The sequence below is a fragment of the Streptomyces sp. NBC_00433 genome, assembly GCA_036015235.1.
Taxonomy (GTDB): Bacteria; Actinomycetota; Actinomycetes; order Streptomycetales; family Streptomycetaceae; genus Actinacidiphila.
Map to the genome: position 1 here is coordinate 4,643,530 of CP107926.1, position 57,340 is coordinate 4,700,869.

Below are 57,340 nucleotides of genomic sequence, written 5' to 3' on the forward strand. Positions count from 1 at the left end.
CTGACGGCGAGCGCCTGACGGGGACGGCCGTCGGCGGGTGCGGTGACGCGCGGCAGGGTCAGCGGGTTCTCTACGGTCACGGCGGGCATGGGGGGCCTCCTTGGGGGATGTTCCGATTCCAATGTAGTTGAAGTCTGAACATCTAGCAACGCGTGACCATTCCCTCACCCACCATGGGGAGGCGAAGAGGGACCTAGCCGTACATCCGGCGCATCGTGAAATCGACCATCTGCTCGACCGCCTTCGCGTCGAAGACCATCCGGTGCTGGCCGTCGATGTCGAGCACGAAGCCGTAGCCGGTCGGCAGCAGGTCGAGCACCTCGGCGCCGGTGATCACGAAGTACTTCGACTCCTTGCCGGCGTAGCGCCGCAGCTCCTTGAGCGAGCTGAACATCGGGATCACCGGCTGCTGCGTGTCGTGCAGCGCCAGGAAGCCGGGATTCTCGCCGCGCGGGCAGTAGACCTTGGAGGTGGCGAAGATCGCCTGGAAGTCCTCGGCCGACAGCGAGCCGGTGGTGAAGGCGCGTACGGCGTCGGCGAGGGACGGCGGCGAGGGCTCGGGGTAGCCGGACATGGGCGCAGGTCCGCCGGGGGCCGCGCCTTGGCCGGGATTCACGCTCTGGTCGTAGCCGTACACGGGCCCTAGCGTAACGGTGACGGGCGGGACCCACGGGGGAACGGTCGCGAACCGGCCGCCCGGGGACGAGGAACCCGTCACATCCGCCCGTCGGGGGTTGCTTCTTATTACTGACGGGTAGCATCATGTGGATACAAATCTCGTGTCATTTCAAGAGTGACTGCAGCAGCGATACGGAGCCGTCGTCATGGGCCACTACAAGTCGAACCTCCGCGACATCGAGTTCAACCTCTTCGAGGTGCTCGGCCGCGACCAGCTCTACGGCACGGGTCCGTTCGCCGACATGGACGCCGACACGGCCAGGGACGTGCTGGCCGAGCTGACCCGGCTGGCGGAGAACGAGCTGGCCGAGTCCTTCGCCGACACCGACCGCAATCCGCCGGTCTTCGACCCCGACACCAACACCGCGCCGATACCCGACACGTTCAAGAAGAGCTACGCGGCCTTCATGGACGCCGAGTACTGGCGGCTCGGCCTGCCCGAGGAGATCGGCGGCACCACCGCGCCCCGCTCCCTGATCTGGTCGTACGCCGAGCTGGTGCTCGGCTCGAACCCGGCGATCTGGATGTATTCGTCGGGCCCGGCCTTCGCCGGCATCCTCTACGACGAGGGCACCGAGCAGCAGAAGAAGATCGCCGCGCTCGCGGTCGAGAAGCAGTGGGGCTCCACCATGGTCCTCACCGAGCCCGACGCGGGCTCCGACGTCGGCGCGGGCCGCACGAAGGCCGTCAGGCAGGACGACGGCAGCTGGCACATCGAGGGCGTCAAGCGCTTCATCACCTCGGGCGAGCACGACATGTCCGAGAACATCATCCACTACGTGCTGGCCCGCCCCGAGGGCGCGGGACCGGGCACCAAGGGCCTGTCGCTCTTCATGGTGCCGAAGTACGAGTTCGACCCGGAGACCGGCGAGTTGGGGGCGCGCAACGGCGTCTACGCCACCAATGTCGAGCACAAGATGGGCCTGAAGGCCTCCAACACCTGCGAGATGACCTTCGGCGACCGGCACCCCGCCAAGGGCTGGCTGATCGGCGACAAGCACGACGGCATCCGGCAGATGTTCCGGATCATCGAGTTCGCCCGCATGATGGTCGGCACGAAGGCCATAGCGACGCTGTCGACCGGGTATCTGAACGCGCTGGAATATGCCAAGGAGCGGGTCCAGGGCCCCGACCTGGCGCAGTTCATGGACAAGGCCGCGCCCAAGGTGACGATCACCCACCACCCCGACGTGCGCCGCTCGCTGATGACGCAGAAGGCGTACGCCGAGGGCATGCGCGCGCTGGTCCTCTACACCGCCTCCGTCCAGGACGCGATCCAGGTCGCCGAGGCCACCGGCGCCGACGCCAAGCAGCTGAACGGGCTGAACGACCTGCTGCTGCCGATCGTCAAGGGCTACGGCTCGGAGAAGTCCTACGAGCAGCTCGCCCAGTCGCTGCAGACCTACGGCGGCTCCGGCTACCTGCAGGAATACCCGGTCGAGCAGTACATCAGGGACGCCAAGATCGACACCCTCTACGAGGGCACCACCGCGATCCAGGGCCAGGACTACTTCTTCCGGAAGATCGTCCGCGACCAGGGGCAGGCCCTGACCGCGCTGAGCGAGGAGATCAAGAAGTTCCTCGCCGAGGCCACCGGCGGGGCGGAGCTGGCCGACGCGCGCGACCAGCTCGCGAAGGCCGCCGCCGACCTGGAGGCCATCGTCGGCACCATGCTGACCGACCTGGCGGCCACCGAGCAGGACGTCCGCTCGATCTACAAGGTCGGCCTGAACACCACCCGGCTGCTGCTGGCCTCGGGTGACGTCGTGGTCGCCTACCTGCTGCTGCGGGGCGCCGGGGTGGCGCTGGACAAGCTGCCGTCCGCGTCGCAGAAGGACACCGCCTTCTACACCGGCAAGGTCGCCGCCGCGAAGTTCTTCGCGACGAACATCCTGCCGGGCGTCGGGGTGCAGCGCGCGATGGCCGAGGCCGTCACGCTCGACCTGATGGACCTGCCGGAAGAGGCCTTCTGACGCAGGTCCTGTGCCGGGTTCGTGCGGGGTTCGTGCCCGGTTCGCGTCCGGTTCGTGCCGGGTGCCGCCACCGACGAGGTGGCGGCACCCGGCGTTTTCTATGCTGGCCGGTATGAGCAAGCCTCCGCGCACTTTCGACCGCACCCACACCGACGACCTCGCCGCGTTCGTCCAGGCGGCACCGTCCCCGTACCACGTGGTCGCCACCGTCGCGGCCCGGCTGGAGAAGGCCGGTTTCCGCCGGGTCGCCGAGACCGACCCCTGGGACGCGGAGGCCGGCGGGCGGTACGTCCTGCGCGGCGGCGCCGTCATCGCCTGGTACGTCCCCGAGGGCGCACCCCCCGAGACGCCCTTCCGGGTGGTCGGCGCCCACACCGACTCGCCGAACCTTCGGGTCAAGCCGCGCCCCGACATGGGGTCGGCCGGCTGGCGGCAGGTCGCGGTCGAAATCTACGGCGGCCCGCTGCTCAACAGCTGGCTCGACCGCGACCTGGGCCTGGCCGGCCGGCTGTCGCTGCGCGACGGCTCCACCGCCCTGGTCGACGTCGGCCGCCCGCTGCTGCGGGTCGCCCAGCTCGCCGTCCACCTCGACCGCGGCGTCAACGACAACGGGCTCAACCTCGACCGCCAGCGGCACCTCCAGCCGCTGTGGGGCCTCGGCGACGCGAACGACGGCGACCTCATCGACTTCCTCGCCGCCGAGGCGGACCTGGACGCCGACGACGTCGCGGGCTGGGACCTCATGGCCTACGACGTGCAGCCCCCCGCGTATCTGGGCCGCGACCGCGAACTGCTCGCCTGCCCGCGGCTGGACAACCAGCTGTCCGTGCACGCCTGCACGGCCGCGCTGCTGGCCGCCGTCGGGGCCGGCGGCCTCGACTTCATCCCGGTGCTCGCCGCCTTCGACCACGAGGAGAACGGCAGCGGGTCCGACACCGGCGCGCAGGGGCCGCTGCTCGGCAACGTGCTGAAGCGCACGGTCCACGCCCGCGGCGGCACCTACGAGGACCGGCTGCGGGCACTGGCCGGCACCGTCCACGTCTCCTCCGACGTCGGCCACGCGGTGCACCCCAACTACGCCGAGAAGCACGACCCGACGCACCACCCCCGTGCCAACGGCGGCCCCATCCTCAAGACCAACGTCAACCAGCGCTACTCCACCGACGGCGTCGGCCGCGCCGTCTTCGCGGCGGCGTGCGAGACCGCGGGCGTACCCTTCCAGCACTTCGTGTCCAACAACGCGATGCCCTGCGGCACGACGATCGGGCCCATCACCGCGGCCCGCCACGGCATCAAGACGGTCGACATCGGTGTGCCGATCCTGTCCATGCACTCCGCCCGCGAGCTGTGCGGAGCCGACGACCCGGCATACCTGGCGGCCGCGCTGACCGCCTTCCTGACCGTATGACCGTGTAGACAGCCGAATCCCCGGAGTGGGCGAGATGCTCAGCGAGACGATTTTCCGCAGTGACGACCTGCCGGCGTCGGAGAGATTCGACGCCTGGGAGGCGGTGATGAGCCGGACCAACTCGCCCATGCACCTCACCAGCGCCTACGCGGCCGACTACCAGGCGCACCTGCGGCTCATCACGCTCGGCGAGGTGACGCTCTGGCCGGCCACCTACCAGCCGCTGGTCTTCCTGCGGACCCCGAGGCTGATCCGGCAGTCCGACCCCGAGCACTGCCACCTCTCCCTCGTCGTCCGCGGCGACGCGGTGGTGACCTGGGACAGGACGGAGGCCGAGTACGACACGTACGACATCTTCACCAACGACACCTCGGTGCCCTACGAGATCGCGACAGGCACGGAACCGATCACGTCGATCGGCATCGAGGTGCCCAAGGCGCGGCTCGGCCTGCCCTGGGACAGGGCCCGGCTGGCGATCGGGCGCCCGATATCGGGGCGGGAGGGGATAGGCGCGCTGCTCGCGCAGTTCGTCACGCAGGTGACGAACGACAGCGGTGCCTACGGCCCCGCGGACGCCTACCGCCTGGGCGGGGTCCTCTGCGACCTGGTCACCGCGATGTTCGCCAACGTCGTGGAGGCGGACACCGCCCTCCAGCCGGAGACCCGGCACCGGGCCCTGCTGCTCAGCGTGAAGGCCTTCGTCCGCAAGAACCTGCACGACCCCGACCTGACCCCCGGCTGCATCGCCGCCGCGCACTACATCTCGCCCAGCCACCTGCACCGGCTCTTCAGGACCGAGGGCACCACGGTGGCCGCCTTCATCCGCGCCCAGCGGCTCCGCTGCGCCCTGCGCGACCTCGGCGACCCGGCGCTGGCGGCCACGCCCGTGCACATCATCGCCGCCCGCTGGGGCTTCAAGGACCACGCCACCTTCACCCGCGCCTTCCGCGCCGCCTACGGCGCCGCGCCCACCGACTACCGCCACGGGGCGGACGTTTCAGCGCTCGACGCGGGGTAGGCGGTGGGTGAGTACCACTCAACTCCCCCCTCTGGAGGCGGACATCGTGGGTATCGGAGGGTGCATCATCCTGATCGCCGTCGGTGCGATCATCACCTTCGCGACGGACTGGCACGCCAAGGGTGTCAACATGGACCTGCTCGGCCTGATCATGATGGCCGTCGGCGTGATCGGTATGGCCGCCTATGTGAGCATCTTCAAGCGGCGCAGGATCCCCCCGACCGCGGACGGCGACGTGCCGCCCGTGGTCGAGGAGCGCTACTACACCGACCGGCGCTACTGAGCACCGGCGGTCACTACCGGGCGGAAGGCGCGTCCATCCCTGCCAGGACCAGCGCGAGCCGGCTCTCCCCGGTGTCGGACAGCCGGACCGGGACACCCCAGTCCTGCTGGTGCACATGGCAGGCCGGGTATTCGTTGGCCGGGTCGTCGTCGCAGGACGCCGCCATGGCCGAGACATGCAGGACGCCCTCGCTCACGGACGGGTCGAGCACCAGGTCACGGAAGAGGTCCGTGCCCTTGCCGGCGCCGTCCGCGAGCAGGTCCGGCGGGGTCGAGCTGACCAGCAGCCGGGTCGACGGGCCGTAGCGCTCGTCCAGCTTCTGGCCGGCGGGCGCCGAGAAGACCACGTCGAGGCGGAAGGCACCGGGCGCCACATCGGTGGCGGCCCGCTGCGTGCGGTGGGCGACGGCCTCCACGCGCACCGCCTCCTCCGGCAGGCGCATCCGGGTCAGCTGGTGCCGCGCCGACTCCACGACCACGATGTCGCCGTCCACCACGGCGGCGTCCGACGGCTCGCGCAGATCGGTCGCCAGCGTGCTGACCTCGCCGCTCGCCGGGTCGTAGCGGCGCAGCGCGTTGTTGTACGTGTCGCTGACCGCGACCGAGCCGTCCGGCAGTCCCGTGACGCCGAGCGGGTGCTGGAGCAGCGCCTGCCCGGCCGGGCCGTCGCGGTGGCCGAAGTCGAACAGGCCGGTGCCGACGGCCGTACGGACGACGTACCCCTCGCCGTCGGTGGCCCGCTCCACCCAGCGCAGCGCCGACGTCTCGGAGTCCGCGACCCACAGCCGGTCCCCCGCCGCCGCCAGCCCCGAAGGCTGCGCGAACCAGGCGTCGGCGGCGCGGCCGTCGACCAGGCCCTCGTTGGTGGTGCCCGCGGCGACCTCGACACGGCCGGTCGCCGGGTCGTACGCCCACAGCTGGTGCACACCGGCCATCGCGATCCACACCCGGTCCTCGAACCAGGCCACGTCCCACGGCGAGGACAGGTCCACCTCGCGCGCCTCACCGCCGGTCGGCGAGCCCTGCCACCACTGGCAGCCGGTGCCGGCCACCGTCGTGACCCGGCCGCTGTCCAGGTCGAGGCGCCGCAGCGCGTGGTTGACGGTGTCCGCCACGATCACGCTGCCGTCGGGCAGCATCGCCAGGCCCTGCGGCTCGCTGAAGCGCGCGGTCGCCGCGTCCCCGTCGGCGAAGCCGCGCTCACCGGTGCCGATCCGGCGCACGACGCTCTCGCCGTCGGCGGCCAGCTCCACCAGGGCATGCCGCGTCGAGTCCGACACCAGGTAGTGTCCCGAGCCGGGCAGCGCCAGCATCTTGCCGGGGAAGCGCAGATCGGTCGCGACCGGCTCCGGCGGCACGTACACGCCCTCGCCGCGCCGCAGGGTGCCCTTCGCCCCGTGCTCGACCTCCAGGTCCGTCACCAGCTGCTCCAGCGCGTGGGCATGGCCCTCGCCGGCGTGCTGCGCGACCACGTAGCCCTCCGGGTCGATGACCACCAGCGTCGGCCAGGCCCGGACCGCGTACTGCCGCCAGGTCGCCAGCTCAGGGTCGTCGAGCACCGGGTGGTGCACCTCGTAGCGCTCGACGGCGTCCACCACCGCCTGGTGCTCCGCCTCGTGCACGAACTTCGGGGAGTGCACACCGACGATCACCACAGTGTCACGATGGCGCTCCTCCAGCTCCCGCAGCTCGTCGAGAACATGCAGGCAGTTCACGCAGCAGAAGGTCCAGAAATCCAGGATCACGATGGATCCGCGCAGGTCGGCGAGGGTGGGAGTGGCCTCGCCCGTATTGAGCCAGCCGCCCTTGCCCACCAGTTCGGGCGCCCGGACGCGTGCACGTGCAGTCATGTGTCCATCCAACAGCATCACCGGGGGTAGGCATTCCCCTATGAAATACGTGGTGCAGGAGAAGATGTTCGCCATCGGCGACGACTACTGGATCGAGGACGAGGACGGCCGGCAGGCCTTCTACGTCGACGGCAAGGTCCTCAGGGTCAGGGAGACCCTGGAGCTCCAGGACCCCTCGGGCGCGGTGGTCGCCGTCATCCACAAGAAGCTGGTCTCGCTGCGGGACGCGATGACCATCGAGCGCGACGGCGACGTCCTGGTCACCGTCCGCAAGAAGCACGCCCTGCTGCACGAGGTCTACCGCGCCGACCTCGCCTCCGGGGAGGAGCTGGAGATCCGCGGCGACCTCGTCGGCAAGGAGTTCGACATCGAATACGACGGCGAGCGCCTCGCGCGGGTCTCCCGCCGCTGGTTCTCGCTGCGGGACTCCTACGCGATCGACATCGAGAGGGACGACGCGGACGTGGCGATGCTGATCGCCGTGGCCGTCTGCGTCGACCGCATGGTCACCAAGGAGTAGCCCCGCGGAGAAGGGGCTACCGCGGCGGAGTCCCGAGGACCCGGTCGCGCAGGACCGGGAAGTCGGCGCGGGTGGACGCGACCCGCGACAGGTCGAGGTCGACGGTGAGGACCTCCTCGTCGGGGCCGGCCTCGGCCAGGACCGTGCCCCAGGGGTCGACGACCATGCTGTGGCCGGCCTGCGGCACCTGGGCGTGGGTGCCCGCGGTGCCGCAGGCCAGGACGAAGACCTGGTTCTCGATGGCCCGTGCCTGGAGGAGGACCCGCCAGTGCGCGAGGCGCCGGGCCGGCCAGCCCGCCGGGATGGCCAGCAGCTCGGCGCCGGCGTCCACGAGCAGCCGGAATTGCTCGGGGAAGCGCAGGTCGTAGCAGGTGGCGAGGCCGAGCACGCCCTGCGGGAGGGCGGCGGTGACGATCCGGGAGCCGCCGGCCATCAGGACGGCCTCGCCCCGGTCGAAGCCGAAGCGGTGGATCTTGCGGTAGGCGGCGTGCAGCGTGCCGTCGGGCGCGAAGAGCAGCGAGGTGTTGTAGAGCGGCCCGTCCGGCCAGGGGTCGCGCTCGACGACGGAGCCGGCGTGCAGCCACACTCCGGCGTCCCGCGCGGCGGCGCTCATCGCCTCGGCGGTGGGTCCGCCGTCGACCCGCTCGGCACCGTCCGCGAAATCGTCGGAGGCGAATGCGCCGACGGGCCACAATTCGGGCAGCACGACAAGATCCGCGCCCGCCTGGGCGCGGACGAGGGCCGCCGCACGGCGCCGCCGGTCGGCGGCCGTCTCGGCCGGGTCGACCTCGATCTGGAGAAGCGTTGCGCGCACCTGGACACCGCCCATACGTTGGGTCGTCAAGCCGGGCCTACCATCGTCACTCGAAAGCACTGCGTGGGCGCCCGCGCGCAGCGTAACTTAGGCGCCAACCGCCACGACCGCGCACCGATCCGTCGAGGGGTCCCGTGACCGTCCACAGCAAGCTCCAGCCGTACATCGACGCCTGGACCCACTCCATAGAATCCATCAACGAACTGGTGTCCCCACTGGCCGAGGGGGAGTGGAACCGCGCCACGGAGTGCCCCTACTGGTCGGTCCGCGACATCGTCTCCCACGTCATCGGCTTCGAGTGCGAACTGCTCGGCGATCCGCGCCCGATCCACACCCTTCCCAGCGACCTGCGGCACATCACCAGCGAGGCCGCCCGCTACACGGAGGTGCCGGTCGACATCCGGCGGCACCACACGGCCCCCGAGATGACCTCCGAGCTGGAGTACACGATCATCCGCAGGTCGCGGCAGCTGCGCAACGAGTCGCGGCAGCCCGACCAGGAGGTGCGGGCGATCGGCGGCGGCGAGATCACCCTGGAGGAGCAGCTGTGGAGCCGCGTCTTCGACGTGTGGGCCCACGAGCAGGACCTGCGCAGGGCGCTGGACAAGCCGGGCAACCTGGCGTCGGCGGCGGCCGTGCTGTCCCGCGACTTCGTGCTGCGGTCGCTGCCGAAGCTGGTCGCGCACGACGCGGGCGCCAAGCCCGGCTCCGCGGTGGTCTTCGACGTGCACGGGCCGCTGGAGTTCATGCGGACGGTGCGGGTCAACGCGGAGGGCCGCGGGTCCATCGACTCGGCGGTCTCGCTCGGGCCTGCGGTGACCTTCGCGCTGGACTGGGAGACCTTCCTGCGGCTGCTGACCGGCCGGGTGCGGCCCGCCGTGGTCGCCGACCGGCTGAAGATCGAGGGTGACGCGGCGCTGGCCGAGACGATTCTGCAGCACATCGCCGTGACGCGCTGAGGCGCTCCCGGACCCCGCGGGGGCCGGTGCGGACGGGTGAATCCCGTCAGCACCGGCCCGGACCAGCGGGTAGGCTCGCGCAGGATCCGGTAGGCGCCGCAGGGGTCGGCCGCGAATTCGGGTGACAGGACGTCGGGTGCCGCGCGCGCATGGCTCACGGCGCTCCCTCGCGAGACGTCAACGAAGTCGGCTGGGTCGACCGGTGGGGGCCGACTAACCGGTCAGGCCGGCGAGTTGACGCCCGAATGGGCAGAGCGCGAGCGGCGGTCACTCTCCGTCGACGGCGGCCGGGCACTCCCCGCTCCGACGGCGGGTGTTCACTCCCTGCGGACCGCCGCGGCCGACGAGCGGTGCACGCTCTCCACCCGGCTGACCGCGATCCGGTCGCGCTCCAGGCGCTCGCTGTGCCGGCGCAGCCGCAGGATCTGCGCGGTGCCGACCGCCTGGAGGACGAAGACGCTGCTCCAGGCCACCCGGTAGTTGTCGCCGGTCGCGTCGAGCAGCACCCCGATGGCCAGCAGGGTCAGCATCGACGCGGTGAAGCCGCCGATGTTGACGATGCCCGACGCCGTGCCGAAGCGCTCCGGCGGGTTGGCGGGGCGCGCGAAGTCGAAGCCGATCATCGAGCCGGGCCCGCAGGCGCCCAGCACCACGCACAGCAGCACCAGCAGCCACGTCGGGTCCTGCCCGCCCGGCCAGCCCAGCACCGCCGCCCACACCCCCGCGGTCGCCGCGATGACGCCCAGCGTCAGCGGCATCCTGGCCCCGTGGTGGCGGGAGATCAGCTGGCCGAAGACCATCCCGAAGACCATGTTGGCCAGCACCACCAGGGTCAGCAGGCTGCCCGCAGTGCCGCGCGACAGGCCCTGGTCCTCGACCAGGTAGGGCAGGCCCCACAGCAGCAGGAAGACCATGCCGGAGAACTGCGTGGTGAAGTGCGTCCACATCCCCAGCCGGGTGCCCGGCTCCGCCCAGGACGCGGCGATCTGCCGCCGTACGTAGGCCAGTCCGGCGTGTTCGGCCGGCGCGGGCTCGTAGCCCTCGGGGTGGTCCTTGAGGAAGAGTGCCACCAGCAGCAGCACGAAGGCGCCGCCGACCGCCGTGCCGAGGAAGGTCGGCGTCCAGCCCGCCGAGTGCAGAAGCCGGGACAGCGCGACCGTCGAGACCAGGTTGCCCGCCACCCCGAAAAGGGCCGCGCCCTGTGCGATCATCGGCCCGCGGCGGGCCGGGAACCAGCGCGAGCCGAGCCGCAGCACACTCACGAAGGTCATCGCGTCACCGCAGCCCAGCACCGCGCGGGCGGCCAGCGCCATGCCGTACGAGTGCGACAGCGCGAAGGCCAGCTGGCCGCTGGTGAAGAGCACCGCGCCGAGCATCAGCACCCGCTTGGTGCCGAGCCGGTCCACCATCAGGCCGACGGGTATCTGCATGCCGGCGTAGACCAGCACCTGGAGTATCGAGAACGACGACAGCGCGGACGCGCCGATGTGGAAGCGGTCGGCGGCGTCGATGCCGGCCACGCCGAGGCTGGTGCGGTGCACCACCGCGACCAGGTAGACCATGGTGCCGACGCCCCAGACCAGGGCGGCACGGCGGCCGCCCGGCGGGTCGCCCGGCAGGGTTCTCGCCGTCACGACTCGCCCCGGGCCAGGGTGTTGACCCGCGACAGGTGCCGGCGCACGGCGGCCTCCGCCTGCCGCGCGCCGCCGTCGCGCAGCGCGTCCAGGATCTCGGTGTGCTCCTCGATGTTCTTGGCGACCCGGCTGGGCTCGGCGTGCATCGTGGCCACCCCCATCCGCAACTGCCGGTCCCGCAGCTGGTCGTAGAGCTGGGCGAGGATGCGGTTGCCGGCCGCGCGCACGATCTCCGCGTGGAAGCAGCGGTCGGCGACGGCGAAGGCCGCGAGGTCCCCGGCGGCCGCATGCCGGCGCTGCTCGGCCAGCAGCTCCTCCAGCCGCGCGACCAGCCGGTCCGGCAGCGCGCCCACCAGCTTGGCGACCGCGTGCTGCTCGACCAGCAGGCGGGTCTCGACGACGTCGGCGATCTCCTGCGCGGAGACCGGCAGCACCAGGGCGCCCTTCTTCGGATAGAGCTTGAGCAGCCCCTCCGCCTCCAGCCGCAGCAGCGCCTCCCGCACCGGGGTGCGCGACACCCCGACGGCCTCGGCGAGATCGCCCTCCGTCAGCAGCGTCCCCCCTTCGTAGCTGCGGTCCAGCACCCCAGCCTTGACGTGCAGATACACCCGCTCGGCGGCGGGCGGCGACTTGACGGCGACCGGGGTCGCGACGGTTGCTGCATCCATGATGCGCACATCATAGATGCAACAGATCGCCACTTGATACGCGGCCGGCGAACGCCTGTCCCGGGGCGGGTCGCGGTCCTACAATCGCGCGATGACGGCAGACGGGGGCGCGACCGCCAGGCAGGCGAACATCGGGGGGCCGGCCTCGCGGGCACTCGCACGGGCCGTGGGGGTGACGACCTGGGCCGTGGGGCTGGTGCTGCCCGCCCTGGCGCTCTTCGGGGACCTCGCCTGGACGTGGTCGCTCTTCCTGCTGCTGACGACCCCGCTGGGCTTCGTGATGTGGTGGGAGGCCGACGACGCGAAGGACGACACCGTACGGCTGCAGCGGTCGGGTCGGCGGGCACGGGCGGAGCTGGTCCGTCTGGAGCGGGTCGATCCCGGGGACGGCTCCCCGGACGTGGCGGTGATGCGGCTGCGGATCAGCGGCGAGGGTGTGCCGGACTTCGAGGCGACCTACCGCTGCGACCACGAGGACCGGTTCACGGTCGGCACCCGCTTCGTCGCCGTCGTCGACCCGTCGGACAACCTCTTCACCCTCAAGCCGCTGCCCCCTACGGACTGATCGTGCTCACCAGGTCCGCGGTCGAGGCGACGGTGGACTGGATGGTGGGCGCCAGGCTGGAACCGGCCAGGCAGAAGCCCAGCAGGCCGCACACGATGGCGTGGCTGACCTTCAGGTTCTTGTTGCGCATCAGCAGTGCCGCGATGACGAACAGCAGCAGGACGACGGAGACAGAGACGACCATACCGCGATAGCAGCACAATTCCCCCGGAGCGTGCGGTAAACACGCAGAAGCGGAGGCTCCCGGACGTTTGTCCGCCGGGAGCCTCCGCTGGGTGTACGGGCCCGCGCCCCGGGCCTACGCCCAGGTGATCAGCCGCTTGGGCTGCTCCAGGATCGCGGCCACGTCCGCCAGGACCTTGGAGCCCAGCTCGCCGTCGACCAGCCGGTGGTCGAAGGACAGCGCCAGCGTGGTGACATGGCGCGGCTTGACCTTGCCCTTGTGGACCCACGGCTGGAGCTTGACCGCGCCGAAGGCGAGGATCGCCGACTCCCCGGGGTTCAGGATGGGCGTGCCGGTGTCGACGCCGAAGACGCCGACATTGGTGATGGTCACCGTCCCCGCCTGCATGTCGGCCGGGGACGTCTTCCCCTCCCGGGCGGTCGCGACCAGGTCGCCCAGCGCCGACGCCAGTTCGGGCAGCGTCTTGTCCTGCGCGTCCTTGATGTTGGGCACGATCAGGCCGCGCGGGGTGGCCGCGGCGATGCCCAGGTTGACGTAGGACTTGTGGACGATCTCCTGCGCCGCCTCGTCCCAGGCCGAATTCACCTGGGGGTGGCGCCGGATCGCGACCAGCAGCGCCTTGGCGACCAGCAGCAGCGGGCTGACCTTGAGGCCGGTGAAGGCGCGGTCCTCCTTCAACTCCTGGACCAGCTTCATGGTCCTGGTGATGTCGAAGGTCACGAACTCCGTGACGTGCGGGGCCGTGAAGGCGCTGGCCACCATCGCCTGGGCGGTGGCCTTGCGCACACCCTTGATGGGGACGCGGGTCTCGCGCCCGCCGGCTGCGAAGGCGGGAGCGGAGCCGGCTGCGGGGCCGGGCGCCGCGGCCTGCGCGGCGGCCTGCGGGAGGGTCGCCGGGGGCGCCGCGGCGGCCCTGATGTCCTCCCGGGTCACGACGCCCTTCGGGCCCGTGGGCACGACGGTCGCCAGGTCGATGCCGAGGTCCTTGGCGAGCTTGCGCACCGGCGGCTTGGCCAGCGGCCGCTCCGACCGCTCGACCGGCGTCAGGGCGGGAGCCGACGCCGGAGCCGGGGCGGGTGCCGGGGGCGCGACCGGGGGCGTACCCGTACCGTTCACCGGAGCCGTGGACGCCGGCTTGCGCGGCCGGCGGGTGGTCGAGGACGGGGCGACCCCGTAACCCACCAGCACCGCCTCGCGCTTGACGGGCGGCTTCGGCTCCTCGACCGCGGCGGGCGCGGCAGGCGCGGCCGCCCCGCCGGTGTCCGCCGGGCCGTCCGCCTCCCCCGAGGGCCCGGAGTCGACCACGATGATCGGCGTGCCGACGTCCACCGTCGAGCCCTCGTCGAAGCGGATCTCGCTCACCACCCCGTCGTAGGGGATGGGCAGTTCGACGGCCGCCTTCGCCGTCTCGACCTCGCAGACCACCTGGCCGTCGGTGACGGTGTCGCCCACCGCCACGTACCACTTGAGGATCTCGGCCTCGGTGAGGCCCTCGCCGACGTCCGGCATCCGGAATTCCCGGAAGCGCTGTGCCCGTCCGGCCTGTGGCGTCATAGTCGTCACAACCCCTCTCCTCAGAACGCCAGCGCGCGGTCGACGGCGTCGAGTACGCGGTCCAGGCCCGGCAGGTACTCCTCCTCCAGGCGGGCCGGCGGGTAGGGGGCGTGGAAGCCGCCGACCCGCAGCACAGGCGCCTCGAGGTGGTAGAAGCAGCGCTCGGTGATCCGGGCGGCGATCTCGGCGCCGGCTCCGTAGAAGACCGGGGCCTCGTGGACGACGACCAGCCGGCCGGTGCGCTCCACCGACGCCTGGATCGTGTCGAAGTCGATCGGCGAGAGCGAGCGCAGGTCCACGACCTCCAGGCTACGGCCCTCGTTGGCGGCCGCCGCGGCCGCCTCCAGGCACACCTTCACCATCGGCCCGTAGGCGGCGAGCGTGATGTCCGTGCCCTGCTGGGCGACGACCGCCCGGTGCAGGTCGCCGGGCAGCGCCGACACGTCGACCTCGCCCTTGTCCCAGTAGCGCCGCTTCGGCTCGAAGAAGATCACCGGGTCGTCGCACTCGATGGCCTGCTGGAGCATCCAGTAGGCGTCCGAGGCGTTGGACGGCGAGACCACCTTGAGCCCGGGGATGTGCGCGAACAGCGCCTCGGGCGACTCGCTGTGGTGCTCGACCGCGCCGATGCCGCCGCCGTAGGGGATGCGGATGACGACCGGCAGCTTGATCTTGCCGAGCGCGCGGGCGTGCATCTTGGCCAGCTGGGTGACGATCTGGTCGTAGGCGGGGAAGACGAAACCGTCGAACTGGATCTCCACCACCGGCCGGTAGCCGCGCAGCGCCAGCCCGATCGCGGTGCCGACGATGCCCGACTCGGCGAGCGGGGTGTCGATGACCCGCCCCTCGCCGAAGTCCTTGTGCAGGCCGTCTGTGATGCGGAAGACACCGCCGAGCTTTCCGACGTCCTCCCCCATGATGAGGACCTTGGGGTCGTTCTCCAGCGCCTTGCGCAGGGACTCGTTGAGCGCCTTGGCCACTGCCATCGTCTGCGTCATGATCAGTGCCCCGTTCCCGCGCTGCTGCCCGCTGCGGCGTCCTCGAAGGACGCCAGGTAGTCGGCGAACTGCGCGCGCTCCTCGTCGACGAGCGCGCTCCCGTCCGCGTAGACGTTGTCGAAGATCGCCATGGTGCCGGGGTTCGGCATGTTCCGTACGCCCTCGCGCACCCGCTTGGCGAGCGCGTCGCTCTCCGCGTCGATCCCGGCGTAGAAGGCCTCGTCGGCGAAGCCCTCGCGCTCCAGGTAGGTCTTCAGGCGGGCGATGGGGTCCTTGGACGCCCACTCCTCGCGCTCCTCGTCGCGCCGGTAGCGCGTCGGGTCGTCGGTCGTGGTGTGCGCGCCCATCCGGTAGGTGAAGGCCTCGACCAGCATCGGCCCCTGCCCGCTGCGCGCGTGCTCCAGCGCCGCCCTGGTGACGGCCAGCACCGCGAGCACGTCGTTGCCGTCCACCCGGACGCCGGGGAAGCCGTAGCCGGCGGCGCGCTGGTAGATCGGCACCCGGGACTGCTTCTCGGTCGGCTCGGAGATCGCCCACTGGTTGTTCTGGCAGAAGAAGACCACCGGCGCGTTGTACACCGCGGCGAAGGTGAAGGACTCGGCGACGTCGCCCTGGCTGGAGGCCCCGTCGCCGAAGTAGGCGATGACGGCCGCGTCTGCGCCGTCCTTGGCCACACCCATCGCGTAACCCGTGGCGTGCAGCGTCTGCGAGCCGATCACGATCGTGTAGAGCTGGAAGTTGTTCTCGTTGGGGTCCCAGCCGCCGTGGTTCACGCCGCGGAACATCCCCAGCAGGTTGAGCGGGTCCACGTCCCGCGTCCATGCCACGCCGTGCTCGCGATACGTCGGGAAGACGTAGTCGTCGGGGCGGGTCGCCCGCCCCGAGCCGATCTGGGCCGCCTCCTGGCCGAGCAGCGAGGCCCACAGGCCCAGCTCGCCCTGCCGCTGCAAGGTGATCGCCTCGGCGTCGAAACGGCGGGTCAGCACCATGTCGCGGTACAGGCCGCGCAGCTCCTCCGGCGTCAGGTCGATCGCGTAGTCCGGGTGCTCGACCCGCTCGCCCTCGGGGGTCAGCAGCTGTACGAGCCCGGGATCGCCGGTACGGGGCTTCGCCGCGTGGCCGCGGGGGCTCGTCCGCCCCCTGCCTTTGGCCGGGGAAGCCCCAGCGGCAGTGCTCTTCACGCTCACGTTCGTTCCTCCGTCTGTCCGGCCCCCGGGATCTGCCGGGGAGCAGGATGGGGCCTCCCCCACGTGTTCGAGGGGCGGCGCACCTGGTCCGGCGGGACGCACGGGGTGTGTGCGGCATGGCCGAGCCAGGCGTGACAGTGTCCCGGCGAATGGCCTGCAATACAGACGTTACCCAGAAGTCCCGCATTCGCGCGAAGCCGTCCGACCTGCGGTTTTGCTTGGATTTCCTAGTAAGTGCGCGGGCGCGGCGCTTTCCGGGCAGCCAACCCGGCTGTTCGTCGCCCTGCCACGTCCGTGCTGTCGGCCTGTTGTCGCAGGCCACCGGGACAACGGCACCGTATCTCGGATGCCGGACATACGTAAGGGGCCGCCCGGGGGTCCGGCGGGAGCGCGGGAGGCAGAAGTCCGCGCGGGGTGCGACGCTGGGCACGTGAGCGAAAACGGGCATATACGGGTATTCGTACTGGATGACCACGAAGTGGTCCGGCGCGGCGTCAACGACCTGCTCTCGGTCGATCCGTCGATCGAGGTCGTCGGCGAGGCCGCGAGCGCGAGCGAGGCCATGGACCGGGTGCCCCGGACGCACCCCGACGTCGCCGTCCTGGACGTACGGCTGCCGGACGGCAGCGGCGTCGAGGCCTGCCGGGAGATCCGCTCCCAGGACCAGTCGGTGAAGTGCCTGATGCTCACCTCCTTCGCGGACGACGAAGCCCTCTTCGACGCCGTCATGGCCGGCGCCGCCGGCTACGTCCCCAAGGTCATCACGGGCGACGACCTGATCAGCGCGGTACGCGAGGTCGCCGCGGGCCACTCGCTGCTCGACCCGGCCGCCACCGCCCAGGTGATCGAACGCCTCAGGGACGGCGGCGCCCGCAGCGAGCACGAGGAGTGCCACGGCAAACTGACCGAGCAGGAGCGGCGGCTGCTCGACCTGATCGGCCAGGGCCTCACCAACCGGGAGATCGGCGAGCGGACCGGGCTCGCCGAGAAGACCGTCAGGAAGTACGTGTCCGGGATGTTCGCCAAGCTCGGCATGGAGCGGCTGACGCAGGCGGAGGCGTACGCGGCACGGCTGGCGAAGCCGCTGCCGTAGCCGTGTGGCGCGGTGGGCCGGTGGGCCGGTGGTCTCGTGGCGCCGGGGTGGGGTGCGGTGCCGTGCAGGTGAGGGCGAGGGTGCCTTAGCAGGTCGGGGCAGGGTGGCGCCACCCCGCCCGAACGGCCCCCTTTTGTGATCTACGCTGTGGCACGTGAAAGGCACGGCGACGGAGCCGCACGCGCGGGCTTCGCTGACCGCCCTGCTGCGCCGGTACGAAGACGCGGGGGAACCGCTGACCTGCGAGGCCGTCCCCCGGGGACTCCTCAACCGCGGGTGGCGGGTGACCACCACCAGAGGCCGCTTCTTCCTCAAGCAGTACGTCGCCGCCGACACCGCCGAGCCCGCGCTCATCGCGCGCCAGCACCGCGCCACCCGGGGCCTGGCCCGGCTCGGCTTACCCGCCGCGGCCCCGCTCCCGGACGCCGACGGCCGCACCGTCACACTGCTCGACGGCGACGGCTACGCGCTCTTCCCGTGGATCGACGGGACCCACCGCGAGGGCACCGAACTGACCGCCGGGCAGTCCCGGCGGCTCGGAACCCTGCTCGGCCACGTCCACACCGGCCTGGCCCGCGTCCAGCCGCCGCCCGCCGCGGGACCGAGGCCCAGCGCCGACCCCGACCGCACGCACGCCGACATCACCCGGCTGCTCGCCCTGGTCCGCGCCCACCACCCCTACGACGACTTCGACGGCCTCGCGGAACACCGGCTGGTCGAGCGCGGCGACCTGCTGCGGCGGCACGCCCACCGCCGCCCGCCCGACCCGGCGCCCGACGACCGCGTGCAGGGCTGGGTGCACGGCGACTTCCACCCGCTGAACCTGCTCTACCGCGGCGACGAACCCGCCGCGATCGTCGACTGGGACCGGCTCGGCGTCCAGCCCCGCGCGGAGGAGGCGGTCAGGGCCGCCGCCATCTTCTTCGTCCACCCGGTCGACGGCTGCCTCGACCTGCGCAAGGTGCGCGCCTACGCACGGGCCTACCGGCTCGCCTCGGGCGCCGGCGAGGCGGAGGTCGCCGCCGCCGTCCACCGGGTGTGGTGGGAGCGGCTCAACGACTTCTGGATGCTGCACTGGCGCTACGAGCACCGCGACCGCCGCTCCGACCCGCTCTTCCCCGCCGCCTCGGCGCTGGCCGTGTGGTGGACGGGGGAGTACGAGTCGGTGCTCGACGCCTTCGCGGGGTAGCGGGGCCCGGGGTCAGCCGTCGCTGCCCGCGGTCGCGCCGGGGTCGCTGGTGTCGGTCGGATCGGCGCTCGGCGGTGCGCTGCTGGCCGGGGCGCTGCTCGCCGGCGCCGACGGCTTGGTCGCGCTCGCCGACGGCGTCGACGACTTGCTCGGGGTCGACGACGGTGTGCCGGTCGTCGGGCTCGTCGTGGGCGTGCTGGACGTCGGGCTGGTCGTCGGCCCGGTCGGCCCGGTGCTCACCTCGCCGCTGTCCGACGGCTCGTCGCTCGGCTCGTCCGACGGCTGCTGGTCGGTCGGCTGCTGGTCGGTCTGGCCCACGGAGGCGGGCGGCTTGGTGTCGGCGGGGGTGTCCCCACCACCGCTCCCTGGGCCCTGGGTCGCCAGGTAGACGCCGAGCACGACGGCCAGCACCGCGGCGACCGCGAAGAGCACCGGCTTGAGCCAGCGGTTGCCGCCCTGGCCACCGCCCGAGCCGCGCCCGCCGTCGTAGCCGGCGTCCTCGTAACCGCTGCCCCTGCCGTCCTGCCCGCCGACGACGCCGGGGACCAGGGGCAGGCCCAGCTCGGCGGTGCTGCCGCTGCGCCCGTCGGGGTGGTAGGCGCCGCCCGCCGCGCCGCCCGCGCGCTGCGGGAGCACCGCGGTCACCACGCCGGTGTTCCACATGCCGTCGGTCCAGCCGCCCTGCTGCGTCAGCGCCTGGTGCGCGTAGCCGACGACGCCGCGCATCTCCTCGGCGCTCTGGAAGCGGTCCTCCGGCTGCTTGGCCAGCGCGCGCAGCACCATGCCGTCCAGCTCGGGCGGCACCCGGTCGCTGACCTGCGACGGGACCCGCGGCTCGTCCTGCACGTGCTGGTAGACCACCGACAGCGGGGTCTCGCCGACGAAGGGCGGGCGCAGCGCCAGCAGCTCGTAGAGCAGGCAGCCGGTGGCGTAGAGGTCGCTGCGGTGGTCGACGGGCTTGCCGAGCGCCTGCTCGGGCGACAGGTACTGCGGGGTGCCCATGACCATGCCGGTCTGCGTCATGGTGCTGGCGGCGCCGTGCAGGGCGCGGGCGATGCCGAAGTCCATGACCTTGACCGCGCCGCCCACGGTGATGATCACATTGGCCGGTTTGATGTCCCGGTGCACGATCCCGTGCTGGTGGCTGTACGCGAGCGCGTCCAGCACACCCGAGACGATCAGCAGCGCCTGGTCGACCGGCGGCGGGGTCGGCCCGGTCAGCAGCTCCTTGATCGTGTGGCCCTCGACCAGCTCCATCACGATGTAGGAGACGGTGCCGGTCTTCGTGCTGTCCTCGCCGGAGTCGTAGACGGCGACCACGGCGTGGTGGTTCAGGCCCGCGACGGCCTGTGCCTCGCGCGCGAAACGGGCCTTGGAGACCGGGTCCTCGGCGAGGTCGCCGCGCAGCAGCTTCACCGCCACGATCCGGCCCAGCCGCACGTCCTCGGCGGCGAAGACCTCGGCCATGCCGCCGCGGCCCAGCCGCCTGGTCAGCCGGTAGCGGCCCTCGCCGACGAAAGTGCCGACGCCCCACTGTCCCGAGGACTCGCCGGAGGCCTCGCGCGCGCCGGTGGACGCCTTGCTGCCGTCGGCCGTCTCGTTCGGGTCGACCATCAGTCCTCGCCGTCGTTCGCCATCGCCTGGTGCTACGTCTGGTGCGCCACCGTACCGCTTTTCGGCCGTCGTCCACGGCGCCCGTCCAGCCGCTTACCCGGGTTTGACGGGCCGACCCCGATACTCGCGGAACTTCCGCGTTCTGTGCGCGCCCGATGCGCATCAGGTGACGAGATGGTCAACGAACTTGACGTGCTCGCGCGATCGGCCAGACTTGGCGGGCAGGCTCGGGGCGAGTGTCTTCCCGTTGGACCTTCATGGGGGTAGCGGTACTGATGAGCGGGGACGCCACGCAGGGCGGCGGGTACACGGGGCGCTCGGTCGGCGGTGGTCGATACGTACTGCGCGACCTGCTCGGCCAGGGTGGCATGGCGTCGGTGCACCTCGCGCACGACACCGTGCTCGACCGTCCGGTGGCCGTCAAGACCCTGCATACCAATCTCGGCCACGAGCAGTCCTTCCGGGAGCGCTTCCGCCGCGAGGCCCAGTCCGTCGCCAAGCTCAACCACACCAACATCGTCTCGGTCTTCGACTCCGGCGAGGACACGATCGACGGCCAGGTCGTCCCCTACATCGTCATGGAGTACGTCGAGGGCAGTCCGCTCGGCGACGTCCTGGCCGCCGACATCGCCCAACACGGCGCCATGCAGGCCGACCGGGCGCTGAAGATCGTCGGCGACGTGCTGGCCGCGCTCGCCGTCAGCCACGAAATGGGCCTGGTCCACCGGGACATCAAGCCCGGCAACGTGATGATCACCCGGCGCGGCATCGTCAAGGTCATGGACTTCGGCATCGCGCGCGCCATGCAGTCCGGGGTCACCTCGATGACCCAGACCGGCATGGTCGTCGGCACCCCCCAGTACCTGTCGCCCGAACAGGCCCTGGGGCGCGGCGTCGACGAGCGCTCCGACCTCTACTCGGTCGGCTGCATGCTCTTCGAACTCCTCACCGGGCGGCTGCCCTTCGACGCCGACTCGCCGCTGGCGATGGCGTACCAGCACGTGCAGGAGACGCCCCCCGCGCCGTCCTCCTTCAACCGCGCCCTCACCCCGGCCGTCGACGCCCTCGTCGCCCGCGCCCTGCGCAAGAACCCCGCCGAGCGCTTCCCGACCGCCGACGCCATGCACGACGAGTCCGACCGTGTGCTCGCCGCCACCACCCGCAACACCATGCCGCTGATCTCCGGCGGCCCCGCGGCCGGCAACCGCGGCGAAGGGGTCGCCGCCTCCGTCTTCCCGTCCGCGCAGGGCCCGCTCCACACCCCGCCGCCGCAGCTGCACACCCCGTACGCCCCGACACCGCAGCCGCAGGGCTTCGGCCCCTCCACCCCGCCGCCCTCCGCCTACGGCTACCCGCAGCAGGGCCCCGCGCCGACCCCGCCGCCGAACCCCGCGTACGGCATGGGCGCACCGCACTCCCCGCACTCCGTGCCGCAGCAGCACATGGGCGGGCGGCCGCCCGGCGGCGGCATGGGTCCGGGCACCGGCGGAGGCGGCCGCAAGCGCAACACCCCGCTGATCATCGGCGTCGCCGTCGCGGCGGTGGCCGTGATCGTCGTCGTCTCCGTGATCATCGCGATGTCCGGCGGTGGCGGCGACCCGGTCTCCGACCCCACCGACAGCCCGACCGTCACCTCGTCCGGCTCCGGCGCCCCGACGGCCGACCCCACCGACTCCGTCATCCAGGGCGACCAGAGCCGCACCATCGAGTCGACCGAGTGCACCAAGGCGCACAACGACCTGATCAACCCGGGCAAGCCCAACCTCATGACGATGCCCGACTTCACCTCGATCTACGTGGACTCCGCCGTGGCCTGCATGAAGGCCGCCAACTGGCCCTACGAGATCAAGGACATGGACGAGCAGCAGTGGGGCAAGGGCACCATCACCGCCCAGACGCCCAAGTCCCTTGAGGACTTCGACATCAACTCCAGCCAGAAGATCACCATCTGGGTCTCCACCGGCAAGGGCGCCGGCTGACCGTGCGCGGGCGGCCGCCGGGTGGCGGCCGGCCCCGCAAACGGTGACCTGTAGAAGAGAGAAGGCGACCTACAGATACGGGCCCGAGCGCGAACCCGGGTGGCCCGCCTCCTGGTCCTCGTCCTGGCCGAGCGCCCCCGGCGGAAGCGCGCGCCGCATCTGCTCCAACTGCGCGCGAGCCGCCATCTGCTGGGCGAACAGCGCGGTCTGGATCCCGTGGAAGAGACCCTCCAGCCAACCCACCAGCTGCGCCTGGGCGATACGCAGCTCCGCCTCGCTCGGCACACTGTCGTCGGTGAACGGCAGCGACAGCCGATCCAGCTCCTCGACCAACTCCGGCGCGAGACCCGCCTCCAGCTCCTTCACCGAGCTGGCGTGGATCTCCTTGAGCCGCACCCGGCTGGCCTCGTCGAGAGGTGCCGCCCGCACTTCCTCCAGGAGCTGCTTGATCATGCTGCCGATCCGCATCACCTTCGCCGGCTGCTCGACCATCTCCGTCACCGGGATCTCGCGGCCCTCGTTGCCGTCACCGCCCGGTGACCCTCCGAGGGCCAATCCGTCCGGCCCGACGACCAGGACCTGCTGATTCTGCGAGCTATCCGGCGACCGTTCGTTCATCGGCATCTCCATGTGTCCATTGTCCCGCACCCCCGCCCCGGGCGGGCCCGTGCCCCCTCATCCCTCGGCCCGTCGGCCCAGCTCGGGACGGGACCTGGTGACCAGCGCCGCCAGCAGCCCCGCGCCCAGCGGCACCACCACGACCAGCGCCGCCAGGGTCCCCCACGGCACCACCACCGGCACGTTCGGCGGCCTCATCACGCCCCAGCCCATGTCGATCGCCCGGTGGTACTCGTCCCAGCTCCGGTGCCGGTCGCCGCGCCTCAGCGCGATCGCGGGCAGCACCCCCGCCACCGAGCCCAGCACCACTCCCATCACCGCGACGACCCCGCACTGGAAGCCGGTCAGCGTCCGCCGCACCTGACCCGCCGCACCTATCGCCGCCAGGGTCCTGAGATCCGGCTCCGCGTCGGTCTGCGCCAGCCCCGTCGCTATCCCGGCGGCACCGATCGTGATCACCCCCGCGAAGAGCGTGAGCGCCAGCAGCACCAGACCGCTGTTGCCCGTGTAGCCGCGCTCCAGATACACCTGCGCCCTGGTGCCGATCTTGGCCACATCGCTGTTCAGCGCCTGCCGCTGCGCCCCGCTCGGCATTTGCGACGTCGTGTAGTAGGAGCCCAGCGGTGTGGTCGTGAAGCCCACCGAGTCCGCCGCCCGCTGCGGCATGACCGCCACCACCCCGTACGGCTCGCCCCCGGCCGCCACGTGCACCGGCAGCGACTTCACCACCCCGGTCGGCTCCGTGCCGTCCTGCGGCTCCTTCGCCACATCGGCGATCACCGTGAACTTCACACTGCCGTGATCGTCGTAGGCCCGGTTGAAAAGCACCGTCTCGCCGCGCGCCAGCGCCTGCTCGGCCGCGCCGTCGCGCACCCCGAGCACATGCAGCACCGCGGGCCCGCCCACCAGCACGCCGTCGGCGGCGGCGATCGCCGACGGTCCGCCGCGGATGTTGCACCGCCAGTCGTCCACCAGCGCCTCGCGCTGGGGCACGGTCAGCCCGTAGGCACCCGTCGGCCCGGACGACGGGCACGCGTTGGCCGGCGGCATGTCCAGCTGGATCCTGCCGCAGCCGGGCAGCCCCTCGTCCTTGATGCAGGACGCCGCCCCGACGTACACCCGGGACACATCCACCCGGCCCGTGACCGGATAGTTCTTCTCGATCGCGGCACGCACCTGCACCAGGTCGCCGCCCGCCTCGCCGTACGCCCCGACCGAGACCTCCCCGCGCGGCAGCTGCGCCACGTACTCCTGCCGGTCCTGCTGCGTCTGGCTGGCCGCGTAGGTCGCGACGGCCACGGAACCGGCCACCGCGGCAAGCACCGCCGCCACCGCCGGAGCCGTACGCCCGCGGTTGCGCACCGCGTCCCGCAGCGCCAGCCGCGGTGCCAGCGGCAGCCACCGGCCGAGCCTGCCGAACGCCCCGATGATCGCCGAGGTCATCATCACCAGACCGGCTTCCGCCAGCGCCGCGCCGAGCACCGCCGAGTACGTACTGTCGGTGTGCGTCGTCGCGTAGAAGACCACGATCACGCCGAGGACCAGCAGGAACAGGCCCGCGATCGGCAGGAAGCGATTCGCCCGCCGCACCCCCCGCCGACCGGTGAGCGAGGCCAGCACACTCTGCCGCGCGGCGCCGACCGCGGGCACCACCGACGCCAGCACCCCGGTGAGCACCGCGAGCCCGCCGACCCCCGCCAATTCCAGCGGCCGGAACGCCAGTCCGCCGAACCGCTGCCCGACATAGTCCTCCAGCGTCCCGCGCAGCAGCACGGTGGCTACCACGCCGAGCAGCGTGCCCACCACGGCCGCCGCCGCGCCGATCACCAGCCCGCTGGAGAGCACGATCGCCCTGATGTGCCTGCGGTCACCGCCGTTGGCGCCCACCAGCCCCAGCTGGCGCCGCGAGCGGCGTGCCCCGACCGCGAACGCCGGGCCGGCCAGCAGGCAGATCTCCAGCATGGCCAGCCCGCCTATCGTCACCCCCGCGGCGATGGCCTTCGCCCGGACGTCGCCCGAGTCGTAGAGCACCGGGTCGCCGAAGCCGGTCCCGTAGATGGGGACATCCGCCCTGGCCGGCGGGTGCAGCCGGACCGCCCGCGAGTCGACCTCGATGCCCAGGGTGTTGGCGCGCTTGACCATGTCCCAGGTGAAGTCGCCGCCCACCGAGACCAGATAGGTCGGCACCCCGCTCTGATCCGAAGCCCTTTCCCCCGCGCTCCGCGCCGCCTCGTAGGGCGGGATGAAGGCCCCCGGCAGCGCGTTGAGCTGCTCGGCGTCCAACTGGCTCGGCAGATCGTAGGCACCCACGATCCGGTAGGACCGGTCGAGCCCGCGCACCCTCAGCCGTGAACCCACGTGCAGCCCGCTGGACTTGAGGAATCCGTTGGTCGCCGCCAGCTCGTCCGCCGCCACCGGGAAGCGGCCCCGGTCCAGATCGGCGATCCCGGCCGCGAGCGGGTCGGCCGCCTTCAACTCTCTTATCTCGACGTCCAGCAGTCCGAACTTCGTCCTGACCGGCGCGTAGACGGACGCGTCGCTCAACCGCCGTGCCCCGGCCGGGAGCGCGACCAGCGGATCGACCGGCTGAGGGGTCTCGTCGCCGACCCCCTCCGCGGACCCCTTCCCCCCGGGGTCCTGCCGCACCGGCACGACACCGCCGGGCACCGCCTCCTGGTAGACCGGCTGCGGCCCGTGGCCCGCGTCGCTGATCCGGGCGTCGGCGGCACCGAGGTCCCTGGTGGCCTTCTCCGCTGTCGTCAACTGCGAGCTGCGGATGGTCACATCGGCCGCGCTCACGCCCATGATCGGCAGCGCGATCATCGCCAGCACCAGCAGGCTGCGGCCCTTGAACCGCACGGCGTCCCTGCGGGCGATCCTGATCGCCGCGCGCCAGGTGTGCAGCCGCCCGACACCGGGCACACCGGGCTGCGCGCGCCCGGTCATTGGGCCGCTCCGCCCGCGAGCAGCGACTCCGCGGAGGAGCGCAGCGTCATGTCGACCACCGAGCCGTCCCGGAGGAAGACCACCCGGTCCGCCCAGGCGGCGAACCGCGGCTCATGGGTGACCAGGATGCCGGCCGCCCCCGCGTCGCAGCGGGACCGCAGGAGGGCGAGCACCGCGTCACCGGTCTCCGAGTCCAACGCGCCCGTGGGCTCGTCGGCGAGCACCAGGCGGCGGTCGCCGACCAGCGCCCGAGCGATCGCCACCCGCTGCTGCTGGCCGCCCGACATCTCGTCGGGGAAGCGGTCGGCCAGCTCCTGCAGCCCGAACTCCTCCAGCGCGGCGACCGCCTCCTTGCGCGCCCGCCGGCTGCTGACACCGTCCAGCTCGCGGGGGAGTGCGACATTCTCCGCCGCGGTGAGCGCCGGGATCAGGTTGTAGTCCTGGAAGACGTAGCCGATGCTCCGCCGACGCAATGCCGCTATGTCCTTGCGCCTCGCCGTGGTCAGATCGGTGCCCTCGACCACGACCCGGCCCGACGTCGGCAGGTCGAGGCCCCCGGCGATGGTCAGGAGCGTGGACTTCCCCGACCCCGACGGTCCCATCACCGCGACGAGCTCCCCCGGATGCACGTCCAGGTCGATACCGCGCAGCGCGTGCACCTGGGCCGCGCCTGTGCCGTGGACCCGGGTCAACTCCTCAAGGCTGAGGACGGGTTCGACGGTGCGGTCGGGCGCGGTGGCGCCGGGGTCGCCGCCCGCCGGACGCGACGGGTCGCGCGGGTCGGCCGGTGGTGTGGGCTGACTGGACATCGGGACTACTTCCCCCTGATTCGGGCCCAGGCCGTCCGGTCCGGGCTGTCCTCGCTGGTCGTGGTGGTCCTGCGGACGTGCTGGTCCTGCCGGTCGCGCTGCTGCCCGTGCTGTCGTTGTTGATCTGCTGTCGGACCGGGGCGGGCGAGCCCTGGCAGGTCAGCGCCGGGGCGGGGTCCGTCTGAGCGCGCCGCGCAGCCCTCCGTCCTGCGCGGCGCCCGACTCCCGCCCGCCGTCGGCGGGTTCGGCCGGGGCGACCACCGGGTCGGCGGCCGCGGCCTGCGGGGCCAGCCGCACGAGCCTGGTCTCGCAGTGGTCGAGCCAGCGTGCTTCCGCCTCCGCCTGGAAGATCAACTGGTCGATGACCAGCTGCCACGCCACGTCGTCCGGGTCGTACACCCCCGGCCTGCGGGACGCGGCCTCCAGGGCCTGTCCCTTCAACCTCGTGTAGTCCTGCATCGCCCGGATGGTGTGGGTGCGCTGGGCCTGGATGACCGAGCGCACGTCGACCTCGGGCGAACCGACCGCCATCGCGAGCTTGATGGCCAGTTCGTTCCGCGGCGGGTTGGCCCGGTCGACCGGGGTGGCGAACCACTGCCGCAGCTCGTCCCTGCCGTCCTCGGTGATGGCGTAGAGGGCGTGGCCCGCTTCGTCCTCACCCGCGGGGACGACCAGGCCGTCCCGCTCCAGCCGGGCGACGGTCGTGTAGACCTGCCCGACGTTGAGCGGCCAGGTGGAACCGGTGCGCGACTCGAACTCGGTGCGCAGCTGATAGCCGTAGCGCGGACCCCGTTCGAGGAGGGCCAGCAGGCCGTGACGGATCGACATACTCAGTATGTATACCCAGTAAGGTCCGAGGCCGCAAGGCCGATCGGCGGGATCGCGGGGTACTTCACTCGAACGGGTGGTCGATTCGGGCCGCTGGTTCGAAACGGCTCACGGCAGGCAATCATGTCCGTAGGCAGTCACTCACCGTCACGAAGACTGCGGTGGGTGACCTCGCGTGCGGGCTTGGGCGCGGGTGCGGGTGCGGGGGCGGGTGCCCGCGTGCGTGAGCGGGCGCGGGCGGGCGCGGGCGGGCGTGGGCGCCGGCAGGCGCGTGGAAGAAGCGGTGCGGGGGCGGGTGCGCGGTGGTGGTCAGGGACGGCGGAGGCGCAGGCCGATAAAGCCGAGTCCCAGGCCGACCAGCAGCATCCCCGCCCCGAGCGGCAGCAGTCTGAGCACGCGTCGGCCGGACGCGTAGGAGGAGGCCGAGGGCTCCTGCCGTCCCACTCCGGGGGCCGCGGATGCCGGCGGCGCCGAGGTCTGCCCCGTCTCCTCCGCGTCGGGCAGCAAGGAGGGTGCCCGGTCGGTGTAGCCGCGGCCGCGGTGGTGCACGGGGTGCCGCTGCGAATAGGTGTGCCCGGACGGCTGCCCGCTCCCGGCGGACCGGGTCGCGGTCGGGCGGACCGGCGGGTGCAGCGGCGCGCTCGCGGAGCCGGAAGGCGCCGGGCCGGTAGCCGGACGGTCCGGGGTCCGGGTGGGTGCGGGTCGCCGCGCGGGAGCGGTCGGCTTCGGCGCGGGCGGCCGGGAAGAGACAGACGAATGCGACGGAGGAGGTGACGGCATGGGAGGCATGCCGGTGACAGCAGGTGGACGGGGCGCGGCAGGGGCGGCGGGCGCGGTCGCGGACGGCCTGGGCGGCAGGGGTCCCGCGGGTCCGCCCGGCAGGCCGGGCCCTGGCGGGGTCACGGGCGCCGGCCCGGGTGGCAGCGGGCCGACGGGCCGGGGGGCACGCCCCGGCGAGGGTTGCGGCGGCCGGGCCGCGCCGGGAGCGGCGGCGCCGCCGGGTGCGGGAGCGGCGGCGCCGCCGGGTGCGGGAGCGGCGGCGCCGCCGGGTGCGGGAGCGCCACCGGCCGCGCGCGGTATGGGCGTCGTCGGAGCGGCGGGCGGCTCGGCGGCCCCGGCGAGGCCGGTCGGCGCGAGCAGGACCGCCGCGAGGATCAGGGTGGCCGCGGCGCGGTTGGCGGCAGTCGCGGTGAGGGTCGGCCGGGCCGGATGTGCGGCGGTCCGCAGTCTGGCCCTCCTGCCGGATGCCCACCGCACGTACGCCGCCTCTCCGCCGGACTCTCGGTGGTCTCAGCGTCACACGAGGCGACATTCCCGGCATCCCGGAAGTCGGCGCGGTGGTGCGGCGGCCGTCCGCGTCATGGGCGGTGCGCCCGCCCGCCCGCGCTGGCCGGAAGCGGACGACCTCGTGGCGCCCCGCCGGGCGCGGGAGCGGGTCGATCCGCCCCCGCGCCCGGGGGAGCCGCCGCGGTCAGATAGTGAGCAGGATCTTGCCGATGTGCTCGCTGCTCTCCATCAGGCGGTGGGCCTCCGCGGCCGACGCCAGCGGCAGCGCGCGGTCCACGACCGGGCGGACGGTACCGGCCTCGATCAGCGGCCAGACGTGTTCGCGGACAGCGGCGATGATCGCCGCCTTCTCCTCCTCCGGCCGGGCCCGCAGGGTGGTCGCGATGACGGCGGCGCGCTTGCCGAGCAGTTGGCCGAGGTTGAGTTCGGCCTTCGTGCCGCCCTGCATGCCGATGATGACGAGCCGGCCGTTGACGGCCAGGGCGTCGACGTTGCGGGCCAGGTAGGCGGCGCCGACCACGTCGAGGATGACGTCCGCGCCGCGGCCGCCCAGTTCCGCGACGAAGTCCTGCTCCCGGTAGTTGACCAGGACGTCGGCGCCCAGGTCGCGGCAGGCCGCCAGCTTCTGCGCGCTGCCCGCGGTCGTCACGACCTTCGCGCCGACCGCCTTGCCGAGCTGGACGGCCATGGTCCCGATGCCGCTGGACCCGCCGTGCACCAGCAGGGTCTCGCCCGGCCGCAGGTGGGCGATCTGGAAGACGTTGGACCAGACGGTGGCGGTCACCTCGGGCAGTGCGGCGGCCGTCACGAGGTCGACGCACGCGGGCACGGGGAGGAGTTGGCCGACGGGGACGGCGACCTTCTCCGCGTAGCCGCCGCCGACGAGCAGCGCGCAGACCTCGTCGCCGACCGCCCAGCCGGTCACTCCGGGGCCGAGGGCCGCGATCCGTCCGGAGCATTCCAGCCCGGGGTAGCGGGACGCACCGGGCGGCGGCTCGTAGAAGCCCTGCCGCTGGAGGATGTCGGCGCGGTTCACGGCCGAGGCGACGACCTCGACCAGCACTTCGCCCGTGCCCGGCACGGGATCGGGGACCTCGGCCAGGACCAGTGCATCGGGCCCGCCCGGTTCGGCAATGGTGATCGCACGCATGGCACGACCCTATGGGACGCGCCCGCGGGGGCCCGCGTCGCCATGCGCGCACACCACAGGGGTGTGCGGGGCCGCGAAGTCCCGCGGTGCGCCCGGTCTCTGCGGGGCGTGCTGCCGCGGGGCGTTCCACCGTGGTGGCGCGGCATCCCGCCCGGTCCGCCGGCCTGGCCGGGGCGGGCGGGACGCCGCGCGGGGCGGTCAGCCCTCGACGGGCACCGGAGCGAGCGTGGCGCGGAAGTGGCGCAGGATCGGCGACTGGTCCACGATGCGGAAGCCGTGGACGCTGTCCGCCCGCTTGGTGATCTTCGCCAGGGTGTCGCCGACGTGGTCGTAGTGGCTGCGGGTGTAGACCCGGCGCGGCAGCGCGAGCCTGACCAGCTCGTAGGGCGCGCTCTTGATCGGGTTCCCCTGCTCGTCCTCCTCGCCGAGGTAGAGCGAGCCCAGTTCGGCCGAGCGGATGCCGCCCTCCAGGTAGAGCTGGCAGGCGAGGGCGTGGCCGGGGAAGTGGTGGGGCGGTATGTGCGGCAGCAGGCGGCCGGCGTTGAGGTAGAGGGCGTGCATGCCGGGCGGCTCGATGATGTCGACCCCGGCCGAGCGCACCCGGTCGGCGAGGTGGGTGGCGATGTCGGCCCGCTCGGCGAGGTAGGCGGGCTCGGTGACCTCGGTCAGGCCCTGGGCCATCATGTCGAGGTCGCGCCCGGCCAGGCCGCCGTAGGTCGCGAAGCCCTCGGTGGCGATGAGCAGCAGCTCGCAGCGCTGGGCGAGTTCGGGGTCGTTGAGCCCGATGAATCCGCCGATGTGGACGATGCCGTCCTTCTTGGCGCTCATCATGCAGCCGTCCGCCAGCCGGAAGGCCTCCTCGGCGACCTGGCGGGGGGTGCGGTCGCGGTAGGCGGCCTCGTGCCGGGTCACCAGCCAGGCGTTCTCGGCGAAGCGGGCGGCGTCCAGGAAGAAGGGGACACCGTGCTCGCGGCAGAGGGCGGAGGTCCGCTTGAGGTTGTCCATGGAGACGGGCTGGCCGCCGCCGCCGTTGTTGGTGATCGTCATGACGACCATGGCGACCCGGGAGCCGTCGGGGCCGGTCAGCGTCCGGGTCAGCTCCTCCAGGTCGATGTTGCCCTTGAAGGGTTCGGTGCTGTCCAGGTTCCTGGCCTCGGCGCACGGGAGGTCGCGTGCCTCGGCGCCGGACAGCTCGACGTTCGCCCGGGTGGTGTCGAAGTGCGTGTTGGCCAGCACCAGGCCGCCCGGCTCCAGCAGGGTGTTGAAGAGGATGCGCTCTGCGGCACGCCCCTGGTGGGCCGGCAGGATGTGCGCGTAACCGGTCAGCTCGGTCACGGTCTCGTGGAAGCGGTAGAAGGACCGGGAGCCGGAGTAGGACTCGTCGCCCGCCATGCCGGCGGCGAGTTGCGCGGCCGACAGCGCGCCGGTTCCGGAGTCCGTCAGCAGGTCGATGGTCACCTCCTCGGCCCGCAGGTCGAAGAGGTTGTAGTGCACGCGTTTCAGCGCCTCCTCGCGCTGTTGCCGCGTCAGTTGCGGGATCGGTTCCACGACCTTGATCCTGTACGGCTCCATGCTGACGGTGCTCCTGTCTTTCTGTCGTGCTGTCTCTCGGAGAGAAGTGCTACCGGCCCTCGTGGCCGAGCTGGGGCGGGACCACGTCGCGCGGCCGCTGTACCTCGTACGCCTCGGAGGAGACGTAGACGGTCACCCGTGGCGGGTGGCCTCGCTGGTGGACCAGCGACACGTAGGCGATCAGACCCGGGCCGTCGCTCAGCGGGCGCGGGGTCACGGCGGCCAGCGCCCGGTCGAGCGCCGCGGTGTCCATGCCGTGGCTGCGCAGCACCGCGGCGGCGCGGTCACGTGCCTGCCCGTCGTGCCGGGCGTGTTCGCGGACGGGCACGTGCACCGTGTAGCCGCTGGGCAGTCCGGTCGCGGTCTCCGTGAAGGAGTGGCAGGTCAGGGTGCGGCGCCTGACGGACAGCTCCGCGTCGTCCTCGGCGGAGTAGCCGCCGGCGGCCCGCACGAACCTCGCCATCTGCTCCCGCCCGCCGGCCGGCGTCATGGCGGGCATGGCGCCCGCCTCCTCGGCGGACAGGCGGTGGTGGCTGAGGTAGACCTTCACCCGGGGCGCCTTCCAGTCCCCCAGGTCCAGGCCGACGAAGAGCATGCCGTCGGCCTCCGGGAGGGCGGCGAAGGCCTTGCGGTGGCCGAGCCTGGCCAGCGTCTCCTGGACGGTCTCGGCCGCCCGGTCCTGCCCGGAGACCGCCGGGTTGAGGTAGACCTTGACCCGGGGGACTCCGCCGGGCCGCAGCTCCAGCGCGCACCACAGGGCCAGCGGGCCCTCGGGGGCGGCCGGGAAGTACAGGTCCTCGAGCCGGTCGAGGTGGCCGGTGTCGAACCTCCAGCGCTCCGCCATCTCCCGGATCGCGCGCAACCCGGTGCGGCCGTTCTCCGCCATGTCGTCGCTGCCGCATCCCGGCTCGACCAGCACCCTGAGGGTGGGAGCCGAGTCCGGAAGGAAGGACAGCGAGAATTCCACCGGCGTGTGGTCGTCTGACAGGAAGCTCCGCGACGGCGGCGGCAGTGCCAACGACCTCTCGGCCACCGGGCCCAGACTGTCGGTCAGCACGCCCGCGTAGGTCTCCGCGTCCGTCTGGTCGAGATCGGCCACCGCGCACAGCCTGGCCAACTGCCCGGTGACGAGGTCGCCGAGCCGTCCGCCGTCGCGTCGCGGCCCCCCGTGGCCGGCAAGTCGCTCCGCTTCCGGAGCCCGACTTCTCACTGCCCCGCTCCCGAGGCGGCACAGAAGGCGGTATTTCGCGCGATACGGGCGTTAAGATACCCGCCCCAGGGGGCGGGTATGGAAACTCCTGGCGTGCGGGATGTCTTGCGTATCAGCAAATTGTCCATTTTGAGAGGGAAATCGCGTAGCCGCGAATCTGTTCGAACCGCGGAACGTGGATGGACGGGTGCGCCGGGGGGGACAGGCACCACGACTACTCCTCTTTGTTTTTGGCCATCTCGAATTGCGCCCCGTTGACTACCCGTCCCGTGTATTAGTCATGCAACGCGCTGGCATATTCCGGATGTGGCGTGGATCACACCTTCCACCACGCCAGGAACGAACTCCACAAGCCGCCCTTTTCCGGCCTCCCCTGTGGGCGGGCGTGGGTTCCGCTTGTCGTCGTCTGCACCTTCTCCTGCGGCGCGGCCGAGGTCTTCTCGGCGCGGATCGGCGTGAACCGGGCCGGCAGCGCGGCCAAGGCGCGGTTGAAAGGTCCGGGGCGCCACGTCAGACTGTCCTCGGGCACCGCAAGCTCGATGTCCGGCAGCCGGTTGAGCAGGTTCTCGATGGCCGCCACCGTGATGAGCTGGGCGGGGTCCTTGGCCGGGCAGCCGTGCGGTCCGGTGCTCCATGCCAGGTGAGCGCGCTTGCTGAGCAGCTGGCGCGAGCCGGAGAAGGCCGGGTCGGAGTTGGCCGCGGCGAAGCTGACCATGACCAGGTCGCCCGCGTTCAGCCGGGTCCCCGCGAAGTCGACGTCGGCCACCGGGTAGTGCGGCGCGTAGTTCGACATGGGCGGGTTGTTCCACAGCACCTCGTCGATGGCGTCCTCGACCAGCAGGCCGCCCCCGGAATACCTGTCGTCCGACAGAATGAGGTAGAGCCCGTTGCCGATGAGATTCCGCAACGGCTCGGCCCCTGCCCCGAGAAGCAGGACGAGTTGATGGGCCATTTCTTCGTCGGTAAGATTCGCGGGGTGCTGCATGAGCCAGGACGTGACATCGTCGCCCGGCTTTGCCCGGCGGAGCGCGACGAGTTCCCCGACGCTCTGCGCGAGCACCTCGTTCGCCTTTTCCGCGTTGATTCCGTCGAATATACCGTTGATACCGAAGATGACCCGGTCGCCGATGTCGGCCGGGCAGCCGAAGAGCTCGCTGAAGACGAAGAGCGGCAGCAGCTTGGCGTAGTCGTTGAGCAGGTCGACGGACCCGCGGGCGTTGAACTGCTCGATAAGGTAGGTCGATATACGGTCGACGTTCCTGTTCAGCTGGTGCGCGTCCACCCGGGCCATGGTGTCCGTCACGGCCTGTCGCAGCCGCAGGTGGTCGGTGCCGTCGCTGAACATGCAGTTGGGCCGGTAGGCGAGCAGCGGCACCACCGGGCTGTTCGGACTGATCAGGCCCTGGTTGAAGTCGCGCCAGTGGCGCGAGTCCTTCCTGAACGTGTCGGGATTCTGCAGCAGTTGCAGCGCCGCCAGGTAATCCGTGACAAGGGTGGCGTTCACCCCGGGGGCCAACTCGACCGGCGCGGTGGCCCCGTAGTTGCGCATCCACGCGTAGTAAGCGTTCGGGTCCGCTGCGAAATCGGGCCCGTAGAGGGGCACCCGGCCGTGGGCGGGGCAGCCCGGCGGAGGCGAGGGGACCTCTGATTCGATGCTCACGTCATGCTCTCCTATCGGTACGCGTCTGCAGATACCGGACCAGAGCGATCAACGCGTCGGCGGATGACTTCTGATCACGGGCGTCACAGGTGACGATGGGGGTTTCCGGCAGCAGGTCGAGGGCTTCACGCAGCTCGTTCTCCGGACGGACCGGCGTCTCGTCGAAGTGGTTGACGGAGATCGCGTACGGCAGCCCGTACTGCTCCACCAGGTCGATCACCGGGAAGGACTCCTTGAGCCGCTCGGGGTCGACCAGGATCAGCGCCCCCAGAGCGCCCCTGGTCATGTCCTCCCAGACCTGGACGAAGCGCTCCTGCCCGGGTGTTCCGAACAGGTACAGGACCAGCTTGCTGCTGAGGGTGATACGGCCGAAGTCCATCGCCACGGTCGTCGTGGACTTCCCCCGGACTCCCCCGAGGTCGTCGACGTGCGCGCCGGCCTGGGTCATCCGCTCCTCGGTACGCAGCGGCGGGATCTCGGACATGGTGCCGATGAACGTCGTCTTCCCGACGGCGAAGTGCCCCACGACCAGAATCTTGGCCGCGATCTGCACCGCGTCGTCCAGATAGACGCCATCAGCCGAATCGGGCCTGGAGCCCATTCAGCACCTCCTGGAGGAGTGATACGTCGACAAGTTGCGCGGGAGGCACGGGGGCGCGTACGACGAGATAGCCGTCCGCCGACAGGTCGGACAGCAGGACCTTGACGATGCCGATCGGGAGCTTCATGTGCCCCGCGATCTCGGCGACCGAGAGGAGCCCTCCCGAACACAGGTCGAGGACGCTGTGCTTTTCGGGGTCGAGGTGGCTCGGACGCGGCTGTTCTGACGTGGTGACCAGGGTGATCAGGTTGAACTGGTCGTTGTCCGGGAGCCCGCGCCCGTTCGTGATGACGTACGGTCGCACTAATTCCACGGACAGCGCTTCGGGATCCCCGGGCGTACTCATGCCTGGGTACTCGTGTTCTCACGGACCGGACTGGTCAGCGCCTTGCCGAGCTGTCCGACGAGCTGCTGCATCCGGAAGGTGATCGCCCCCATGTCGACATCGGGAGCGGAGGAGACGGCCAGGTACGCGCCCGCCCCCGCGGCGATGAGGAAGACCCACCCGCCGTCGAACTCGACCAGGGTCTGCCGCCACTGCATATGAGCGCCACCGCAGAAGCCGGCCATGGTGCGGCTCAACGACTGGATGCCGCTCATGGCCGCAGCGACGGTGTCGGCGTCGTCCTTCATCATCTCCTGCGAGCGGGCCATGAGGAGGCCGTCGGCGGAGATCAGGATCGCATGACGTGCCCCTGGGACTTCTAGGGCGCTGTCAAGCATCCATGACAGGTCGTTGTTCACTGCGGATCGTGCCCTTCCGTGTTTGCGGAGCGCCCGGACTGTGTGCCGAGCTGGAAGGCGGCCATAATCGATGCAGTTTCCGCTTCCGTCCGGACCGGGGCACGGGTGGAATCCGCTTGCGGCACGATGGATATCGAGCCTTTTCGACTACGTTTCGGGAGGCCACCGGGGGTGGAAGTGCTCACTTCTGGCGCTGCTGCCCCCGATGTGCGGGGAGGCATCGGCGCTTCTTCCGGCTCTGGCATGCTGGTCAGAAGCTCCTCGGGAATCAGCACCACCGCACGCACACCACCGTACGGGGACGACGAATCGACGGAAACGCTGAATCCGTATCGGGCGGCGAGCACACCGATGACCGCGAAACCGAACTGCGGCGGATTTCCCAGTGCTGTGATGTCGGTGGGGCCCTGCGGCGACAGCAGGTGGTCGGCCCGCTTCTTCTCCTCCTCGTTCATACCGACACCGGCATCATCGATAATGATGCAGACACCCTTGGGCACCGTACGGGTGGTGATGTCGATGGGGGAGTCGGGAGCGGAATAGCTGGTCGCGTTGTCGAGCAGCTCGGCAAGCGCCAGCGCGACCGGTTCCACGGCCCGGCCGGTCATGGCGAAATTGCTCTGCGAACGGATCTCGACCCGGGTGTAGTGCCGGATTCTGCCCTTCGCGCTGCGCACCACGTCGTAGACCGAGGCGTCGGCACGCTGCCTGCCCAGCCACCCGTCGCAGAGCACGGCGATGGCCTGGGCGCGCCTGCCGAACTGCGAGTTCATGTGGTCGATCTCCAGGAGGTCCTGGAGCACGTAGTGCTCGCCGTATTTCCCCTGAGCCTTGGAGATGGCCAGCTGCTGTTCGTTCGCGAGACCCTGCAGCGTTCGCATCGCGGATTTCAGCGCACTCTTGGTGGCGTCTTCCGCACGGATCCGGGCCTCGTGCACGGAAGTGGCGTAACTGCCTTCGAGTTCCGCGTAGCGGCTCTCGACGGCCGCCTTCTCCCGGCGTGTCTTGTTTCGCGCTCTGCGCTCGCGGAGTATGACGGTGGCGGCGAGCGGCGTGCCAGCGATCAGAGCCCAGAGCGCTGGATCCTGTATGTAATGCGTCATGAGACTCTCTTTAAACGACTAGACGACCGCCAAGGACTGAAAGGGCGTACTGTGCTTTTGCGTCCGGAATGTCCCGAGAAGCGACGGCGCCCATACAGCGCCCACGAGGTCCGGGAGCATCGCACTCGACCTGTCGACAGCGGCACCGAGGCGTCGATAAATCGAAACGGCTCCATATGCCCGACTGCGGCATAATGCTCCTTGGAGTGGTTAACGCTCTCAACCGGATTGCCGTCCGTCTTACTCGCTTTGGCTGGCGCCGACAAGCGGCGTGATCATATCACCACTGATCGATCATGCGACCTGCAAGTATCCCTGGCATGTGGCGATGTGACGATGCGCCAGATACCGAGCGGTCAGCGGGTCAGCCCAGCGGTGCGGCAGTCGGGCCCTCGGTCGCCCGGCGGATGGCGATCAGCCGGTCGGTCGCCCGCAGCGGCGCCGCCTCGGGGTCGTCGTGGTCCAGCAGCCGCGCGTCGCGCACCACCGACACCACCAGGTCGCGCACATCCCGCGGCGCCGTCCCGGCCTCGGACAAGGCGACCGGCCGCTCGATGAGGTCGAGCCCGCTGCCGTACGTGATCAGGTCGTCCATCACCCGGCCGACGCCGGGGCTGAGCACCGACAGCCCGAGCAGCCGCCCGGCGGCGCCGGAGCTGGTGATGACGGCGTCCGCGCCCGACTGGCGCAGCAGCGGCGCGTTCTCCTCCTCGCGGACCGAGGCCACCAGGTGGGCGTGCGGGTTGAGCTGCCTGGCCGTCAGGGTGACCAGGACCGCGGTGTCGTCGCGCTGGGGTGCGACGACGATCTGCCGGGCCCGCTGCGCCTCGGCCCGCCGCAGCACCTCGCTGCGGGTCGCGTCGCCGGTGACCGCCACGTAGCCCTCCTCGGCGGCGCTCCGCACGACCTTCGGGTTCGGGTCGACGACCACGATCCGCTCCGCCGGCACACCGCGCCCCAGCAGTGTCCGCGCCGCCGACCGCCCCTTGGTGCCGTATCCCACGATGACCACATGGTCGTGCAAGGTTCTCCTCCAACGGGCCACCCGGAATTGCTCCCTGGTCCGCTCGGTCAGCACTTCGAGCGTCGTCCCGACCAGGATGATCAGGAAGATCACCCGCAGCGGCGTCACCAGGAAGGTGTTGCTCAGCCGCGCGCCCGTGCTGTAAGGGACGATGTCGCCGTAGCCGGTCGTCGACAGCGTCACCGTCGAGTAGTAGAGGGCGTCCAGGAAGGACACCGAGCCGTCGGCGTTGTCGTGGTAGCCGCCCCGGTCTGCGTAGACGATCGCCACGGTCACGGCCAGCACCAGCAGTGCGAGCACCAGACGCCGTCCGACCTGCGCCAACGGGCCGATCCTGGAGCGCGGGAAGGCCACCCGGTAGCTGCCCGGGGCATCCGGCGGCGGGACGTCGGCGCCGCCGGGACCGGGTGGTGCGCCGTCGCCCCGCCGTCTCATGTCCCGCTCCCCCAGGCCGGCGCGAGCGCCCCGGTGTCGAGCACCGCCGTCTCCTGGCCGGCCCTGGCGCCGCCCGGCGGGATCACCGCCATGCCGTCGGCGGCGGCCAGGCCGCGCAGCATCGCGGGCCCGGTGAAGTGCAGCGGCCGCGCCGCCGACTCGTCGTCGAAGACCACCGGGACCAGCCGGGTGTCCACCGGGTGCCCGGGGATGTCCGCGGTCAGCGGGGCCGCGTAGGGCGCGGGCACCGGGCGGCCGCCGAGCGTACGCAGCACGGGGGCCACCAGCGTGAGCACCCCGGCGACGGCCGCGAGCGGATTGCCGGGCAGCCCGGCCAGCAGCCCGCCCGCGGGCATTTCGGCCAGCAGCATCGGGTGCCCCGGCCTTACCGCCACCCCGTCGACCAGCAGCCGCGCGCCCAGGGCGGCCAGCACCGGGTGCACATGGTCGACGGGGCCGCCCGCCGTGCCGCCGGTGGTCACCACGAGGTCGGCGCTGCTCGCGGCCACGGCGGCGCGCAGCACATCGGCGTCGTCCATCAGCCGGCGCACCGAGGTGACGTCCGCGCCGAGCCCGCGCAGCCAGGACGGCAGCATCGGGCCGAGCGCGTCGCGCACCCGGCCGGCCCGCGGCGGCCCGTGGTCGAGCAGCTCGTCGCCGAGCACCAGGATCTCCACCCGGGGGCGCATGGTGACGGCCAGTTCGTCGTAGCCCGCGGCGGCGGCCAGGCCCAGCACCGCGGGCGTCACCACGGTGCCCGGGGGCAGCAGCTCGTCGCCGCCGCGGCACTCCTGGCCCTTGCGCCGTATCTCCTGGCCGGGGCGGGGAGCGGGATGCGGCGCCCGCACGTGCAGCCACTCGCCGTCGGTCCTGCGCTGGGTGCTGCCGTGCTCGCTGCGCAGGACCGCGGTGGTGCCCGGCGGGAGCAGTGCCCCGGTGGCGATACGGACGGCGTGGCCGCCGAGCAGCGCGTCCGCCAGGCGCTGCTGCCCGGCGAGCACCTGGCCCTTCAGCCGCCAGGGGCCCGTGCCCGCCACCGCCCAGCCGTCCATGGCCGAGAAGTCGAACGACGGCAGGTCCGTCAGCGCCGGCAGGGCCCGCGCCAGCGCCATGCCGAGCAGCTCCTCGCCGAGCGGCAGCGCCCGCGCGTCGAGCCGGCCGCCGACCCGGCGGGCGATCCGCCGCGCCTCGGGCCAGGGGACGGCGGCCGCCTGGTGCCGGGCCGCGGGCGCGGCCGGCGGCCGGTCGCCGGGCTCGTGCCCGAGCGCCACGACCAGCGGGTCGGTGCTCGGCGGGCGGGCGGCGGGGCCTGCCGCACGGGGGCCGTTGGCCAGCGCGAGGGCGTCGTCGAGCGCCCGGTCGGCGGAGTCGGCGCCCGGACGGCCGTGCTCCCGGGGGCGGTTCGCCCGGGGCCCGTTGTCGCGCGGGCCGGTCATCTGCCGGACTCCTCGGCCCAGCGCAGCGCCAGCTCGGCGGCCTTGCGCGCCGCCTCGCGTACGGCCTCGGGTCCGCCGCCCGCCTGCGCCGCCGCGTATCCCACCAGAAAGGTGGTCAGCGGGGCGGCCGGCCGCGCGACACCGTGCGCCGCGTCCCGCGCCAGGTCGAGCAGGACCCCGGTGTCCACGTCGAGGTCGATGCCCAGTTCGGCCTTGGCTGCTGCGATCCATTCGTCCACCACACGCCCATGGTCCCCGATCCGGCCCCGCAAGCCACCCAGGCTCACCCCTCTGACTCCCATCCGGCACCCCGGCGGCCGCCCGGACGCCGGGGTGCCGGGGCCTCAGCGGTCGGGGGCGCCGCCCAGCCGGGCGCGCGCGGCGGCCACGTCGTCCCAGGTGTCGCAGTCGAAGCTGGCCTCGCCGGTCGGGTCGGCGATCCGGCGCAGCGTCAGTTCGCGGGTCAGCAGGCGCAGGGGCAGGCCGTTCAGGGTGCCGTGCTCGGTGCTGATGAGGGCGATCTCGCGGCGCAGCGGCTCCGCCAGATACGCCGCCGCCAGCGGTTGGTCGCGCCCGCCCGGGTCGGTGAGCACGACGCCCTCGCATGCCCCCGCCCCTGGGCCCGCCAGGGCTTCGACGAGCGCGGCCACGGTGTGCGCCGCCAGGAAGGGCAGGTCGGCGGCCAGGACGACGACCGCCGCGGGGCGGTCGGCGCCGGTGAGGGCGGCCATCCCCGCGGCGAGCGCGGGCAGCGGGCCGCCGCCCGCGGGCTGCTCCCTGGTCCACCGCACCGGCAGGGCGGTCGGCCTGCGCGGTCCCACCACGACGGTGCGGTCGGCGCTCGCGCAGGCGGCGAGCACCCGGTCGAGCAGCATCCGGCCGCCCACGGCGAGCGCGGGCTTGTCGGCGCCGCCCAGCCTGCTGGCCGCGCCGCCCGCGAGCACCACCGCGTCGTAGCTCGTCGTCATGCCCGCGAGTATCCTCCGGCCGGGCCGCCCCGACCGGGGGAGGCCCCCGACCGGGGTCCGCGTCACACCGCGGCGAGCAGCACCGCGGGCTGCTCCACGCAGTCCGCGACCAGCCGCAGGAAACCGCCCGCCGTCCCGCCGTCGCACACCCGGTGGTCGAAGGTGAAGGACAGCTGCACCACCTGCCGCACCGCCAGCTCGCCGCCGTGCACCCACGGCTTGGCCGCTATCCGGCCGACGCCGAGCATCGCGGCCTCGGGGTGGTTGATGATCGGCGTGGAGCCGTCGACGCCGAAGACCCCGTAGTTGTTGAGCGTGAAGGTCCCGCCGGTCAGCTCCGCGGGGGTCAGCGACCCGGTCCGCGCGGCCTCGGTGAGCCTGGCCATCTCGGCGGCGAGCGCCGTGGTGGTCATGGTGTGCGCGTCCCGCAGCACCGGCACCACGAGGCCGCGGTCGGTCTGCGCCGCGAAGCCGAGGTGCACGGCGGGCAGCCGTACGATCTCGGAACGCTCGGTGTCCACCGTGGAGTTGAGGTCCGGGTAGCGCGCCAGCGCCGCCGTCACCACCCGGGCCAGCAGCGCCAGGACGGAGATCCGCCGCTCCCCCGAGGCGTTCATCGCCGCCCGGGCGGCGAGCAGCTCCGTGGCGTCGGCGTCCACCCAGCAGGTGGCGTCGGGAATCTCGCGGCGGCTGCGGGTCAGCTTCTCTGCGACCGCCCGGCGTATCCCGCGCAGCGGCACCCGCTCGGCGCCGTCCGCGACCTCGGGAGGGGCGGGCGACGGGGACGGGGCCGCGATCGCGCGCTCCACGTCGGAGCGCAGGATCAGGCCCTCGGGGCCGCTGCCCGCCAGCCGTCGCAGGTCCAGGCCGTGCTCCCGGGCGATCCTCCTGACCAGCGGCGAGATGACGGCCACCGGGCCGGCCTCGCCGTCCACCGCGACCGAGCTGTCCGCCGCGGCGGAGCCGGAGGGTGCGGCGACCGTCGCCGTCCCGCCTTGCGGGGCTTCCGGCGCGGCGGCAGTGGGCGACCCGTCGCCTGCCGCGACCGGGCCGCCGGCCGCCGCGGCGACCGCCCGCACCCGCTGCCGCCGCCGCGCGACCGCGGCGCCGGTGCCGTAACCGACCAGCACATTGCCCGAGCCCTGCCCGTCACCGCCGCCGTCGCCGTCCCCGCCGGACAGGCGGGCGGCATCGGCGGCGGAGCCCACGGCCACGGTCACCAGCGGGCGCCCCACCTCCAGGGAGTCGCCCTCCTCGCCGAAGCGGGCGGTCACCACGCCGCCGTAAGGGCAGGGCACCTCGACGACCGCCTTGGCGGTCTCCATCTCGACCACCGGCTGGTCGACGGCGACGACCTCGCCGACCTGCACCAGCCAGCGGACGATCTCCGCCTCGGTGAGCCCCTCGCCGAGGTCGGGGAGGGTGAATTCGCGCACGACGGCCATCAGCGCTCCTCCCACTGCAGTCGGCCGACGGCGTCGAGGATGCGGTCCACGCCCGGCAGATGGTGCCGTTCGAGCATCGGCGGCGGATAGGGGATGTCGAAGCCGGCGACCCGCAGCACGGGCGCCTCCAGGTGGTGGAAGCAGCGCTCGGTGATACGCGCCGCTATCTCCGCGCCGGCGCCGCCGAAGCCCGACGACTCGTGGACGACGACCGCCCGGCCGGTGCCGCGGACGGCCGCGGCGACCGTCTCCTCGTCGAAGGGCACCAGGCTGCGCAGGTCGACCACGCCGAGATCCCAGCCCTCCTCCTCGGCCGCCTCCGCCGCCTCCAGGCACACCGGCAGCGAGGGGCCGTACGTGATCAGCGTCGCCGTACGCCCCTGCCGGCGCACCACGGCCCGGCCGATCGGCGCCACGGCGGCCGGCTCCTGCGGCGACCAGTCGGCCTTCGACCAGTACAGCCGCTTGGGTTCGAGGAAGACCACCGGGTCGTCGGAGGCGATGGACGCCCGCAACAGCCCGTAGGCGTCCTCGACGGTCGCCGGGGTGACCACGTGAAGGCCGGGGGTGTGCAGGTAGTACGCCTCGGAGGAGTCGCTGTGGTGCTCGACGCCGCCGATGCCGCCGCCGTAGGGGATCCGTACGGTGATGGGCAGCGGCAGCGCCCCGCGGGTGCGGTTCCGCATCCGGGCGACATGGCTGACCAGCTGCTCGAACGCCGGGTAGGCGAAGGCGTCGAACTGCATCTCCACGACCGGCCGCAGCCCGTACATCGCCATGCCGACGGCGGCGCCGAGGATGCCCGCCTCGGCCAGCGGGGTGTCGGTGCAGCGGTCCTCGCCGAATTCCCTGGTGAGCCCGTCGGTGATGCGGAAGACCCCGCCGAGGGCGCCGACGTCCTCGCCCATGACGTGCACCGCCGGGTCGGCGGCGAGGGAGTCGCGCAGCGCCTGGTTGAGCGCCTGCGCCATGGTGGCGGGTTTGCGGGTGGGGGCGGCGGCGCGGTCCGCCGCGGTGGTGGCGGTGGTCATGACTGCCGCTCCGCTTCCATCTCCGCCCGCAATTGCGCGGCCTGCTCGCGCAACTGCGGTGTCGGCTCGGCATAGACGTGCGCGAACAGCTCCATCGGGTCGAGCGGCGGGTCCTCGTGCATCCGCTCGCGCAGGTCGGCGGCCATCGCCTCGGCCTCGTCCAGCGCGCGCTGCCGGCCGGCGTCGTCCAGCAGCCCGCGGCCTGTCAGCTCCCTTTCCAGCAGCTCCACGGGGTCGTGCGCCCGCCAGGCCGCGACCTCGGACTCCTCGCGGTAGCGGGTGGCGTCGTCGGCGTTGGTGTGCGCGTCGATCCGGTAGGTGATCGCCTCGACCAGGGTGGGGCCGCCGCCTTCGCGCGCCCGCTCCAGGGCTTCGGTGAGCACCTGGTGGACGGCCGCCACGTCGTTGCCGTCCACCAGCCGGCCCGGCATGCCGTAGCCGACCGCCTTGTGGGCGAGGGTGGGGGCGGCGGTCTGCTTGTCGAGGGGCACGGAGATGGCGAAGCCGTTGTTCTGCACCAGGAAGACCACCGGGGCCCGCCAGACGGCCGCGAAGTTGAGCGCCTCGTGGAAGTCGCCCTCGCTGGTCCCGCCGTCGCCGACCATGGCCAGCGCGGCCACCGGGTCGCCGCTGAGCCGCGCCGCGTGCGCGAGGCCGACGGCGTGCGGCAGCTGGGTGGCCAGCGGGGTGCTGAGCGGCGCGACGCGGTGCTCGCGTGGGTCGTAGCCGGTGTGCCAGTCGCCGCGCAGCAGCGTCAGCGCCTCGACGGGGTCGACCCCGCGGGCGACGACGGCGAGGGTGTCGCGGTAGCTGGGGAAGAGCCAGTCGCGGGGCCGCAGCGCGAGGGCGGCGGCGATCTCGCAGGCCTCCTGGCCGGTGCTGGACGGATAGACGGCGAGGCGGCCCTGCTTGGTCAGGGCGGTGGCCTGCCGGTTGTAGCGGCGGCCGCGGACGAGCTGCCCGTACAGCCTGCTGAGCAGCGCGGGGTCCAGGTCCGCCGCGGCAGGGGTGCCGAGCAGCCGGTAGGGCTCCGGGTCGGGCAGCAGCGGCGCGGCGTCGGCGCGAGGCCGCCAGGCAGGGGTGTCCAGCACGGTCATCGCGAGCACCTCCTCGTGGTCGGTGGCCGAAGGCAATCGGTGGCGCGAGCGGGTTCCGCTCTCCCTACCGATTGTTCGGTCGCCGGAGGCATTTTGGCTACGGGGTGGTTTCGCCTGTGGACAAACGGTTCTGCACAGCCTGAGATGGAGCCAGTACGTCCATGGTAGGGAGCTTGCGGGGGATGGCGAGAGAACAGATGGCCGACGAGGAGCCGACGGTCCGACCTCTGGACCCGATAGACCGCACGATCCTGCGGCTGCTGCAGGAGGACGGCCGGGCCTCGATACGCTCGGTGGCCGAGCGGGTGCACGTATCCAGGGCGAACGCCTACGCCCGGATCAACCGGCTCATCGAGGACGGGGTGATCCGGGGTTTCACCGCCCGGGTCGACCACGAGCGGGCCGGGCACGGCGCCTCCGCCTACATCACGCTCAAGATCGTCCAGAATTCCTGGCGGACCGTGCGGGAGAAGCTCGTCACCCTTCCGGGTGTCGCCCACATCGCCCTGGTGAGCGGCGATTTCGACGTGCTGCTCCTGGTGCACACCGTCGACAACCGCAGCCTGCGCGAGCTGGTCCTCAGCCGGCTGCAGTCCATCGAGGAGGTGCTGAGCAGCCGTACGCTGCTGGTCTTCGAGGAGACCGACCAGGTGGTCGGGGACTGACGCCCGGCGGCGTCAGCTGCCGTACTCATCGACCACCGCGTCGACCGGCGGTGCGATCGAGCCGGCCGAGGCCAGCACGGGCGGTGCCGCCCTTGGACGCGCCGACCAGCAGCACCTTGTGCGCGCCCTTGACCCGGGCGTGGGCGACGGCCGCGGTGCTCTCCGCGACCTCGCTGCCCGCGGAGTCGACCGCGATCACCCGATAGCCGTCCTCGGCCGGCTCGACGGCGTCCGGCACCCACCGGCAGACGTCGCCGTCGGCCTGGTGCGCGAGGACCAGCGCGGTCGTTCCCTTGCCGGTCGCGAAGGCCTCGGCGTCCTGGCCCTCGGAGCTGGTGAAGGTCACATAGCCCGTCTTGGCCTGTTCGGGTGACAGGCAGCCGAAGTCGTTGGCCCCGGCGGTCGGTGCGTGGCTTCCGGCCTCGCCGCCGCGGCCGGCGAGCGGCAGGACGGACATCGCGAGCACCGAGGCGGCCGCCGCACGCAGCGGTGCGCGGCCTCGCACAGAGGATCGATCAGCCGTGGGCATGGCTGGATCGTGGCGGTGATCACCCTCCGAGCCAATGGTCTGTACCAATAGGCGGACCTGTCGCCGCACCGCCGCGGATCCGGTCTACGTACGCAGCCCGTCGAAGGCCAGCCGCACCACGGCGTCGGCGACCTGCTCGCGGTCGAGCGCCCCCTTCACGGCGGGGCGATACCACTCGGCTATCGAGTTGATCATCCCGAAGAGCAGCCGGGTGGCCAGCCTGACCTCGACATCCAGCCGCAGGTCGCCCTCCGCCACGGCCTCCTTGAGCAGCTCGGCGACCCGCTGGTCGAACTCCCGCCTGCGCTCCATCGCCCACCGCTCGGTCGTGGTGTTCCCCCGGACCCGCAGCAGCAGGGTGACGTAGGGAAGTTCGTCCATGAGGACGACGGCGGTGCGCCGGATGACATATTCGAGCCGCCGCACCGCGGGGCCGCTCCCGGCCTCCGGCTGGTCGAGGATGCCGAACAGGCCGTCGAGTGCGCGGCCCACCGCCCGGTTGAGCAGCTCCTCCTTGCCGCGCACATGGTGGTAGATCGAGGATTTCGAGATGCCCGCCGCGCGCGCGAGGTCCTCCATGGACGTGCCGTCGTAGCCGCGCTCGTTGAAGACCTCCACGGCCACGGCGAGCAGCGAGTCCGGCGTATAGGTGTCGCGCTTAGGCATGGTCATGAGGAGAACACACCTTCGGCCGCGTCCGCACGCCGCCGCAGCTCCCGGCAGGGGGCGTAGCGCCCGGTGGGGGAGGCGCGGTGCAGCGCGTCCAGCAGATCACGCACATAGCCGGCGGAAACCCGCTCACACCACTCCAGCGGACCCAGCGGGTAGCTGACGCCCAGCCGCATCGCGGTGTCGATGTCCCGGGCGGAGGCGACTTGCCGGGCGACCGCGTCGGCCGCCAGATCGGCCAGCATGGCGACCGTCCGCGCCACGATCAGGCCCGGCACGTCCCCGATGACGCTGACGTCCTTGCCCAGCGCCTGGAAGAAGCCCACCGCCCGGTCCACCGCCTCCGCCTGCACCCCGTCGCAGGGTGCGACGGCGACACGGGTAGCGGTGCGGTAGTCCAGGGCCAGGTCGAAGCGGATCCCCGGCGCGGGCATGGGACGGCCGTCCGCGAGCCGCAGCGGCACACCGCCGGGCAGCACGATCGCTCCCGGCCCGTCCGCCGGCTCCTCGCGCACCTCGATCCCCGACTCCGCGGCCAGCCCGGCGAGCGCCCGCGCGGGGCCGAGGTCGCCGCGCAGCACGACGTAAGGCGGTGAGACGGCCGGCTCGGCAGTATGCGGCCGGATCTCCGGCTTCCGTACGCCGCCGGCCTGCCGTCCGGCGCGGGCGCCGCCGGTGTCCTCGCCGTACGCGAACCAGCCGCGCCCGGTCTTGCGGCCGAGCCGCCCGGACTCGACCAGCCGGCGCTGTGCCAGCGACGGGGTGAATTTCGGGTCGTGGAAGAAGGCCTCCCAGACCGAGCGTGTGACGGCCTCGTTGACGTCCTGGCCGATCAGGTCCATCAGCTCGAAGGGCCCCATGGCGAAGCCGCCGCATTCGCGCAGCACCGCGTCGATCGTCGCGGGGTCGGCGGCGCGCTCCTCGTAGACCCGCAGCGCCTCGGCGTAGAAGGGGCGGGCGACGCGGTTGACGACGAAGCCCGGGGTGTCGGTGCAGCGCACCGGCGTCTTGCCCCAGGCGGCCGCCGTGTCGTAGGCGGTGGTGACGGCCGCGGCGTCGGTGGCGGCCCCGGCGACCACCTCGACCAGCGGCAGCAGCGGGGCGGGGTTGAAGAAGTGCAGCCCGACCAGGCGGCCCGGCAGCCGCAGCGCGCCCGCGACGGCGGTCACCGGCAGCGAGGAGGTGTTGGTCGCCAGCAGGCAGCCGTCGCCGACGACGGCCTCCAGCTCGGCGAAGAGCGCCTGCTTGGCGGCCAGGTCCTCGACCACGGCCTCCACGACGAGCGACGCTCCCGCCAGGTCCGCGGCGCCCTCGGCGGGGACGAGCCGGGCCAGCGCGTCCTTGAGTTCGGGCGCGCCGAGCCTGCCCTTGGCGACCAGCCGGTCCAGGCGGCCCGCCACGGCGTCGGCCGCGACCTGCGCCCGGCCGGGGGCGGCGTCGTGCAGCAGCACCCGGTGGCCGGCCAGCAGCGCCACCTGTGCGATCCCCTGGCCCATGGTCCCGACGCCGACGACGGCCACGGTGCTGGTGCGGTCAAGTGCGGTCACGCTGTCCACGACTCCTTGCCGATGCCGAACGGTTCCTGCCGGGGCCCGTGGCGCCCGCGCCCTCCGGGCTCTCCCGGCTCCGGCAGAGTTATCCACAGGCCGGGTTTCCCGCCCTTGTCCCGACCGAACATTCGGTTAATCTAGCGGTGTTCCCACACCCAGCCCAGCTCGACGAGGAGTTGGTCCCATTGTCCGCCGATCTCTCCACCCTGTCCCTGGCCGAGCGCCATCGCGACACCCTCGACAAGGCGCTGGAGACCATAAGGACCCGCGCCTACTGGTCGCCCCACCCCGAGCAGCCGAAGGCGTACCCGGACGCCGACGAGGGCAGGGCCGCCTTCGAGGCGCTGCTCGGGAAGCCCTTCCCCTTCGCCTCCGCGCAGCCGGGGACGGACGAGTGGACCGGCGGCGAGCACTCGCCCTACGGCATCGAGCTGGGCGTGACCTATCCGCACCCGGATCCCGACGTGCTGCTGCCCGCCATGCGCGCCGCGATGCCCGCCTGGCGTGACGCGGGGCCCGAGACCCGCGCGCTGGTGTGCCTGGAGATCCTGTCCCGGATCAACGCGCGGACGCACGAGTTCGCCCACGCGGTGATGCACACCTCGGGCCAGGCCTTCACGATGGCCTTCCAGGCCGGCGGCCCGCACGCACAGGACCGCGGCCTCGAAGCGGTGGCCTACGCGTATGCCGAGCAGACCCGCACCCCCGAGAGCGCCGAGTGGGTCAAGCCGCAGGGCAAGCGGGACCCGCTGGAGCTGCGGAAGTCCTTCACCGCGGTGCCGCGCGGCATCGGCCTGGTGATCGGCTGCAACACCTTCCCGACCTGGAACGGCTATCCGGGCCTGTTCGCCTCGCTGGCCACCGGCAATGCGGTGCTGGTCAAGCCGCACCCGCGGGCCGTGCTGCCGCTCGCCATGACCGTCGCCGCCGCCCGTGACGTGCTGGCGGAGGCGGGCTTCCCGCCCGACCTGGTGTGCCTGGCCGTCGACCGGCCGGGCGAGGGACTGGCAAGGACGCTGGCCCTGCGCCCCGAGGTCCGCGTCATCGACTACACCGGGTCGACCGCCTTCGGCGACTGGCTGGAGGCCAACGCGCGCCAGGCGCAGGTCTTCACCGAGAAGGCCGGGGTCAACACGGTGGTGGTGGACTCCACCGACGACTACCGCGGCATGCTCTCCAACCTGGCCTTCGCCCTGTCGCTGTACAGCGGGCAGATGTGCACCACCCCGCAGAATCTGCTGATCCCCCGGGACGGCATCGGCACGGAGGCGGGACCGCGGGCGTACGACGAGGTGGTCGCCGACCTCGCCGCCGCGGTGGAGCGGCTGCTCGGCGACGACGCCCGGGCCAACGCGCTGCTCGGCGCGCTGGTCAATCCGGACGTCAGGGCCCGGCTGGACGCCGCGCCCGGCATGGGCGAGGTCGCGCTGGCCTCCCGCGCGGTGGTCCACCCCGACTTCCCCGACGCGGTCGTCCGCACCCCGGCCCTGGTCAGGCTGGACACCGCCAAGCCGGACGCGGAGGCGGCCTTCATGGCCGAGTGCTTCGGCCCGGTCGCCTTCGCCGTCGCCGTGGACTCCACCGACGCGGCGCTGCGGCTGCTGCGCCGCACGATCCGCGACCACGGCGCCATGACGGTGGGCGGCTACACGACCTCGCCCGAGGTGGAGCGGCAGCTGGAAGAGGTCTGCCAGGAGGAGTGCGCGCAGCTGTCGCTCAACCTGACCGGCGGGGTCTATGTGAACCAGACCGCGGCCTTCTCCGACTTCCACGGCTCCGGCGGCAATCCCGCGGCCAATGCGGCGCTGTGCGACGCGGCGTTCGTCGCGAGCCGCTTCCGCACGGTGGAGGTGCGCAGGCCGGCCTGACCGGCCGCGCCCCCCCGGCGGGCGCGGGGTCAGGGGCGTCCGGGGACCAGCGGGGAACCGGACGTCGCCGACCAGTGATAGAGCGTCATGCCGACGCTGGTGGCGAGGTTGTAGCTCGACACCTGCGGCCGCATCGGCAGCGAGACCAGTGCCGTGGCTCGGGCGCGCAGCTCGTCGGACACGCCGTGCCGCTCCGAGCCGAAGACGATCAGCGCGTCGTCCGGCAGCTCGGTGCCGCGGATGTCCGCGCCTTCGGGGTCGAGGACGTGCAGCGGCCCCGGCGGCAGCCGGTCCGGGTCGGCGCGGTCCACGGCCGTCGCGTAGTGCAGCCCGGCGCCGGCCCGTACGACGTTGGGGTGCCAGGGGTCCAGGTCGCCGGTGGTGACGACGCCGGTGACACCGAAACCGGCGGCGAGCCTGATCACGGCACCGACATTGCCGAGGTTGCGCGGGCGGTCGAGGACCACGACCGGGGCCCGCCGGGGCAGCGCGGTCAACGCTGCCGTGCGCCCGTCCCCGTCCGGGCGGGCGGCGAGCGCGGCCACCCCGGTGGGGTGGACGCGGGCCACCAGCTCGCGCAGCGCGGCGGCCGGGACCTCGATGACGCGCTCGGCGAGGTCCGCGGCCAGGTCGGGCGCGAGGTCGGCGGCCAGCCGCAGCACGGCGTCCTTGTCGCTGCTGACCGCGACATGGACGTCGGCGCCGAAGCGCAGCGCGTGCTTGAGGGCGTGGAAGCCGTCGAGCACGACCGTGTCCGCGTCGGCGGCGTGCTCATGCCACCGCAGCACGGCGGACCGCACCCCGGGCAGCCGGAGTGCGGCCTGCTCATCGCTCATGCCGCCACCTTACGGCGGGGCCCTGCGCCACCCGCCCCGGTCGGCGGCCGGGGTCGGGTCGGCGGGTCAGCGGGCCCTCGGGCCCTCGGGCCCCGGGTCAGCTCGTCAGGTGACGGCCTCGGTGGGCGACGGCCCCGCCGCGGGCTGCCCGGCGTCCTCCCCCGCCGACCGCTGCCCGGGGACCCCGGCGGCCTTCGGCAGCGCCGAGGACCGGCTCAGCGGCCGGGCGACCTGCTCGCCCAGCCAGCGCAGGAAGCCGGTGGGCAGGAAGACGGCGTCGGCGGCGATCATCGCCAGCGAGAAGAAGGGCAGGCCGAGCACGATCGCGATCGACGCGTGCTCCAGCATCATCGCCGCCAGCAGCACGTTCTTCACCCGGCGGTTGAAGAGGGTGAAGGGGAAGGCGACCTGGACAATGACCGTGCCGTAGGTGATCAGCATGACCATCAGCGAATTGCCCGCCAGCGCGTGCGACAGGCTCGGCCACGGGGTGAAGTCGTCCAGGTGCAGCGGATAGTAGAGCGCGGTGCCGTCCTCCCACCGGCTGCCCTGGATCTTGTACCAGCCGGCCGTGGAGTAGATCAGGCAGACCTCCACGACGACCACCAGCATGGCGCCGTTGTGGATGACGTCGGCCATGGTGTTCAGCACGGTGCGCGGCTCACCGGGCGCGTAACGGCGTACCGCCCACCACAGCGCCTGGAGCAGCAGGCCCACCCACAGCGCCACGCGCCACTCGGTGCTGAGCTTGCCCGCCGCGGTGGCCGCGACCAGGGCGGCCCCCAGCAGCAGCCACAGCGCGATCCCCACCGGGTCGGCCCCCGCGCTCCCCGGCAGGCGCGGAGCGCCCTCGGCCCGCGCGTCCGCCGAAGCCGAAGCCGAATCCGAATCCGATACGGAAGCCGCCGCCCGCGCCCGCGCCTTGGCCGCGGCCCGGTCGGCGAGCCGCCGGTCCAGCGACCAGACCTGCCCGCAGCGGGTGAAGACCAGGTAGATGGCCATCAGGTGGATGACGTTGTCGCCGCCGTCGCCCATGAAGACGCTGCGGTTCTGCAGGGACAGCACCCCCAGCATGAAGAGCACCGACGCGGTCCTGGTGCGCCAGCCGATCAGCAGCATGGCGCTGCTGAGCACGGCCACCGCGTAGACCAGCTCGAACCAGCCGCGGCTGTCGCTCCACAGCACCGCGGTGAAGGCGTGGTTGCCCGCCACCAGCCGCTTGGCCAGGTCGAAGGTCCACGGGCTGTCGGGCCCGTAGAGCTCGGAGCGGTGCGGCCACTCCCGCAGCAGGAAGAGCAGCCAGGTCAGCGAGAAGCCGATGCGTACGATCGCGGTCTGGTAGGGCGCCAGGGCGCTGCCGGTGACCCTGGCGAGACCGCCGGCGATACCCCGGTCGATCGCCCGGCCGAGCCCGGCGAAGGGCGAGGGGACCGGGGCGGGGTCCAGCGCGTGGCTGCCGGCGGCCGGGGCGGCCGCGGCGGAGCCAACGGTGCCTGCGGAGCCGACGGTACTGGCGGCGGGGTCCTCGGCGTGCGCGGCCGGGATGCTGGGGTCGCTCACGAGGACTTCTCCTGCCCTGCCGACGCGGTGGTGACGGTCCACCAGGGCAGCTCGCGATATTGGGTGGTGGTGTCGACCGACTCACCGCTCCAGGTCGGCCTGGCGACCGAGGTGGTGGCGGCCCTGGCCTGGATGCGGACGACCGTGCCGCCGTTGAGCCTGGGTCCGAGGCGCCCCGCGACGATGTTCTGCAGGTAACTGCTGCTCATGTCGCTGCCGCCGGCCGAGGTCGACTGGTTCTGGTCGTTGTGCGAGTCGCTGTAGTAGCCCCAGGCGCGGCGCAGTTCGTTCTGCTGGGAGTGGCTGGGCAGCGGGTTGTGCCGCATCTCGGCCACGTCCATCGCCGTGAGGTCCACCCAGCCGGTGGTCTCCGTGCCGCCGCCCGGCTTGCGGACCTCCGCGCGGGCCTGCACATGGATGTTCTGCTGGAGCGGATCGGGCGCGAAGAGCTTCCAGTTCTGCTCGAACTCGGGGTAGACGTATTCGCTGACCGCCGTCGCGTGCTGTTTGCTGAGCGTGTTCGACGGCGCGACGTGCAGGAAGACCATGCCGAGGTGGAAGAGCGCTCCCACGGCGACCACGCCCACGGTCACGGCCACCGTTATTCGGGCGGGCAGTGACAAACCCGCCAACTGGGGCGATTCCCCCTGCTCTGACTGCATCGTCTCTCCGCTCTCCGCACGGGCGTGCATGCCGGGCAGCACGCTACCCACCCCGGGGTCCGGCGGTGACCATACCGAGTTATCCACAGGTGACGGAATGGCCCGGGGCATCCGGAGGGACGGCGGATGGCGGGTGGGACGAGCGGTGCGGCGGGCGGATGCGCCGGAGGGGTCAGAGGACGAAGCCCTCGGCGCCGTCGCCGGTGACGACCGGGCGGCCCGCGGACTCCCAGTCGAGCATGCCGCCGCTGACGTTGACCGCGTCCCTGCCCTGGCCGATCAGATACTGCGTGACCTGCGCGGACCGGCCGCCGACCCGGCAGACGACGTGTACGGTGCCGTCCTGCGGCAGCTCGTCGATGCGGGCGACGACCTCGCCCATCGGGATGTGCAGCGCGCCCTCGGCGTGCCCCGCCGCCCATTCGTCGTCCTCCCGGACGTCGAGCAGGACCGCGTCGGCCGGTACGGCGGTGGCGTCGACCGAGGGCAGCTGGGAACGGAACATCGGACGCGGCCTCCTGGGACACGGGGAGTGCGGTCCGCGCAACGGCGGTACCGCTCACTGATCACTTGCTACGTACAGTACGTAACCGCGCCGCCCGCGGGGCGCACTGCGGCGGCCCGGGTGCGGCCAGCCAAAACTACCTCAGTCGCCCGAGGTGTCCCTGACCAGTTCCGCCAGCCTCGCCTCGCGCTGGGCGACCTGGGTGAGCAGCTGCTCGGCGATCTCGTTGAGCAGCGCGTCCGGGTCGTCGGGGGCGAGCCGCATCATCTGCCCGATCGCGCTCTCGTCCAGCTCGGCGGCGATGGCCGACAGGTTCTCCTTGCGCTCTGCCAGCCACTCCAGCCGGGCGTAGAGCACCTCGGCCTCGCTGGGCAGCTCGGCCAGCGGCACGGGCCCGGCCTCCCACTCGGCGGCCAAGGCGTGCAGAGCGTCCTCGTCGGCGTAGGCGTAGGCCTCGTTGACGCGGGAGATGAAGGCGCTGCGGCGCTTCTTCTCGTCGTCGTCCTGGGCGAGGTCGGGGTGCGCCTTGCGGGCCAGCTCGCGGTAGAGCCGCTGGGCCTCCTTGCCGGGCCGCACCCGGCGCGGCGGATTCGGGTCCTCCACCGGGCGTACGCCGTCGGAGCCCAGCAGCCCGCCGAACAGCTCCTCGACGCCAGGCATGGGCATGACCAGGGCGCGGGCCTCCCAGGCCCGCTCGATGTCCGCCCGGTCGCCGCTGTGGGCCGCGACGGCCTCCGCGACCAGGGCGTCCAGCTCGTCCAGCCGCGCATACATCGGGCCGAGCCGCTGGTGGTGCAGCCGGGAGAAATTCTCCACCTCGACCCGGAAGGTCTCCACGGCGATCTCGAACTCGATCAGCGCCTGCTCGGCCGCCCGCACCGCCTTCGCCAGCCGCTCCTGCGAACCGGGCACGGACGGCGCGGCAGCAGCGGACGCGGCGGCGGACTCGGTTCCGAAGGTGTTCGTCACCCGGACAGCCTAAGGGCTCGCCGGGTGATCGCGCGGAGCGCCGGGCCGCGGGCGACCCGGCGCCGGAGCACCGGCGAAGGCCGTCAGACCGGCGCCGGCCGGCCTTCGAGGTCCGCGGGCAGCCGCCCGGCCCGTATCGCCGCCAGCAGGTCGGCGTGGTCCGCCTCGGTCCGGTCGGCGTAGGCCACCGCGAAGGCCGCCACTGCCTCGTCCAGCTCCTCGTTCTTACCGCAGTAGCCCGCGACCAGCCGCGGGTCGGCGCTGTGCGCGTGCGCCCTGGCCAGCAGCGCGCCGGTCATCCGGCCGTAGTCGTCCAGCAGCCCGGACGGCAGCGTCGCCGGGTCCACGCTTCCCTTGCGGTTCCTGAACTGCCGCACCTGGTACGGCCGCCCGTCCACCTCGGTCCAGCCGAGCAGGATGTCGCTGACCACCTGCATCTGCTTCTGGCCGAGCACCACCCGGCGCCCCTCGTGCCCGACCGGCTCCGCGGGGAAGCCGGCCTTGGCGGCGTAGGGCAGCAGCGCGGAGGCGCGGGCCTCCTTGACCTGGAGCACCAGCGGCTCCCCCAGGTGGTCGAGCAGCAGCACCACGTACGACCGGGTGCCGACGCTGCCGGTGCCGACCACCCGGAAGGCGACGTCGTGCACGGCATAGCGCGCCAGCAGCGGCAGCCGGTCCTCGCCGACCGTGGCGAGATAGCCGTCGAGCGCGCCCGCGACCGCGGCGGCCTCCGCGTCCGGGATGCGCCGCAGCACCGGCGGGGCGTCGGTGAAGCGCCGGGCGCCGCCCTCGATCGCCTCGGTGGAGCGCGCCGCGAATTTCGCGCTCGTGTTGCGCCGGGCCTTCGCCGAGACCTGGTCCAGCGTCCCGGCCAGGTCGCGCGCGTCGGCGTGCGCGACCAGCTGCTCGTCGGCGATGGCGCCCCACGCCTCGTGCACCGGGAGCTTCGCCAGCAGCCGCATGGTCCGCCGGTAGGCGCCCACCGCGTCGTACGCCGCCGCCCGGCAGACGTCGTCGGCCGCGCCCGCCTCCCGCCCGGCCAGCACCAGGGAGGCGGCGAGCCGCAGCAGGTCCCACTCCCAGGGGCCGCGTACGGTCTCGTCGAAGTCGTTGATGTCCATGACCAGGCCGCCGCGGGCGTCGCCGTAGAGGCCGAAGTTCGCGGCGTGCGCGTCACCGCATATCTGCGCGGCTATGCCGGTGACCGGCCGGTCGGCGAGGTCGGCGGCCATCAGGCCCGCCGAGCCGCGCAGGAAGGCGAAGGGGCTCGCCGCCATCCGCCCGACCCGCAGCGGGACCAGGTCGGCGATGCGGCCCGCGTTGGACTCCTCCACGGCGGCGACCGCGGCCGCCGCCGCGACGGTGCCGGGTGCGGTCCCCCCGCGCCGCCTGTCCTGCCAGGTCCACACCTCGGGGCTGCCGAAAACCGCCCGCGGCACCCGCTCGCGCAGCGCCCTGCCCGCCTGCTTCGCCGACTTCTCGTGCGGCCAGCGGGCGAAACCCGCGACCTGCGGCACTCGTGCGTGCACCGGCCCTTCCCCCCATCCCCTGGTCCGCGTCAGCGGACACCCCGTCATGTAACCCACCGCGGGGGCCAATCCGGCTATTCGGTCGCCCCCGCGGACTTATTCGTGCTTGCCTTGAATCCAGGACCCTACTCAGCGGCGAACCGCAGGTGCACGACGTTGAACGACATCACCCGGCATCCCGCAGCCACCGACGCAGATGATCACACAGACCGTCCCATCCCCGATGAACGGCGCGAAGAACGGCGCGAGGAACAGGCACTCGGAGCGGCCCGGCACGTCCCGGAGGCCGACCCGACGCACCGCGCCGGGTTAACCGGTGACGACCGCCCCGACACCGGCGGCCCCGAGACCGGCACCATCGGCGCGGCCCGTCCCGGCGCCCGCGGCCCCGCTCCCGAGGCCGTACCGTTCGGCAGCCGGCCCGCCGATGCCGGCGGCGCGTCCGCCGGCACCGGCATGACCGCACTGCTCCGCCTCGCGGTGCTGTGCGTCGACCCGGACGGCCGGATCTCGTACTGGAACCGCGGCGCGGAGGAGCTGTTCGGCCACCGCTGGGAGCATGTCTTCGGCCACCACGCCTCGGGCCTGCTCACCCCGGCCCGCTCCGCCGCCGGCGCGACGCCCAGCGCCTCGGGCACCGCGCACCAGGACGTCCTCGACGTCCTCGACGACCTCACCACCTCCGCCTGGGCCGGCGCCCTCGCGGCCACCGACCGGGACGGCACGGTCAAGGACGTGCTGTGGTGGACCTACCGGATCGCCGAGCCCGGCGGCCGCAGCCTGCTCGCCATCGCCGCGCACGCCAGGCCGCTGCGCACCGGCAGCCTGCGGATCGCGGTGGGCGGCCGGCTGCTGCCCTACACCGCGGAGGGGACGCGGCGCCAGGACATCGCGATCGCCGCCGTGCTGTGCCCCGCCCCCGACCCGGCGCAGGGCCATGCGCTGACCGCACGGCTCGGCACCGTCCTGCCCGGGGTCAGCGCCGGCCGGCTGGACCGCATCGTGCGGCAGATCGCCCCGCTCGGCCACCCCGCCCTGGAGGTGGAGGGCAGTGTCCGGCTGCCCGTCACTCCGCAGGACTACGCCCAGGTCGCCGCCGCCGCCCGCGCCGACCGCTCCGCGCGCCGTGAGCTGCTGCCGGTACCCCGTCGGGGCCCTGCCGCATCCCCCGACCACCGACTCGACTCCGACACCGGCCCCGCCGCCGTCCTTACCTCACCTCCCGACTCAGTCACTCCCCGCCATGAGTCGATTACCCACAGTGGCGACCGTTCAAGCGCGTCCTCCCTGACCGCCGTCCCCTTTCCGTCCGCCGGCCCCGCGAGCACCTTCACCGCGCAGGCCCCGCCGCACCCCGCGGCCGCCCCGCCGTCACCGGTCCGGCCAGAGACCGCGGCGCGGGCCGGCCGCCCCGGGCCCGCGGGCACCGGCCGCGACGCGCGGGAGCCGCTGCCCGGCAGCGCGCTGGACGAGCAGCTGTCGCTGCTGCGCGAGACCGGCTCCGTGGTCGGCTCCACCCTCGACCTGCACACGACCGCACGCGAGCTGTGCGCGGTCACGGTGCCGCGCTTCGCGGACGTGGCCACCGTGCTCGTGGTGGACCAGCTCTTCTCCGAATCCGAGCCGCCCAAGGACGACCGCACCGGCGACTCCATGCTGGTCCGCCGGATCGCGATCGCCGACCTGTCGGGCCCGGGGACGGGCGAGCGCTGGGACATCGCGCTGCCCGAGGGCGAGCTGCTGACGCTGTCCGCGCAGGACGCGATGCCGCGGCTCGGCGACCCGGTCCTGGTGCCGGTCGTCGACCCCGCCCTGGCCCCCGACATCGCCACCGACCTGGGCGTGCCCGCGCTCGGCGGGCTGCTGG

Annotated in this window: 51 protein-coding genes and 1 pseudogene (2 of these 52 running past the window's edge); 13 read left to right on the top strand and 39 right to left on the bottom strand. The window is 72.6% G+C overall.

The genetic code is table 11. From position 1 onward, the window contains the following. On the bottom strand, window positions 1-89 hold the 5' portion of the coding sequence (locus OG900_19695; protein WUH92113.1) for a pirin family protein. Its footprint begins 874 nt before the window's first position; the window shows 89 of its 963 coding nt (coding positions 1-89); the start codon lies at window positions 87-89; its stop codon lies beyond the left edge, outside the window. A gap of 104 nt (window positions 90-193) precedes the next feature. Continuing rightward, entirely contained in the window at window positions 194-574 is a 381-nt protein-coding gene (locus OG900_19700) for an SseB family protein (GenBank protein ID WUH95841.1), read from the bottom strand. A gap of 250 nt (window positions 575-824) precedes the next feature. Between OG900_19700 and OG900_19705 the strand changes: the two genes are divergently transcribed. From OG900_19705 to OG900_19720, 4 genes are all read left to right on the top strand, one after another. Next, window positions 825-2,651: an acyl-CoA dehydrogenase gene (locus tag OG900_19705; protein ID WUH92114.1), complete on the top strand. Its 1,827-nt coding sequence runs from the start codon at window positions 825-827 to the stop codon at window positions 2,649-2,651. A 112-nt stretch (window positions 2,652-2,763) separates the two neighbouring features. Continuing rightward, on the top strand, window positions 2,764-4,059 hold the full coding sequence (locus tag OG900_19710; GenBank protein WUH92115.1) for a M18 family aminopeptidase: 1,296 nt from the start codon (window positions 2,764-2,766) through the stop codon (window positions 4,057-4,059). A 34-nt stretch (window positions 4,060-4,093) separates the two neighbouring features. Continuing rightward, window positions 4,094-5,077 (top strand): helix-turn-helix domain-containing protein, encoded by a 984-nt coding sequence (locus tag OG900_19715; GenBank protein ID WUH92116.1) that lies wholly within the window; start codon window positions 4,094-4,096, stop codon window positions 5,075-5,077. A 46-nt stretch (window positions 5,078-5,123) separates the two neighbouring features. Further along, entirely contained in the window at window positions 5,124-5,360 is a 237-nt protein-coding gene (locus OG900_19720) for a hypothetical protein (protein ID WUH92117.1), read from the top strand. 13 nt (window positions 5,361-5,373) lie between these two features. On the opposite strand, the gene OG900_19725 is transcribed toward OG900_19720, so the two are convergent. Then, window positions 5,374-7,209, bottom strand: a complete 1,836-nt coding sequence (locus OG900_19725; GenBank protein ID WUH92118.1) for a thioredoxin-like domain-containing protein — start codon at window positions 7,207-7,209, stop codon at window positions 5,374-5,376. Window positions 7,210-7,249: 40 nt separating this feature from the next. On the opposite strand from OG900_19725, the gene OG900_19730 reads away from it, so the two are divergent. Continuing rightward, on the top strand, window positions 7,250-7,729 hold the full coding sequence (locus OG900_19730) for an LURP-one-related family protein (GenBank protein ID WUH92119.1): 480 nt from the start codon (window positions 7,250-7,252) through the stop codon (window positions 7,727-7,729). 16 nt (window positions 7,730-7,745) lie between these two features. Here OG900_19730 and OG900_19735 read toward each other — a convergent pair whose 3' ends face one another. After that, a complete protein-coding gene (locus tag OG900_19735; GenBank protein WUH95842.1) occupies window positions 7,746-8,543 on the bottom strand; it encodes a carbon-nitrogen family hydrolase in 798 nt (265 codons plus the stop codon). Window positions 8,544-8,677: 134 nt separating this feature from the next. On the opposite strand from OG900_19735, the gene OG900_19740 reads away from it, so the two are divergent. Further along, complete coding sequence (locus OG900_19740; protein WUH92120.1) at window positions 8,678-9,502, top strand: maleylpyruvate isomerase family mycothiol-dependent enzyme; 825 nt, start codon at window positions 8,678-8,680, stop codon at window positions 9,500-9,502. Window positions 9,503-9,819: 317 nt separating this feature from the next. Here OG900_19740 and OG900_19745 read toward each other — a convergent pair whose 3' ends face one another. Together OG900_19745 and OG900_19750 are read right to left on the bottom strand one after the other, a co-directional pair. Next, window positions 9,820-11,136, bottom strand: coding sequence for an MFS transporter (locus OG900_19745; protein WUH92121.1), 1,317 nt, complete (start codon window positions 11,134-11,136; stop codon window positions 9,820-9,822). Beyond that, window positions 11,133-11,804, bottom strand: a complete 672-nt coding sequence (locus tag OG900_19750; protein WUH92122.1) for a GntR family transcriptional regulator — start codon at window positions 11,802-11,804, stop codon at window positions 11,133-11,135. The genes OG900_19745 and OG900_19750 overlap by 4 nt, the downstream gene beginning before the upstream one ends. A gap of 91 nt (window positions 11,805-11,895) precedes the next feature. On the opposite strand from OG900_19750, the gene OG900_19755 reads away from it, so the two are divergent. Beyond that, window positions 11,896-12,369 carry a hypothetical protein gene (locus tag OG900_19755; protein ID WUH92123.1) on the top strand — a complete coding sequence of 158 codons (474 nt, stop codon included), beginning with the start codon at window positions 11,896-11,898 and terminating at the stop codon, window positions 12,367-12,369. On the opposite strand, the gene OG900_19760 is transcribed toward OG900_19755, so the two are convergent. The 4 genes from OG900_19760 to pdhA (OG900_19775) form a co-directional block, all read right to left on the bottom strand. After that, window positions 12,359-12,553, bottom strand: coding sequence for a hypothetical protein (locus tag OG900_19760; protein ID WUH92124.1), 195 nt, complete (start codon window positions 12,551-12,553; stop codon window positions 12,359-12,361). The two genes, OG900_19755 and OG900_19760, sit on opposite strands and share 11 nt — an antisense overlap. A 114-nt stretch (window positions 12,554-12,667) precedes the next feature. Then, window positions 12,668-14,107, bottom strand: a complete 1,440-nt coding sequence (locus tag OG900_19765) for a 2-oxo acid dehydrogenase subunit E2 (protein ID WUH95843.1) — start codon at window positions 14,105-14,107, stop codon at window positions 12,668-12,670. A 20-nt stretch (window positions 14,108-14,127) separates the two neighbouring features. Then, window positions 14,128-15,105 carry an alpha-ketoacid dehydrogenase subunit beta gene (locus OG900_19770; protein WUH92125.1) on the bottom strand — a complete coding sequence of 326 codons (978 nt, stop codon included), beginning with the start codon at window positions 15,103-15,105 and terminating at the stop codon, window positions 14,128-14,130. Between the two features lie 2 nt (window positions 15,106-15,107). After that, window positions 15,108-16,292, bottom strand: coding sequence for a pyruvate dehydrogenase (acetyl-transferring) E1 component subunit alpha (gene pdhA / locus OG900_19775; protein WUH92126.1), 1,185 nt, complete (start codon window positions 16,290-16,292; stop codon window positions 15,108-15,110). 430 nt (window positions 16,293-16,722) lie between these two features. Here pdhA (OG900_19775) and OG900_19780 point away from each other — a divergent pair, with 430 nt between their 5' ends. Then, entirely contained in the window at window positions 16,723-17,385 is a 663-nt protein-coding gene (locus OG900_19780) for a response regulator transcription factor (GenBank protein ID WUH92127.1), read from the top strand. A gap of 154 nt (window positions 17,386-17,539) precedes the next feature. Next, window positions 17,540-18,574: a phosphotransferase gene (locus OG900_19785; protein ID WUH92128.1), complete on the top strand. Its 1,035-nt coding sequence runs from the start codon at window positions 17,540-17,542 to the stop codon at window positions 18,572-18,574. A 12-nt stretch (window positions 18,575-18,586) separates the two neighbouring features. Here the strand turns inward: OG900_19785 and OG900_19790 are convergent, their stop codons facing one another. Next, window positions 18,587-20,188, bottom strand: coding sequence for a protein kinase (locus OG900_19790; protein ID WUH92129.1), 1,602 nt, complete (start codon window positions 20,186-20,188; stop codon window positions 18,587-18,589). A gap of 275 nt (window positions 20,189-20,463) precedes the next feature. On the opposite strand from OG900_19790, the gene OG900_19795 reads away from it, so the two are divergent. Beyond that, window positions 20,464-22,167 carry a protein kinase gene (locus OG900_19795; GenBank protein WUH92130.1) on the top strand — a complete coding sequence of 568 codons (1,704 nt, stop codon included), beginning with the start codon at window positions 20,464-20,466 and terminating at the stop codon, window positions 22,165-22,167. A gap of 69 nt (window positions 22,168-22,236) precedes the next feature. On the opposite strand, the gene OG900_19800 is transcribed toward OG900_19795, so the two are convergent. The 19 genes and pseudogenes from OG900_19800 to pdhA (OG900_19890) all read right to left on the bottom strand — a co-directional run bounded on the left by OG900_19800 (window position 22,237) and on the right by pdhA (OG900_19890) (window position 44,131). Next, a complete protein-coding gene (locus OG900_19800; GenBank protein WUH92131.1) occupies window positions 22,237-22,797 on the bottom strand; it encodes a bacterial proteasome activator family protein in 561 nt (186 codons plus the stop codon). A gap of 45 nt (window positions 22,798-22,842) precedes the next feature. Next, window positions 22,843-25,731: an ABC transporter permease gene (locus OG900_19805; GenBank protein WUH92132.1), complete on the bottom strand. Its 2,889-nt coding sequence runs from the start codon at window positions 25,729-25,731 to the stop codon at window positions 22,843-22,845. Next, window positions 25,728-26,540: an ABC transporter ATP-binding protein gene (locus tag OG900_19810; protein WUH92133.1), complete on the bottom strand. Its 813-nt coding sequence runs from the start codon at window positions 26,538-26,540 to the stop codon at window positions 25,728-25,730. Before OG900_19810 ends, OG900_19805 begins: the two co-directional genes overlap by 4 nt. Window positions 26,541-26,699: 159 nt before the next feature. Beyond that, entirely contained in the window at window positions 26,700-27,368 is a 669-nt protein-coding gene (locus OG900_19815) for a PadR family transcriptional regulator (protein ID WUH92134.1), read from the bottom strand. 309 nt (window positions 27,369-27,677) lie between these two features. Then, complete coding sequence (locus OG900_19820) at window positions 27,678-27,917, bottom strand: hypothetical protein (protein WUH92135.1); 240 nt, start codon at window positions 27,915-27,917, stop codon at window positions 27,678-27,680. Between the two features lie 922 nt (window positions 27,918-28,839). Continuing rightward, window positions 28,840-29,805, bottom strand: coding sequence for an NAD(P)H-quinone oxidoreductase (locus OG900_19825; protein WUH92136.1), 966 nt, complete (start codon window positions 29,803-29,805; stop codon window positions 28,840-28,842). 198 nt (window positions 29,806-30,003) lie between these two features. Beyond that, window positions 30,004-31,377, bottom strand: coding sequence for a tryptophanase (locus OG900_19830; protein ID WUH92137.1), 1,374 nt, complete (start codon window positions 31,375-31,377; stop codon window positions 30,004-30,006). A gap of 49 nt (window positions 31,378-31,426) precedes the next feature. Beyond that, a complete protein-coding gene (locus OG900_19835; GenBank protein ID WUH92138.1) occupies window positions 31,427-32,587 on the bottom strand; it encodes a prenyltransferase in 1,161 nt (386 codons plus the stop codon). 316 nt (window positions 32,588-32,903) lie between these two features. Continuing rightward, window positions 32,904-34,247, bottom strand: a complete 1,344-nt coding sequence (locus tag OG900_19840) for a cytochrome P450 (GenBank protein WUH92139.1) — start codon at window positions 34,245-34,247, stop codon at window positions 32,904-32,906. 1 nt (window position 34,248) lies between these two features. Next, window positions 34,249-34,848, bottom strand: a complete 600-nt coding sequence (locus OG900_19845) for an ATP/GTP-binding protein (protein WUH92140.1) — start codon at window positions 34,846-34,848, stop codon at window positions 34,249-34,251. Beyond that, window positions 34,823-35,194, bottom strand: coding sequence for a DUF742 domain-containing protein (locus OG900_19850; protein ID WUH92141.1), 372 nt, complete (start codon window positions 35,192-35,194; stop codon window positions 34,823-34,825). The genes OG900_19845 and OG900_19850 overlap by 26 nt, the downstream gene beginning before the upstream one ends. Then, window positions 35,191-35,592 (bottom strand): roadblock/LC7 domain-containing protein, encoded by a 402-nt coding sequence (locus OG900_19855; GenBank protein ID WUH92142.1) that lies wholly within the window; start codon window positions 35,590-35,592, stop codon window positions 35,191-35,193. The genes OG900_19850 and OG900_19855 overlap by 4 nt, the downstream gene beginning before the upstream one ends. Then, window positions 35,589-36,695 (bottom strand): ATP-binding protein, encoded by a 1,107-nt coding sequence (locus OG900_19860; GenBank protein ID WUH92143.1) that lies wholly within the window; start codon window positions 36,693-36,695, stop codon window positions 35,589-35,591. The genes OG900_19855 and OG900_19860 overlap by 4 nt, the downstream gene beginning before the upstream one ends. A gap of 364 nt (window positions 36,696-37,059) precedes the next feature. Continuing rightward, the gene (locus OG900_19865) at window positions 37,060-38,154 is read right to left on the bottom strand and encodes a potassium channel family protein (GenBank protein WUH92144.1); all 1,095 of its coding nucleotides are present in this window, start codon (window positions 38,152-38,154) and stop codon (window positions 37,060-37,062) included. Beyond that, a complete protein-coding gene (locus OG900_19870) occupies window positions 38,151-39,590 on the bottom strand; it encodes a molybdopterin molybdotransferase MoeA (protein ID WUH92145.1) in 1,440 nt (479 codons plus the stop codon). The genes OG900_19865 and OG900_19870 overlap by 4 nt, the downstream gene beginning before the upstream one ends. After that, window positions 39,587-40,558: pseudogene (locus OG900_19875) on the bottom strand (nucleotidyltransferase family protein). Before OG900_19875 ends, OG900_19870 begins: the two are co-directional and overlap by 4 nt. Before the next feature lie 62 nt (window positions 40,559-40,620). Further along, window positions 40,621-42,003 (bottom strand): 2-oxo acid dehydrogenase subunit E2, encoded by a 1,383-nt coding sequence (locus OG900_19880; protein ID WUH92146.1) that lies wholly within the window; start codon window positions 42,001-42,003, stop codon window positions 40,621-40,623. Next, window positions 42,003-43,034: an alpha-ketoacid dehydrogenase subunit beta gene (locus OG900_19885; protein WUH92147.1), complete on the bottom strand. Its 1,032-nt coding sequence runs from the start codon at window positions 43,032-43,034 to the stop codon at window positions 42,003-42,005. Before OG900_19885 ends, OG900_19880 begins: the two co-directional genes overlap by 1 nt. Next, window positions 43,031-44,131: a pyruvate dehydrogenase (acetyl-transferring) E1 component subunit alpha gene (gene pdhA, locus OG900_19890; protein WUH92148.1), complete on the bottom strand. Its 1,101-nt coding sequence runs from the start codon at window positions 44,129-44,131 to the stop codon at window positions 43,031-43,033. Before pdhA (OG900_19890) ends, OG900_19885 begins: the two co-directional genes overlap by 4 nt. A 182-nt stretch (window positions 44,132-44,313) precedes the next feature. Here pdhA (OG900_19890) and OG900_19895 point away from each other — a divergent pair, with 182 nt between their 5' ends. Beyond that, window positions 44,314-44,796, top strand: coding sequence for an Lrp/AsnC family transcriptional regulator (locus OG900_19895; GenBank protein ID WUH92149.1), 483 nt, complete (start codon window positions 44,314-44,316; stop codon window positions 44,794-44,796). A gap of 25 nt (window positions 44,797-44,821) precedes the next feature. Here OG900_19895 and OG900_19900 read toward each other — a convergent pair whose 3' ends face one another. The 3 genes from OG900_19900 to OG900_19910 all read right to left on the bottom strand — a co-directional run bounded on the left by OG900_19900 (window position 44,822) and on the right by OG900_19910 (window position 47,541). Further along, on the bottom strand, window positions 44,822-45,301 hold the full coding sequence (locus tag OG900_19900; GenBank protein ID WUH92150.1) for a hypothetical protein: 480 nt from the start codon (window positions 45,299-45,301) through the stop codon (window positions 44,822-44,824). A 108-nt stretch (window positions 45,302-45,409) separates the two neighbouring features. Continuing rightward, a complete protein-coding gene (locus tag OG900_19905; protein WUH92151.1) occupies window positions 45,410-45,997 on the bottom strand; it encodes a TetR/AcrR family transcriptional regulator in 588 nt (195 codons plus the stop codon). Further along, window positions 45,994-47,541, bottom strand: coding sequence for a 3-hydroxyacyl-CoA dehydrogenase (locus OG900_19910; protein WUH92152.1), 1,548 nt, complete (start codon window positions 47,539-47,541; stop codon window positions 45,994-45,996). The genes OG900_19905 and OG900_19910 overlap by 4 nt, the downstream gene beginning before the upstream one ends. Window positions 47,542-47,729: 188 nt before the next feature. On the opposite strand from OG900_19910, the gene paaN reads away from it, so the two are divergent. Then, window positions 47,730-49,412: a phenylacetic acid degradation protein PaaN gene (gene paaN / locus OG900_19915; GenBank protein ID WUH92153.1), complete on the top strand. Its 1,683-nt coding sequence runs from the start codon at window positions 47,730-47,732 to the stop codon at window positions 49,410-49,412. Window positions 49,413-49,441: 29 nt separating this feature from the next. Here paaN and OG900_19920 read toward each other — a convergent pair whose 3' ends face one another. The 6 genes from OG900_19920 to OG900_19945 form a co-directional block, all read right to left on the bottom strand. Continuing rightward, entirely contained in the window at window positions 49,442-50,248 is an 807-nt protein-coding gene (locus OG900_19920) for a TrmH family RNA methyltransferase (protein WUH92154.1), read from the bottom strand. 105 nt (window positions 50,249-50,353) lie between these two features. Beyond that, complete coding sequence (locus OG900_19925; GenBank protein WUH95844.1) at window positions 50,354-51,646, bottom strand: HTTM domain-containing protein; 1,293 nt, start codon at window positions 51,644-51,646, stop codon at window positions 50,354-50,356. Between the two features lie 158 nt (window positions 51,647-51,804). Then, window positions 51,805-52,470: a DUF5819 family protein gene (locus tag OG900_19930; protein ID WUH92155.1), complete on the bottom strand. Its 666-nt coding sequence runs from the start codon at window positions 52,468-52,470 to the stop codon at window positions 51,805-51,807. Between the two features lie 172 nt (window positions 52,471-52,642). Further along, on the bottom strand, window positions 52,643-52,975 hold the full coding sequence (locus OG900_19935; protein ID WUH92156.1) for a rhodanese-like domain-containing protein: 333 nt from the start codon (window positions 52,973-52,975) through the stop codon (window positions 52,643-52,645). A 141-nt stretch (window positions 52,976-53,116) separates the two neighbouring features. Continuing rightward, complete coding sequence (locus OG900_19940; GenBank protein ID WUH95845.1) at window positions 53,117-53,887, bottom strand: J domain-containing protein; 771 nt, start codon at window positions 53,885-53,887, stop codon at window positions 53,117-53,119. Window positions 53,888-54,027: 140 nt separating this feature from the next. Further along, the gene (locus OG900_19945) at window positions 54,028-55,521 is read right to left on the bottom strand and encodes a DUF2252 domain-containing protein (GenBank protein ID WUH92157.1); all 1,494 of its coding nucleotides are present in this window, start codon (window positions 55,519-55,521) and stop codon (window positions 54,028-54,030) included. 108 nt (window positions 55,522-55,629) lie between these two features. Between OG900_19945 and OG900_19950 the strand changes: the two genes are divergently transcribed. Beyond that, window positions 55,630-57,340, top strand: partial view of a SpoIIE family protein phosphatase gene (locus OG900_19950; protein ID WUH92158.1) — the 5' portion only. Its footprint extends 1,256 nt past the window's final position; only the first 1,711 of its 2,967 coding nucleotides appear in the window; it begins with the start codon at window positions 55,630-55,632; its stop codon lies beyond the right edge, outside the window.

Excerpts from the sequence above, each read along its gene's own strand:
- OG900_19700 (WUH95841.1), bottom strand. The coding sequence starts at position 574 with ATGTCCGGCTACCCCGAGCCCTCGCCGCCGTCCCTCGCCGACGCCGTA.
- OG900_19885 (WUH92147.1), bottom strand. The coding sequence starts at position 43,034 with ATGACCACCGCCACCACCGCGGCGGACCGCGCCGCCGCCCCCACCCGC.
- OG900_19945 (WUH92157.1), bottom strand. The coding sequence starts at position 55,521 with ATGACGGGGTGTCCGCTGACGCGGACCAGGGGATGGGGGGAAGGGCCG.
- OG900_19860 (WUH92143.1), bottom strand. The coding sequence starts at position 36,695 with ATGACGCATTACATACAGGATCCAGCGCTCTGGGCTCTGATCGCTGGC.
- OG900_19865 (WUH92144.1), bottom strand. The coding sequence starts at position 38,154 with ATGAGACGGCGGGGCGACGGCGCACCACCCGGTCCCGGCGGCGCCGAC.
- OG900_19800 (WUH92131.1), bottom strand. The coding sequence starts at position 22,797 with ATGGAGATGCCGATGAACGAACGGTCGCCGGATAGCTCGCAGAATCAG.
- OG900_19880 (WUH92146.1), bottom strand. The coding sequence starts at position 42,003 with ATGGCCGTCGTGCGCGAATTCACCCTCCCCGACCTCGGCGAGGGGCTC.
- OG900_19830 (WUH92137.1), bottom strand. The coding sequence starts at position 31,377 with ATGGAGCCGTACAGGATCAAGGTCGTGGAACCGATCCCGCAACTGACG.
- pdhA (WUH92148.1), bottom strand. The coding sequence starts at position 44,131 with ATGACCGTGCTGGACACCCCTGCCTGGCGGCCTCGCGCCGACGCCGCG.
- OG900_19930 (WUH92155.1), bottom strand. The coding sequence starts at position 52,470 with ATGCAGTCAGAGCAGGGGGAATCGCCCCAGTTGGCGGGTTTGTCACTG.
- OG900_19920 (WUH92154.1), bottom strand. The coding sequence starts at position 50,248 with ATGAGCGATGAGCAGGCCGCACTCCGGCTGCCCGGGGTGCGGTCCGCC.
- OG900_19805 (WUH92132.1), bottom strand. The coding sequence starts at position 25,731 with ATGACCGGGCGCGCGCAGCCCGGTGTGCCCGGTGTCGGGCGGCTGCAC.
- OG900_19770 (WUH92125.1), bottom strand. The coding sequence starts at position 15,105 with ATGACGCAGACGATGGCAGTGGCCAAGGCGCTCAACGAGTCCCTGCGC.
- OG900_19760 (WUH92124.1), bottom strand. The coding sequence starts at position 12,553 with ATGGTCGTCTCTGTCTCCGTCGTCCTGCTGCTGTTCGTCATCGCGGCA.
- OG900_19710 (WUH92115.1), top strand. The coding sequence starts at position 2,764 with ATGAGCAAGCCTCCGCGCACTTTCGACCGCACCCACACCGACGACCTC.
- OG900_19905 (WUH92151.1), bottom strand. The coding sequence starts at position 45,997 with ATGACCATGCCTAAGCGCGACACCTATACGCCGGACTCGCTGCTCGCC.
- OG900_19750 (WUH92122.1), bottom strand. The coding sequence starts at position 11,804 with ATGGATGCAGCAACCGTCGCGACCCCGGTCGCCGTCAAGTCGCCGCCC.
- OG900_19705 (WUH92114.1), top strand. The coding sequence starts at position 825 with ATGGGCCACTACAAGTCGAACCTCCGCGACATCGAGTTCAACCTCTTC.
- OG900_19765 (WUH95843.1), bottom strand. The coding sequence starts at position 14,107 with ATGACGCCACAGGCCGGACGGGCACAGCGCTTCCGGGAATTCCGGATG.
- OG900_19850 (WUH92141.1), bottom strand. The coding sequence starts at position 35,194 with ATGAGTACGCCCGGGGATCCCGAAGCGCTGTCCGTGGAATTAGTGCGA.
- OG900_19810 (WUH92133.1), bottom strand. The coding sequence starts at position 26,540 with ATGTCCAGTCAGCCCACACCACCGGCCGACCCGCGCGACCCGTCGCGT.
- OG900_19795 (WUH92130.1), top strand. The coding sequence starts at position 20,464 with ATGAGCGGGGACGCCACGCAGGGCGGCGGGTACACGGGGCGCTCGGTC.
- OG900_19870 (WUH92145.1), bottom strand. The coding sequence starts at position 39,590 with ATGACCGGCCCGCGCGACAACGGGCCCCGGGCGAACCGCCCCCGGGAG.
- OG900_19815 (WUH92134.1), bottom strand. The coding sequence starts at position 27,368 with ATGTCGATCCGTCACGGCCTGCTGGCCCTCCTCGAACGGGGTCCGCGC.
- OG900_19895 (WUH92149.1), top strand. The coding sequence starts at position 44,314 with ATGGCGAGAGAACAGATGGCCGACGAGGAGCCGACGGTCCGACCTCTG.
- OG900_19755 (WUH92123.1), top strand. The coding sequence starts at position 11,896 with ATGACGGCAGACGGGGGCGCGACCGCCAGGCAGGCGAACATCGGGGGG.
- OG900_19790 (WUH92129.1), bottom strand. The coding sequence starts at position 20,188 with ATGGTCGACCCGAACGAGACGGCCGACGGCAGCAAGGCGTCCACCGGC.
- OG900_19845 (WUH92140.1), bottom strand. The coding sequence starts at position 34,848 with ATGGGCTCCAGGCCCGATTCGGCTGATGGCGTCTATCTGGACGACGCG.
- OG900_19935 (WUH92156.1), bottom strand. The coding sequence starts at position 52,975 with ATGTTCCGTTCCCAGCTGCCCTCGGTCGACGCCACCGCCGTACCGGCC.
- OG900_19725 (WUH92118.1), bottom strand. The coding sequence starts at position 7,209 with ATGACTGCACGTGCACGCGTCCGGGCGCCCGAACTGGTGGGCAAGGGC.
- OG900_19825 (WUH92136.1), bottom strand. The coding sequence starts at position 29,805 with ATGCGTGCGATCACCATTGCCGAACCGGGCGGGCCCGATGCACTGGTC.
- OG900_19715 (WUH92116.1), top strand. The coding sequence starts at position 4,094 with ATGCTCAGCGAGACGATTTTCCGCAGTGACGACCTGCCGGCGTCGGAG.
- OG900_19730 (WUH92119.1), top strand. The coding sequence starts at position 7,250 with ATGAAATACGTGGTGCAGGAGAAGATGTTCGCCATCGGCGACGACTAC.